Origin of the sequence: Flavobacterium hercynium (assembly GCF_002217285.1) — a bacterium.
Lineage (GTDB): Bacteria > Bacteroidota > Bacteroidia > Flavobacteriales > Flavobacteriaceae > Flavobacterium > Flavobacterium hercynium.
On record NZ_MUGW01000071.1, the window covers coordinates 1 to 48908 of the forward strand.

General features: G+C 32.6%; 40 protein-coding genes and 2 tRNA genes. 18 read left to right on the plus strand and 24 right to left on the minus strand.

Features of this window, described 5'->3' with window-relative positions:
* The first annotated feature begins 158 nt into the window (after positions 1 to 158).
* The gene (locus B0A66_RS21375) at positions 159 to 1358 is read left to right on the plus strand and encodes a DUF418 domain-containing protein (protein WP_089051879.1); all 1200 of its coding nucleotides are present in this window, start codon (positions 159 to 161) and stop codon (positions 1356 to 1358) included.
* A gap of 91 nt (positions 1359 to 1449) precedes the next feature.
* On the opposite strand, the gene B0A66_RS21380 is transcribed toward B0A66_RS21375, so the two are convergent.
* From B0A66_RS21380 to B0A66_RS21415, 8 genes are all read right to left on the minus strand, one after another.
* On the minus strand, positions 1450 to 2058 hold the full coding sequence (locus B0A66_RS21380; RefSeq protein WP_089051880.1) for a hypothetical protein: 609 nt from the start codon (positions 2056 to 2058) through the stop codon (positions 1450 to 1452).
* Positions 2059 to 2144: 86 nt separating this feature from the next.
* Entirely contained in the window at positions 2145 to 2867 is a 723-nt protein-coding gene (locus tag B0A66_RS21385; protein ID WP_089051881.1) for a hypothetical protein, read from the minus strand.
* A 12-nt stretch (positions 2868 to 2879) separates the two neighbouring features.
* Complete coding sequence (locus B0A66_RS21390; RefSeq protein WP_089051882.1) at positions 2880 to 3662, minus strand: hypothetical protein; 783 nt, start codon at positions 3660 to 3662, stop codon at positions 2880 to 2882.
* Positions 3663 to 3819: 157 nt separating this feature from the next.
* On the minus strand, positions 3820 to 4725 hold the full coding sequence (locus tag B0A66_RS21395; protein ID WP_089051883.1) for a hypothetical protein: 906 nt from the start codon (positions 4723 to 4725) through the stop codon (positions 3820 to 3822).
* Positions 4726 to 4731: 6 nt separating this feature from the next.
* Entirely contained in the window at positions 4732 to 8793 is a 4062-nt protein-coding gene (locus B0A66_RS21400) for an N-acetylmuramoyl-L-alanine amidase (protein ID WP_089051884.1), read from the minus strand.
* A 43-nt stretch (positions 8794 to 8836) separates the two neighbouring features.
* Entirely contained in the window at positions 8837 to 9631 is a 795-nt protein-coding gene (locus B0A66_RS21405; RefSeq protein ID WP_089051885.1) for a hypothetical protein, read from the minus strand.
* A gap of 410 nt (positions 9632 to 10041) precedes the next feature.
* Positions 10042 to 11922: a M1 family metallopeptidase gene (locus tag B0A66_RS21410; protein ID WP_089051886.1), complete on the minus strand. Its 1881-nt coding sequence runs from the start codon at positions 11920 to 11922 to the stop codon at positions 10042 to 10044.
* A gap of 60 nt (positions 11923 to 11982) precedes the next feature.
* Entirely contained in the window at positions 11983 to 13596 is a 1614-nt protein-coding gene (locus B0A66_RS21415; RefSeq protein WP_089051887.1) for a S8 family peptidase, read from the minus strand.
* Between the two features lie 299 nt (positions 13597 to 13895).
* Between B0A66_RS21415 and B0A66_RS21420 the strand changes: the two genes are divergently transcribed.
* Both B0A66_RS21420 and B0A66_RS21425 read left to right on the plus strand, forming a co-directional pair.
* The gene (locus B0A66_RS21420; RefSeq protein ID WP_089051888.1) at positions 13896 to 15599 is read left to right on the plus strand and encodes a T9SS type A sorting domain-containing protein; all 1704 of its coding nucleotides are present in this window, start codon (positions 13896 to 13898) and stop codon (positions 15597 to 15599) included.
* A 160-nt stretch (positions 15600 to 15759) separates the two neighbouring features.
* Positions 15760 to 17721 (plus strand): T9SS type A sorting domain-containing protein, encoded by a 1962-nt coding sequence (locus tag B0A66_RS21425; protein WP_089051889.1) that lies wholly within the window; start codon positions 15760 to 15762, stop codon positions 17719 to 17721.
* Positions 17722 to 17800: 79 nt separating this feature from the next.
* Here the strand turns inward: B0A66_RS21425 and B0A66_RS21430 are convergent, their stop codons facing one another.
* Entirely contained in the window at positions 17801 to 18658 is an 858-nt protein-coding gene (locus B0A66_RS21430; RefSeq protein ID WP_089051890.1) for an MBL fold metallo-hydrolase, read from the minus strand.
* A 332-nt stretch (positions 18659 to 18990) separates the two neighbouring features.
* On the opposite strand from B0A66_RS21430, the gene B0A66_RS21435 reads away from it, so the two are divergent.
* The 6 genes from B0A66_RS21435 to sufD all read left to right on the plus strand — a co-directional run bounded on the left by B0A66_RS21435 (position 18991) and on the right by sufD (position 23940).
* Positions 18991 to 19320: a HesB/IscA family protein gene (locus tag B0A66_RS21435; protein WP_089051891.1), complete on the plus strand. Its 330-nt coding sequence runs from the start codon at positions 18991 to 18993 to the stop codon at positions 19318 to 19320.
* 74 nt (positions 19321 to 19394) lie between these two features.
* On the plus strand, positions 19395 to 20843 hold the full coding sequence (gene sufB / locus B0A66_RS21440) for a Fe-S cluster assembly protein SufB (protein WP_089051892.1): 1449 nt from the start codon (positions 19395 to 19397) through the stop codon (positions 20841 to 20843).
* An 8-nt stretch (positions 20844 to 20851) separates the two neighbouring features.
* Positions 20852 to 21340: a flavodoxin family protein gene (locus tag B0A66_RS21445; RefSeq protein ID WP_089051893.1), complete on the plus strand. Its 489-nt coding sequence runs from the start codon at positions 20852 to 20854 to the stop codon at positions 21338 to 21340.
* Between the two features lie 12 nt (positions 21341 to 21352).
* A complete protein-coding gene (gene sufC, locus B0A66_RS21450) occupies positions 21353 to 22099 on the plus strand; it encodes a Fe-S cluster assembly ATPase SufC (protein WP_017494567.1) in 747 nt (248 codons plus the stop codon).
* A gap of 55 nt (positions 22100 to 22154) precedes the next feature.
* Positions 22155 to 22523, plus strand: coding sequence for a four helix bundle protein (locus tag B0A66_RS21455; RefSeq protein ID WP_089051894.1), 369 nt, complete (start codon positions 22155 to 22157; stop codon positions 22521 to 22523).
* A gap of 100 nt (positions 22524 to 22623) precedes the next feature.
* The gene (sufD, locus tag B0A66_RS21460; protein ID WP_089051913.1) at positions 22624 to 23940 is read left to right on the plus strand and encodes a Fe-S cluster assembly protein SufD; all 1317 of its coding nucleotides are present in this window, start codon (positions 22624 to 22626) and stop codon (positions 23938 to 23940) included.
* Between the two features lie 91 nt (positions 23941 to 24031).
* Here the strand turns inward: sufD and B0A66_RS21465 are convergent, their stop codons facing one another.
* Positions 24032 to 25381 (minus strand): serine hydrolase domain-containing protein, encoded by a 1350-nt coding sequence (locus B0A66_RS21465; RefSeq protein WP_089051895.1) that lies wholly within the window; start codon positions 25379 to 25381, stop codon positions 24032 to 24034.
* Between the two features lie 221 nt (positions 25382 to 25602).
* Here B0A66_RS21465 and B0A66_RS21470 point away from each other — a divergent pair, with 221 nt between their 5' ends.
* The 6 genes from B0A66_RS21470 to B0A66_RS21495 all read left to right on the plus strand — a co-directional run bounded on the left by B0A66_RS21470 (position 25603) and on the right by B0A66_RS21495 (position 29731).
* Positions 25603 to 26817, plus strand: a complete 1215-nt coding sequence (locus tag B0A66_RS21470; protein ID WP_089051896.1) for an aminotransferase class V-fold PLP-dependent enzyme — start codon at positions 25603 to 25605, stop codon at positions 26815 to 26817.
* Positions 26818 to 26827: 10 nt separating this feature from the next.
* A complete protein-coding gene (locus B0A66_RS21475) occupies positions 26828 to 27253 on the plus strand; it encodes a hypothetical protein (RefSeq protein WP_089051897.1) in 426 nt (141 codons plus the stop codon).
* Between the two features lie 2 nt (positions 27254 to 27255).
* Positions 27256 to 27681 (plus strand): SufE family protein, encoded by a 426-nt coding sequence (locus B0A66_RS21480; protein ID WP_089051898.1) that lies wholly within the window; start codon positions 27256 to 27258, stop codon positions 27679 to 27681.
* A gap of 84 nt (positions 27682 to 27765) precedes the next feature.
* On the plus strand, positions 27766 to 28089 hold the full coding sequence (locus B0A66_RS21485; protein WP_089051899.1) for an SUF system Fe-S cluster assembly protein: 324 nt from the start codon (positions 27766 to 27768) through the stop codon (positions 28087 to 28089).
* A gap of 103 nt (positions 28090 to 28192) precedes the next feature.
* Positions 28193 to 28702, plus strand: a complete 510-nt coding sequence (locus tag B0A66_RS21490; protein ID WP_089051900.1) for a DUF2480 family protein — start codon at positions 28193 to 28195, stop codon at positions 28700 to 28702.
* Between the two features lie 78 nt (positions 28703 to 28780).
* A complete protein-coding gene (locus tag B0A66_RS21495) occupies positions 28781 to 29731 on the plus strand; it encodes a DUF3078 domain-containing protein (RefSeq protein ID WP_089051901.1) in 951 nt (316 codons plus the stop codon).
* A gap of 53 nt (positions 29732 to 29784) precedes the next feature.
* On the opposite strand, the gene hflX is transcribed toward B0A66_RS21495, so the two are convergent.
* The 14 genes from hflX to B0A66_RS21560 all read right to left on the minus strand — a co-directional run bounded on the left by hflX (position 29785) and on the right by B0A66_RS21560 (position 46589).
* Positions 29785 to 31014 carry a GTPase HflX gene (gene hflX, locus B0A66_RS21500; RefSeq protein WP_089051902.1) on the minus strand — a complete coding sequence of 410 codons (1230 nt, stop codon included), beginning with the start codon at positions 31012 to 31014 and terminating at the stop codon, positions 29785 to 29787.
* Between the two features lie 179 nt (positions 31015 to 31193).
* A complete protein-coding gene (locus B0A66_RS21505; protein ID WP_089051903.1) occupies positions 31194 to 32057 on the minus strand; it encodes a hypothetical protein in 864 nt (287 codons plus the stop codon).
* 230 nt (positions 32058 to 32287) lie between these two features.
* Positions 32288 to 33640: a DUF5689 domain-containing protein gene (locus tag B0A66_RS21510; protein ID WP_089051904.1), complete on the minus strand. Its 1353-nt coding sequence runs from the start codon at positions 33638 to 33640 to the stop codon at positions 32288 to 32290.
* Positions 33641 to 33659: 19 nt separating this feature from the next.
* Positions 33660 to 36497, minus strand: coding sequence for a carboxypeptidase-like regulatory domain-containing protein (locus B0A66_RS21515; RefSeq protein ID WP_089051905.1), 2838 nt, complete (start codon positions 36495 to 36497; stop codon positions 33660 to 33662).
* A 126-nt stretch (positions 36498 to 36623) separates the two neighbouring features.
* Positions 36624 to 37847, minus strand: a complete 1224-nt coding sequence (locus B0A66_RS21520; RefSeq protein ID WP_089051906.1) for an MFS transporter — start codon at positions 37845 to 37847, stop codon at positions 36624 to 36626.
* Positions 37848 to 38067: 220 nt separating this feature from the next.
* Complete coding sequence (locus B0A66_RS21525) at positions 38068 to 39108, minus strand: Gfo/Idh/MocA family oxidoreductase (RefSeq protein ID WP_089051907.1); 1041 nt, start codon at positions 39106 to 39108, stop codon at positions 38068 to 38070.
* A gap of 146 nt (positions 39109 to 39254) precedes the next feature.
* The gene (locus tag B0A66_RS21530; RefSeq protein WP_089051914.1) at positions 39255 to 40328 is read right to left on the minus strand and encodes an NADH:flavin oxidoreductase/NADH oxidase; all 1074 of its coding nucleotides are present in this window, start codon (positions 40326 to 40328) and stop codon (positions 39255 to 39257) included.
* A gap of 140 nt (positions 40329 to 40468) precedes the next feature.
* The gene (locus tag B0A66_RS21535; RefSeq protein ID WP_089051908.1) at positions 40469 to 41104 is read right to left on the minus strand and encodes an ATP-binding cassette domain-containing protein; all 636 of its coding nucleotides are present in this window, start codon (positions 41102 to 41104) and stop codon (positions 40469 to 40471) included.
* On the minus strand, positions 41098 to 41787 hold the full coding sequence (locus B0A66_RS21540; RefSeq protein WP_123868281.1) for a hypothetical protein: 690 nt from the start codon (positions 41785 to 41787) through the stop codon (positions 41098 to 41100). The genes B0A66_RS21535 and B0A66_RS21540 overlap by 7 nt, the downstream gene beginning before the upstream one ends.
* A 348-nt stretch (positions 41788 to 42135) precedes the next feature.
* A complete protein-coding gene (locus tag B0A66_RS21545; protein WP_089051915.1) occupies positions 42136 to 44286 on the minus strand; it encodes a peptidase domain-containing ABC transporter in 2151 nt (716 codons plus the stop codon).
* A gap of 1 nt (position 44287) precedes the next feature.
* Positions 44288 to 45430 carry an HlyD family secretion protein gene (locus B0A66_RS21550; protein ID WP_089051910.1) on the minus strand — a complete coding sequence of 381 codons (1143 nt, stop codon included), beginning with the start codon at positions 45428 to 45430 and terminating at the stop codon, positions 44288 to 44290.
* 264 nt (positions 45431 to 45694) lie between these two features.
* Positions 45695 to 45817, minus strand: coding sequence for a class IIb bacteriocin, lactobin A/cerein 7B family (locus tag B0A66_RS22770; RefSeq protein WP_123868282.1), 123 nt, complete (start codon positions 45815 to 45817; stop codon positions 45695 to 45697).
* Positions 45818 to 46031: 214 nt separating this feature from the next.
* Positions 46032 to 46220, minus strand: coding sequence for a hypothetical protein (locus tag B0A66_RS21555; protein ID WP_089051911.1), 189 nt, complete (start codon positions 46218 to 46220; stop codon positions 46032 to 46034).
* 66 nt (positions 46221 to 46286) lie between these two features.
* A complete protein-coding gene (locus B0A66_RS21560) occupies positions 46287 to 46589 on the minus strand; it encodes a hypothetical protein (RefSeq protein ID WP_244283572.1) in 303 nt (100 codons plus the stop codon).
* A 570-nt stretch (positions 46590 to 47159) separates the two neighbouring features.
* Between B0A66_RS21560 and rseP the strand changes: the two genes are divergently transcribed.
* The 3 genes from rseP to B0A66_RS21575 all read left to right on the plus strand — a co-directional run bounded on the left by rseP (position 47160) and on the right by B0A66_RS21575 (position 48772).
* On the plus strand, positions 47160 to 48503 hold the full coding sequence (gene rseP / locus B0A66_RS21565; RefSeq protein ID WP_089051912.1) for an RIP metalloprotease RseP: 1344 nt from the start codon (positions 47160 to 47162) through the stop codon (positions 48501 to 48503).
* An 83-nt stretch (positions 48504 to 48586) separates the two neighbouring features.
* A tRNA-Asn gene (locus B0A66_RS21570) sits at positions 48587 to 48660 on the plus strand.
* Positions 48661 to 48698: 38 nt separating this feature from the next.
* A tRNA-Asn gene (locus B0A66_RS21575) sits at positions 48699 to 48772 on the plus strand.
* The last annotated feature ends 136 nt before the right edge of the window (positions 48773 to 48908 follow it).

Below are 48908 nucleotides of genomic sequence, written 5' to 3' on the forward strand. Positions count from 1 at the left end.
AACTTTTGGGTGCAGTCTATTTTTAAGGGCTTTTTCATTTGAAAATACTTATACTAAAAACACTACAATTACTTTATTTTTTTACTTTTGGCTCTGTTAGAATAATTTAAAACTTATCTAAAATTACCAATCAAATCACAACAAAGAACGTTAATCAAATGACAAATTCTCATATTCCTGTCGAACAGACTAAAAGAACTCCAATTGTCGATATCCTTCGCGGATGGGCTTTATTGGGTGTCGCTATTGGCAATTATGTTGGTTTTTTACACATAGGTGTAAAAAAAAAATTCGACCACGGTTTTTTCTCTGAACTACTAATATTCATAAACCGATTCTTTTTAGCGGGTAAATCATGGACGCTTCTTACCGTACTATTTGGTTTTGGCTTTGCTGTTTTAATTGAAAATATTGCGGCAAAAGGTAAAAATCCTATTGCTTTTTTTTCCTGGAGAATGTTGTTACTTCTTGTTTTAGCCTTTATCCATTCGTGTTTCTGGTTTGGGGATATTCTAAGAGATTATGCTGTTTTAGGACTTTTAATGCTATTTTTCTATAAGAGTTCTATAAAAACGCTGACGATTCTTTGCAGTACTATTTTTCTCCTGATTCCATTTATAGTGCCGCACGTGAGTTTGCTTTCAACGGAACGTATCGAGATTCTAAATAATCCGAAATATTTAAAACTTTTTATGTCCGGAAACTGGCTTGATTTTTTTGAATTTAATCTTCTGGCCACTTTTTACGACCAGATTATTATTCCGGGCTTTAAAATTAGTGCACATCTTGTGATGTTGGGCTGTATGTTTTTGGGTGTTCTGCTGTACAAAATCAATTTTTTTAATCGTTTAACTGAATTAAAGAAACTGCTTAAAAACATTTGCTTAGCTACTTTTGTTATTGCTATTGTTTTGAGTGTTGGTCTCTATTTTGCTACTGAAAGTAAGGCTGCTTTTCTGGATTTCTTTGTTCCGGCTTACTGGCTAATTTTAAGTATGATGGTTTTTATTAGCACGGGAATTTGCCTGTTATTTATAAATAACAAACTCAAAACGGTTTTCAACTACTTTAGTTATGGTGGAAAAATGACCTTAACCAATTATATAACACAAAACATATTGGGCGCTCTTATTTTTTCCGGAATTGGTCTGGGAATCACCAATACTATGCCTTACTGGTTTTACTTTTTTTTGGCTCTTTTTATTTTTATCCTTCAGCTTTTTATCAGCAAGTGGTGGTTGTCCAAATTCAATTATGGCCCCATTGAATGGTTATGGCGATCTGCAAGTTACAGAAAGGTTTTTCCCTTTAAGAAAAAAACTTCAGCTGATGTTATTGCCGAAATAAAAATAGTTTAAACCTGATTATTTGAAAAAGAGAAAGCCCTTAAAAAGTTATTTTTAAGGGATTCTTTTTTTAGGCATTCTTTTAGATACTTTATTCATTATTCTACATTAAAAGATTTAGATATACTTTTAATGTCTTTTCGTTTTTCCATTGTATCCAATACAATTTATTATCTTGAGTTATATTTTTCATTTGAAGCCAATCTCCCTGAATTTTCACAACAGTAGTTTCGTCATCATCTTCCCAATTTTTTATGTCAATAGTTTTTCCGCTAATACCGTTACGTGGTGGATTTTTTACTAAATCTTTACTTGAAACACCTAAAACCTGATCCTTCAAAAATTTATTCCAATTGTAAAATATAAAATTCTTAGAAGGCTTTATATAAGCAAAAGTATTATCATCTGTAGCAATTTTATAATATTTACTGTTTTTAGATAAACAGATAAAATATAAAATTACATAATCTGGTTTATTCAAAAGAGGAACGATCGTACTACCAACAATTGCCTTTTTAGTTTTTACTCTACTAAAAGTCGTATCTGTATACAATACAATTGATTCTTCTACATTAACTAATTGAACTAAGCCGATACCGATATTTTGAATGATATGGTCATTCTGATATTCTAACTTATATTTTTTTCCTTGTGAGCTAGAAATACTGAAAACAAGAAGTAAAGTGATATTTATTAAAAGTAGTTTTCTCATGTTTGAATTGTATTCTTAAATGATTTTCTAAAATACCATTTACTTTACCAGCGTTACTATTTTAAGAAGGACTTTGAAGTATTGCATTAATTTTGATACCAATATCTTTCAAACTTTTTTCCTCCTTTAATTCCAAAATTATATGAATTAGGTTCCTCATCACTTATATAATCGGATGGAGCAGGACAATCATATATTATTGTATTTAAAGACTTTTCTATTAATTTACCATGCTCATTTATACTGTAAATAGAACTTATTTCAAAATATTGATCATTTTGTTTACTTATTGAATATTTCCCAATACATATTCCAAATTGCGTCTTATCTGGATCTAATAAAACTTGTGAATAATCTAATCCTTTTGCTATTCTCAAAGTATCTCTTGTTTGAATATTACCTGCTATTCTTTCGTCGATAAATACATATCTAACTCGTTTATTACTTATTTCACTATCTGTTTTTGATTCACATAGTACAAGCTCATCAGTACCGAAATTAGACTCTTCTATAACACCTCCACCTTTTTCAATAAAAAATGGTAACCTTGCATTTAAAAAATTGGCTAATTCAATTGACTCTATATAGTTTAAATTTTTGTATCTATACTTTATATATTCAAAACCAGAAATTTTTTTAAGCGATTTTTCTGTTTCACTTTTATTTTCCTCAATAATATCTTCGCTATCTTTAACTGAATTTTCGACAAAAGGATTTGCTTTCAAATCTATATTATTCTCTTTTTTCTTTGCATCCTCTTTACACGAAATAATCAAAAAAAGCACAAATAACAACATCGCATTTTTCATGTTACTCTAAAATTAATCAGCACTATACGTAATCGTTCTTTTTACAGTATTTTTTATTTCCTCAAGTAACACTGTTGTTACTCCTCCTGCATAATTCATCGTTATTTCTACTTTTTTCAAATTAAAGATCTTATAATCAATATCCATAATTCCATTTTGATTTACACTAACGGTTTCATTGGTAACTGGTAAAACTTTACTCAAATATTTGAAATCTGATTCATCATCACCTGAAATTAATTCGTCATAAATGCTCTTTAAATTTGTATTCTTAAACATGCACTTTTCAATAGTTTCCATGTCATGATTTGTAGTTATGCAATCTTCCTCTTTTACCTGCACATCACTTTCTTCGATATAATAGCTTTTATCATTATGGAAAGCGCATTCAATTACTTGGTTCCAAAGCTTATTATCGAATGTTAGCTTTACAGGATTTTCAATACCCTTTGTGATGTCGAAAAGGCTCTTGTTTTTAGCGTCAAAAATAACCCTACCAACTGTTTTTCCTAATTTATCAATTTTAGGAAATAGACGAAATTTCATTTTAATTCCATCATTTTCTTCAATTTGAACTATCAATTGACCTTTATAAGGAACTCTAATATTAGAACTTTCAACTAATCTAGCAGCAAGTTGAGAACAGCTTGTATTATTTTTTGTGTTTTCAAGTGAGTCTGTTTCTTTTAAAGAACTATTTTCTTTATCTACAGTTTTTTGTGTATCCAAATTGTCTCCTTTTTTACAAGAGAAAGTGATGAAAATCAAAAATAATAAGGCTGCTTTTTTTGTCATGTTTTATTGAAGGTTATTAATTGTGTTTTTAATCTTTTACTTTACTGATTAATAGAAATTTACAAAACGAAAATTAAGATTATACTTTTCATTTTAAAAATGTTCTACTTACCATACTTAATGTTTTTTGGATGCAAAGATTTTTTTTCGTCAATAATTAAGACTTCATCATAAATTCAGTTTCTATTTCTCTATCCTTTTCAAACTTACTATTCTTGTCATTCCAATATTTAATTAAAGCTGATTTTACATAAACTTTATTATTCTTCTTAATAATTTTCAATAGATAATCTCCCTCTGATAAAGATTCAACTAATGTTATATCGTATTGAGATTTTTTAAATTCTTCCGATTTAATATATAAGTTTAATTCATCTCCATTATTATTTACCATACATTCAATTTTACACGCTGGTAAATCTCCCTGGTAAAATATACATTTATTATTTTCTATTTCAATATGATAAGCTTGATAACCTTGCTCATAGTTACCATTATCAAAATTATAATTTCCTTTCCAAGCTTTTAAATCAGTCTTTAATGACTTTACGTTGCTCCAATTTGTAATTTTTAGCTTCTCATAGTTATCATCATCTTCAGTCCCTATTCCTGATATAAATGACGTTCTATATCTATTGTTTTTGCATAAATAAAGTGATTTGACATTTTTATCATTTATTACATAAAAATAAGAGCCTCCATTTATTTTAAGTTTATATTTTTTTGTACCAATAGTCATGTCAGCATCAATCCAGATTGAAGATTCTGTTGTTGTATAATGCAGTTCTCGAGCTCCGCCTTCACCTGTATCACTTAACTCTCCTGACTTTAGAATCTTTTTGATTTTTACGTCATCCAATAAATTCCAGTTCTTACATAAATAATACTCGTAAATATTTTTCTCTTGTGCTTCTATACAATTTTTTGAAACATTGTCAATTATTGTATCCTCATTTTTTGAAATCGATTTTTCACTTGCACTATCCTTGACTGCAGCTATTTTATTATCCCCTTTACAAGAAACGATCAAACAAAATATAAATAATAAACATAAATTTTTCATAACTAATTATTTTAAATATGGTGACATTGCATCATACACAAGTTTTCCTTCTAAATCTGTTTTTGAACATAAATCTTCATGAACTTTTACATCATCTATTGTTAATTTAAAATGATTTAAAAGAAACTTTAACAAGCATGCTATCGACTGTGCTTGCTTATCTGTAACTGGTTCCCAATGATCATGAGGCTTTTTTGATATCAAGGTATTTATTCCATCTTTATCTAAAGACAGCCCACAAGTTTCAATTCCGATACTATTTCCATTTCCCCATCCATTATCAAGAGTATTCTTTTTTCTATTAACTCCCATATGACTTGCCTTTTTGTCAAGTCCTATTGCTTGATACATAGTTCCATCATAATCATTAACAAAATGTGCTCCATATCCCTGAGAACTCATCCAATTTAAAGTCCCTGCTGCTTTACCTCCAGCTGTTCTATGCAATACAATAATTTTGACTTTCTCTGGCATTGCAGTGTTATTACAACTATCAACTTTATTTTTAACAACTTTATCGTTTATAATAAATCCATCAACCACTTCGCCCACTGTACAATTTCCTGAAAAAATAGTATTTGATTCTTTTGTATTTTTACATTCTGAAATGTTTTTATAAGCTATTCCTTCCGTTTTATATTTCTGAACCATTTTTTCAATATCAGATTTAAAGATTTTTCCATCTTTATTTAAATCGAATCCACTATTTTTCAAATACTTGGACACTCTTTTTTCTTTTATTTTCTTGTTTTCAGAAGGCAAGTCTAATTTTGATTCTGCATCAGCAAATACAACATGCTCATCTTTACCACTTGACACAGGAAATAAAACTTGCAAATAAAAATCAACAAATTTTAATTTCTTATTCTTTTGAGATTCAAAATATTTTTTCACATAATCCAATTGCTTCAAATCAGTCATTTGAGCAAATTCTTTAACTCTTGGTAAATTATGCAAATCTTTATTTTTAGAGTTAAAATAATTTGGAACTATTTCAATTGTATGTTTTCCAAAATATTCGTCAGCTCTCTCTGGCATAAATTGAACTAATCCAGTTGCTCCAGATTTTGCTTGATTTGGTACATCTGGTTTAAATGTACCTCCTGTTTCCCAATAAAAAACAGCCATTAAATTATTTGCCATTTCTAGATAATTATCTTTCCATAAATATTTAGAAATTTCAACAACTTTTTTCCTGAATTCACAGCTAACTTTGTTTCCCCAAATAAGATTATATTCCTTACAAACACATGTTCCTGTTTTATTCTTTCCTGCTCCACCAATCCCACCACTTCCAACAAAAACAGCACTTTTATACTCTACTAAACCTTGTAAAGCACTTTTTTTAGTTAAAGCAACTCCTCCTCCAGTTAATTTTCCGTTATACAGAATTTTTCCATCTTTTCCTCTTACGACCGCATACACTAAGCGCATAGGCGATTTGAGACTTACCTGATTCCACTCCAGTTTGATTTTTATCATTCCACTGTCGTCGACGCGCACATTTTTGGCTTCTAAAACAGCTTTATCTTTTTCGTAAATGGTTAGATTTAATTGTTCTTTAGGATCAATTCCTCTTGACTTGGCGTAAAAATAACTTACTTGGTTGTAATCTACATGATAGTGTCTCATTGTACCGTCCTGACTTCCTATATGAGCCGCATAAAGCTCTCTTTTGTCCTGAACATCAAGAAAGTTTTTAGATTCAAATACATTATTTGGGTTACCCAATTTAAGCTTAGGAGCAGTAACTCTCACATACAATTTACCTTGAATTCCTGTTTCTTCTTTTACTTTTGGGCTTAACACAAACGAAATTAGACCACCATCGTAACTCGGTTTGGTAAAAGTCGCTACTCTATCATCGGCACTTGTGGTATCATCATCCCAAACTTCTACTTTTATTTCTTCGCCTAGAAGGTATTCCTGCTTAATCCAGATGTTTATTTTTTGTCCCCAGCTTGCCTTCTGAATCTCAATTCCGTTACTGTCTGTAAAAAGTGTTTCAAGTACCTTCGCTTGCTTCACATCTATACTTAGTGTTTTTCCCGCACGATGGTTAATACTACATTTTACATTTTGCTTTCCGGCAACAACAGGCGTAATCGATATGGTATTTTTATCTACAGTTTTATGCGGAATGGCAAGGTTCCAAACTACTTTCTCTACATCAGTTAACTTTGCAAATACAAAAGAATCGGCTTGTAGCTTTGTGGTTTTACCTACTTTAGGTGCCTCAATATAGCTAAAAGACATTACATCATTGTCTTTTACCTCAAAGCGCCAATCGTCCGGTTCATCGGCTACGCTTTCCGTTCCGTAAGCGTTGGCTTTCATTACAAAAGCTTCTACCACATATTTTCCTTTTACGAGAAATTGATTTCCAGGTATCGTAATACTTTTACCGGTTCCTAAAAGACGCCCGTTTAAGTTCCATTTTACTTCCTGAAATTCTTTATTAATCGCTGTTTCTGCTTTTTCGTCATTAGGAACAAAATAACTAAACGTTCCTTCTGTTACTTTAAAAGACATTGGTGTTCCTGCTCTAATCACCTCAGCATTATTACTTATCGCCGCTACGCTGTTTGATAAGGTCTGACCACTAAAACTTTGTTTTAATACTTCGCCTGAACCTGTTTTATACTCTCCTTTAAAATGATAGGTTGCCTTTGTATTTACAGGTGTAAACGCAACAGAATTATTAACCATTGTTGATTTTAAGACATTTCCTTCTCCATCTGTAACATACAACTTTAAGTTTTTGAGTTCCTCATCTGTTGGGGTCATCAAAAATTTGGCTTGGAAATTGGCAGGGAAATTTTGTCTCAGACGCTTTTTACCCCCAATTACTTTAAAGAAATTTTCTCCATCTATCGGCAAAAGTTCCGCACCTGTAAGCGTATTTTCTACGACCTCGATATCAAGGGAACAATCGGGATAGTTTTTATTGTGAGCGCCTTTTTTAAATTCATCATTCTTTGGCTTTCCGTATCCTTCTACACGGTATTTTCCGGGAGTTGGAAACGTATATTTAAAGCTGGTTCCTATTTGTTCTTCTGCAAATAATCTTTTGTCTTTATCTCCTGTAAAACCATCATAGATAACCCAAGAAGTAAGGTTTACATTTCCTTCGACTATTTTGGCTTCAAAGGTGCATTCTTGTTTTGGGCGTACCGTAACTTTTTTTATGTTGTTTGCTTTCTCTGATGAAACAGGCTTAAAAGCATCGTTATTTTTTAAACTTTTTAAGGTAATGTTCTTAACACTCGGATATCTAATTTCCGGCTCCAGCATTTTCACCCCGGAATTAATCAATGCCATTGACGCAGCATTCGTATTCTCGGCATGTTCTTTCATTACGGCATCGGTTTGCCCATGTTTCGCAATTTTTATTTCACCATTAAATGCGACACATTTTAGTACCGATTTCATGGTAAGCACCTTATTCCCTAAAACTTTGGTTTTCTCATAGGATTTGTCCCATTTAGGACCTGCAGAAAGAGTACAAGGCAAGTAACCACTGGATGAAGGCTGCATTTTGCATTTACCAAATGTAGCTGCCGGCGGATCGAATGTTTTGTCTATTTCTGTTGCAAAATATTTGTCTTTCTCATCATTCAGAATAACTTTTTGATGTGATGTCACTAATAATTTTGCTGTTTTCTTTTCTCCCATTTCGGCCATACTGCACCAGCATTCGGCTTTGTCTACAACGTAGTATTCGCCATCGTGCTCGCTTTTGGCTTCTTCTTTTTTCTCTTCCTCTTTTTCTTCTTCCTCCTCCTTCTCCTCTTCCTTTTTATCTTCGTTTTTCTCCTCTTGCTCTTCTTTTGCTTCACTTGCAGGACTTTCCTCCTGATCTGCACGTTTGGCATTTAGGGAATCAATTTTTTCCTGTGGCGGCGTCAAAAGCGTATTTCCCGCTTCGACATCGGCACCAAGTCCTTTGTTTATTTCGCTGTTTGCATTGTGATAATTACGTAAGTCATAAGAATCACTTATTCCTAATTCTGATGCGATACTATCTAAAGTATCTCCGTTTTTTACTAAGTAGGGAATGGCACTCATTTTTTTATTTATTTATTAATTTAAGTAAGTGAACTGCACACAATCAAAACTTGCGCCTGACTGCTAATTTTTCCTGATAATTAAAATGTGAATTGTTGATTTTGACTTCTGTTTCTGAGAATTCAAAATCTAGTTTGGTATTTATAAATTGAGTTTTGTTTGTAATTGCTGTTGTAATAAATGCTTCTCCTTCTGATTCTTCCTGAAGAAACTTATTTCTGATGCCGTAAGCTGTAATTTGGTCAAAAAGTGCATTGGTGCTATTCGCTTGTCCGCTGTATTGCAGTAGGTTTTGTTCTGAACTAAAAACAGTATTTCCATCACAAAACAAAGTGGTTTCGAGCGGAATAATTTCCCACTGAAACTGATAATCTTCAAACTTTTCTGTTTCCTGAAGGCAAAGCATTATTACTTTCATCAGACCAAAAGAGAAGAAATGCTGCGCCATGGTATAACCATCTTTGCTTACATTTTCTAAAAACTGATTTCGAATATATTGAAAACCGGGACCATCGTGTTTGAAGCGCAATTCAGCGTCTGTTAATTCGATTCGCGCTGCTATTTCATTATAATTGGCCAATGAAAAAGAACCGTCTATTACATCAAATAAAACCGGAAACAAGGCTTTATTGTACTCGTAAGCTACACTTTCGAATTTAGTTTCGATCTCTTTGTCGTTTACTTTAAAGTCGTTTCGCTTTACTTCTATTCTAAAGTTGTTGCTTTTTACCTGCTTGAAAGCTGCCTCGTAAGTACTTGTTGCTGCTGACTTCTTTTCGAATAAATCAAAATTGATTGCATGCGTAACGCTAAATTTGTAACTGACATTTGGTTCCATTTGATTGCTTCTGATTCAGGCGCTAAAAATATAAAATTATGTCAATAATTAGTAGTATTTGTTTTATTATATTGTTCTTTAATCAAAAATAAAACACAACGTATTGATAGTGAAACTTTTACAAAATATTTTAATCCATTTATTATACAATTGTCACCACTTGATAAGCCTATAATTTATTGCAATTCTTTTAATTCTGATTTTTAATGTTTTAGAAAAACGAATGTTAATTGTTTGTTTAGCAAGGAAGACAAAATTTACTGCTACAAAACAATTCATTCCTTCAAAACTTTTTACGGCTATATAAAAGAAGAGTTTTGACCTTTACACTTAAATTAAGACATAAAAAAAAATCCAAAATCAGCTATACGCTAACTTTGGATTTTTTCAATAATTTAGATTGTGAAATTTTACTTCACTTCAAAAACATTATTGGCAGGTTTTACATCAGCCATTAGTCCGCTTGGATCAATTGTGATTTTTTTGATTGCTGTTTTGTTTTTATCTATTGTAAAATTATAGTTGGATTGTCCCCAAGCCCAATCGTCAAGAACGGTTCTTTTTGCATTAGCATCCGGATTTGGTTTGATGAAATTCATCATTCGCAACGGAATATAGAAATTCTCCGAAGTTCCGTCTGTGTAGGCAACTGTAATGTCTATTGGCATTGGCATTCTTCCAATTCTTTCTAAATTGATTGTTGTTTTTCCTGCATTGTCTGCAACTTCTTTGATTCCGTAATCAATTGTATTCGTAGTTTGTGTCCAATCGATCAAATACCAATCTAATTCAGCTCCGGAAACTCTTTCTGCTGTTCTTTTGATGTCATTTGGTGTTGGATGTTTGAATTTAAAATCGTTGTAATATCTTTTTAATGTTGCTTCAACGTTCTCTTTTCCAATTACATATTCTAACTGTGATAAAAAGATACTTCCTTTTATATAAGCAGAGATACTGTAAGGTCTGTTTTCGTCGTAACGATCACCGTGAGTTCCTTGTGGCTGCTCTTTTCCGGATTGTACTAAATTATAATAAGCAGCATAATTTCCTTTAAAGGGATTTGCTTCTTTTTTGTCTCCTTTTAATTCGTTCAAAGCACTGTCTTCGATGTACGTTGTAAAACCTTCATCCATCCAAGGGTGTTTTGATTCATTTGAAGCTAAAATATGTTGAAACCAGGAATGTCCTAATTCATGCGTTGCAGTTCCTAGAATTCCCTGAAGTGTTCCATTTCCTAACATCAAAGTACACATAGCATACTCCATTCCGCCATCTCCTCCCTGAATGAAAGAGTATTGTTTGTACGGATAGGCTCCAACGGCACGATTGTAATAATCCATTACCTTAACCATTAAAGGCTCTAACTGTTTCCAGTTTTCTGTTGTTTTTGGATTGTTTTTGTAAAAGAAATGCAAGTCAACATCATTTGGCCCTTTTACGATATCGTGTGTGTATTCTTTATCAGCAGCCCAGGTAAAATCATGTACATTTGGCGCAATAAAGTGCCATGTCAGTGTTTTTGATTTTTTAGGATAAGTAACCGTTACACCAGCATCTTCATAACCATGACCAATTGCATTTTTGTCCTGCAAATATCCTGAACCTCCGATAGTGTATTCTTTATCAATTGTAATTTTTACATCAAAATTTCCCCAAACACCATGAAATTCTCTTGCAATATAAGGATCTGCATGCCAGCCTTCGAAATCAAATTCAGCTAATTTTGGATACCATTGTGACATAGACAATTCAACTCCTTCTGAATTATTACGTCCTGAACGACGAATCTGAACCGGAACTTGTCCGTCAAAATCTAACGTAAAAGTCGATTTAGAATTTGGTAAAATAGGTTTAGCCAACGTTACTTCGAAAGTAGTACCGGAAACTCTGGTTTGAGCCGCTACACCATCTTGTTTAAAATTGGTGATTTTTAAGAATCCAATTTCGTTTGGTTTTAAAGTTTCGATTCGGCTTTGTTTAATATCTTTACCATCGGCACCTTTTGTTTTGGTAACCATTCTTCCATCCGGATCTTTAATGGTATGCAAACGTCCGTCCATTTCGCTTCCCGGCTGAAAAGCATTTGGAAATAAATGGTAAAATACCTTTCTTAAAGTATCAGGAGAATTATTGGTGTACACCAACTCTTGTTTTCCTTTGTATTGATAATTTTTTACATCCATTGCAACCTCCATTTTATAATCGGCATGTTGTTGCCAATACGGAGCGTTTTGTGCCCAAGCCGCGTTTAAACCGAAACTCAGGAAAGAAAGTAGAATAATTTTTTGCATCTGTTGTATAATAAAAAATGGAAGAGTTTCCACTCTTCCATTGGATTAGTCTTTAAAATATTACTTCTTAGATAACTTTTCAGCCATTAATAATGCATTGTAAGCATTTACCATTTTACCGGTTACAGAACTTTCTTTTGCCGATTTTGATTCATGATTTTCACCCAAAGCTACTGTTGCAGGAAGTGCTACACCAGAATCCATTAAGATACGTTTTACCTGAGACGCTTTTAATTTTGGATAATAAGAACGAACTAAAGCTGCAACTCCGGCCGCATTTGGCGCTGCCATTGAAGTACCTTGTAAATATTTGTATTTATTGTTTGGAATTGTTGCGTAAATTTCTTCTCCCGGAGCAAAAACGTCTACATTTATTTTTCCGAAATTCGAGAATTCTGCGATTACATTTTCTCCATAAACTTTGTTGATAGCACCAATAGTAATTACGTTATCTGCAAATTCTTTGATGTTATCTTCTGAATCATTTGGATAGTTGATGTTTTTAGTTTCATCAATATTGTAACCGTCATTACCTGCAGCATGAACAATTAAAACATCTTTTTTAGCTGCATATTTTATAGCTTCATAAACCCATTTCTTGTTTGGAGAAAAGCTTTTTCCAAAACTTCCGTTGATGATTTTTGCTCCGTTATCTACTGCATAACGAATAGCTAACGCGATATCTTTATCGTACTCATCTCCATCAGGTACAGCTCTAACAGTTAGAATCTCAACATTGTTGGCAACTCCGTCTCCTCCAAAATTATTGCCACGAACCTGAGCAATGATTCCCGCAACGTGTGTTCCGTGAAGTGCTTTCTCTTTATCCGGGCCAAAAACAATATTATTACCGTATTTAACGTCTTTTATGTCGTCCGGATTGTCTCCTACCGCTGTTCTTCCGTTAAATTCTTTATTTAAATTGTAATTCAATTGATCGTAAACCTGTTCTCTGTATTCTTCAAAATCAGCCTCAGGATCAAAAGTTGGACCCGCATTGGTAAAAATCTGATTCATGATGTTTACACTTTGCGCTACTTTTGGATCAGTAGAAGTAATAGCCGTTAAATCTTCAACTTTATAAGTTGTTTTGTTAAGTTCTTTTTTGATTGTATTATGAACTTCTAACAAAAAGTCTACTTGTTGTTTGTCTTTTAGCGCCTTTTCGTATTTTTCATTGTATTGCGCTAAAGCATTTTTATACTCAGCAGATCCATCGTCTACTTTTTTAATAATACGCGTCATTTCCAGATTTTCTGCAACAGCAGTTCCAAGAAAATTCCATCCGTGAACATCATCAATAAAACCGTTTTTATCGTCATCGATTCCGTTACCCGCAATTTCTTTAGGATTAGTCCAGATCATTCCTTTTAAATCGTCGTGCTCGATATCTACACCAGAGTCTACGATACCTACGATTACTTTTTTACCTGTTTTTCCCTGAAGTAATTCAGCATAAGCTCTGTCAACACTCATTCCTGGAATAGTATCTTTTACCAAATCCAGATGACTCCATCTTTGTAATTCGTTTTCAGAAAGTGGGGCTTTTTTTACGGTAACCGAAGGAACCGTGATAATAGCTTTAGAAGGCGCAACTTGTGCCTGTACAGTTGCAGTACTGGCTAAAGCAAGTAATACCCAAGCAGATAAAGTAAAAGGTTTTATATAATTCATGTATGCTGTTTTTTAAAATAAGTTAAATCGTGCGACTAAATTATGATATTTTGTTACAAAAAGCTAACCATTAACACTGTGTTATGAATTATTGCTTTCCAAGTACAATTTCAATCTTACAAATAGAAGTATTTTTCCACGAATTATTTACAGCTTCTGAACTAAAAATAATACAAAATCAACTCTCTCATTTTCAGTATAAAAAATTGTACTTCAAAACAAAATTAATACGTCTTTCCGTAATAAAAAATCAGTTTCAATTTGTATACTTGCACCACTAAATCAATCAAATTTAATCTATGAAAACAAAACTACTTTTATTGCTATTATTAGCTAATTTTTCTTTTTATGCACAAACCAATTTAGTTCCGAATGGGGATTTTGAAAGTTGGTCTTCATCCACTCCAACAAATTGGTTTCGCTCTTTTAGCGGTTTCGTTAGTGAGAGTAATGTTGCTCAAAGTGGTTCTTCAAGCACAAAAATGCGAATTACCGGCTCTGCAAATTATATAAACTCCGCGTATTTTCAAGCACAAGCTGGCAAAACATATCGTGTAACGGTTTACCATAGAGTTGCTTCCGGTACACTTACGAATATAGAATTAAGTCTATACCACAAACCGTCTACCTTTAAATCTGAATTAGTAAAAAAGGATGACGCCATTTTTTCTTCAACGACATGGAGAAAACTAGAATTTGAATACACTACAACAGTTACAGAAGAAATTGAAGTAGATATTTGGGCTACGGGAGTAACAAATTCTGAAATTTTACTTGATAATGTTTCTGTTGTTGATATTAACGAGCCTGTATACACATCCATTCCTGATGTTAATTTTGAAAGTAAATTAATAGCTGAAGGTCTCGATTCAGGATCTCCAGACGGAAAAGTATTAACTGCTAATATCGCTGCAGTAATAAGCTTAGACCTTGAAAATTCGAATATAGCAGACTTAACTGGTATTCAAGATTTTCTAGCTTTAGATAATTTATTCATTCGTAAAAACAAGCTAACAACTATAGATTTATCCAAAAACACTAAGCTAACATATTTAAACATTAGCGAAAATCAATTAACAAGTTTAAACATTAATGCTAATATTCTTTTGGAGGATTTAGATTGTCAAGAAAACAATTTAACGAGCCTAAATGTTTCAAGTAATACTAAATTGAAAAACTTGAATGTTGACGATAATCAGTTAATTTCTTTAAATATTTCTAATAATACCGCTCTTGAATCTTTATATTGTAGTATAAATAAAATAGCAAACTTAAATGTTGACAACAATATTGCACTGTTAGAATTATCAAGTAGTAATAATTTATTGACCTCTTTAAATGTATCAAAAAACATTTATTTGAGATCTTTAGTATTTACAAACAATCAAATCAGTACTATAAATGTTTCTAATAATACAGTGCTTAATGAATTGATGTTTCATAACAACAAGATAAAAACCATTGACATTTCAAATAATCCAGAATTAATATATCTAATTGCTTCATCAAATGAATTAAAAAGTATTGATATTTCAAAAAACCCACAAATATCTGAATTAGTGTGCGATAAGAATCAATTAACTTATCTGAATTTGAAAAATGGAAATAATACAAATTTTGATCTTTTCTATTCTAGTTTTAAAGACAATCCAAATTTAACTTGTATCGTAGTTGATGATGTTGCATATTCTAATGCAAATTGGGCAGGATTGAAAGATGCGACTGCTTCTTATTCTACAGCTTGTACATTAGGTCTTGAAACTTCTGTTTTTGATAAAGTAGCGTTATATCCAAACCCAACAAGAGGAGATGTTACAATTACTAATCTATCTTTAAGCAAAGCAACAGTTTACAATTCAGTTGGACAATTGGTAAAATCTTTTACTTTAGATATTGCTAATACAAACAATACAATTAGTTTATCTGGTTTACCAAAAGGAATCTATTATGTGTATTTAATCAATCAAGATGCTGCTTCTGCAAAGAAGGTGATTGTGGAGTAAATAGATAGTACATTCAATTATAATTAAGGAGTCCCATTTTCATTTATTTGGAAATGGGACTTTTTCTTTTGTTTCAAATAGTTAAAACATAACACTTTTGATTGTCAGAAAATAATTTGCAATTCGTATCATTGCACTTCCAAAAAACAAACATTCTTATATGAGAACAAAACTACTTTTATTGCTATTATTAGCTAATTTTTCTATTTCTACTTACGGACAAAGAAATTTACTCTCAAATGGTGATTTCGAAACATGGTCGGAATCTAAACCAGAGGGATGGTTTATATTTTATAATAATATTTTTCAAAGTTCAATTGCTCAAAATGGTTCATTTAGTGCAAAAATGCAAATTCTTCATCCCGAAGATCAACTTCGTGGCTTGGAATTTCCTTCAGTAGAAATAAACAAAACCTATCGTGTAACAATGTATTATAAAGTTGCTTCCGGATCTATGCGCAACCTTTCGATAGGCTTATACAATTCTGGAATTGAACTAATAAGAAACAATACTGTAGACTTTTCCTCATCTGAATGGAAAAAAATAGAACTTGAATATACCAATACAGCTGCAGAATACTTTCAAATAATAATTAATGCATCAGGAGTTATAAATTCTGAAATTTTAATCGATAATATTTCTATAGTTGATATAAATGAAGATCCCCTAAAAACAGTATCAATTCCCGATATCAATTTCGAAAAAAAACTAATCTCCTTAGGAATTGATTCAGGAATTCCAGATGGAAAAGTATTAAACATTAATGTAGACAGAATTAATCATTTAGATATTAGTGAATCCTCTATAACAGACTTAACAGGGATAGAAGCATTTAAAGGCTTACGATCATTAGACATAAGCATAAATAACCTAACAATATTAGATTTGTCTCAAAACAAAAAAATAAATTCCCTAATTGTTAACAATAACGAACTAACAAATTTAGATCTATCTCAAAACAGAAGTATTATTTCTCTACATGTCAACAATAATAAATTAAAAGATTTAGATTTATCATCAAATATTCATTTATACTCATTAATTGCATACGATAATGAGTTAACAAATGTGAATTTGACCAAAAGTATAGAATTAAAAACTCTATGGATTGACAATAATAAGTTAACAAGTTTAGACATTACAGCGAATACGTCTTTAAATCAATTAAATTGTGGTCAAAATAAGTTGACTGATTTGGATATTTCTAACAATATTGATTTAGAATATTTAGATGTTTATAGCAATTATTTAACATCCCTAAATGTTACAAAAAACACTTCTTTAAAAAGTATTGATTGTTATAAGAACCAATTAACAAGTTTAAATACTGATAATAATATAATTTTAGAATCTTTAGATTGTAGTAGCAATGCTCTTAGTACTATTGATGTTAAAAACAATCCAGAGTTAGTATATTTAAATATTGGCGTTAATAATATAAAAGAAGTAGATGTTACACAACAAACTAAGTTGGATATTTTTTACTGTTTTAAAAATCAGATCAAAAGTCTGAATCTTTCTCAAAATAAATTACTTACCAGCTTTGCGTGTCAACAAAACCAATTAACTTCTCTTGATTTTTCTCACAACCCTGAACTTATCTGGTTTGATTGCTCAAAAAATCAAATTACAAGTCTTGATATTTCTAAAAATCCTAAAGTTAATGAAATAGGTTGCGATGATAACAAATTAACCTATCTCAATTTAAGAAACGGAAACAACACCAATTTCAATGTAAAAAGATATTACATTACTTTCATTAACAATCCAGATCTAACATGCATATTAGTCGATGATGCGGCTTATTCTACTGCAAATTGGTCAGAAGCAAAAGATGCTCATGCTTCCTACTCTACAACATGCACATTAGGTCTTGAAACTTCTGTTTTTGATAAAGTAGCGTTATATCCAAACCCAACAAAAGGAAATGTAACGATTACTAATCTGTCTTTAAACAAAGCAACAGTATACAACTCTACAGGTCAATTGGTGAAATCATTCACTTTAGACACTGCTAATACAAGCAATACAATTAGTTTATCAGGTTTACCTAAAGGAATTTATTATGTGTATCTAATCAATCAGAATGCTGCTTCTGCAAAGAAGGTTATTGTGGAATAAATAGTACATTCAATTATAATTAAGAAGTCCCATTTTCATTTATTTGGAAATGGGACTTCTTTCTGTTTCTAAAATAGTATTAAAGAATTTCTTCGCAAGTAAAAACCTCTTTTAAGCGAACGCCTTTTTCGGTATGCTGAACGGTTATAATTTGATTGTGTGCATCATGCTCCAAAAACAAGTAATAATTTTTATCTGCTGCTGCGTTTAGAAACTTTTCTTTTTCAGGCATTGTCAATAATGGTCTTGTGTCGTAACCCATAACGTAAGGCAATGGAAGATGTCCTGCAGTTGCTAATAAATCGGCACAAAAAACAATGGTTTTATCCTGATATTGAATATGTGGAATCATTTGTTTTTCGGTATGACCATCGACGTAGTAAATTCCAAAGTTTAATTCTTCAGAAAATGCAAAATCACTTTCGGAACGTTTTATAAAATTTAATTGACCGCTTTCCTGCATCGGCAAGATATTTTCAGATAAAAAAGATGCTTTTTCACGTACATTAGGTTTTGTTGCCCATTCCCAATGATTCTCGTTGCTCCAGTATTTAGCATTTTTAAAAGCAGGCTCATAACCTGTTTTGTCTGAATTCCACTGTACACTTCCACCACAATGATCAAAATGCAGATGCGTCATAAAGACATCTGTAATATCATCACGATGAAAACCATATTGAGCCAATGATTTATCTATAGAATGTGATCCCCAAAGTGAATAATATCCAAAAAACTTGTCAGATTGCTTGTCTCCCATTCCAGTGTCAATCAAAATCAACCGATTATTGTCTTCAATCAAAAGGCAACGAGCTGCAATATCAATTAAATTATTAGCGTCGGCAGGATTTGTTTTATTCCAAATGGTTTTGGGCACTACGCCAAACATAGCACCACCATCTAACTTAAAATTTCCTGATTCTATTGGGTAAAGTTTCATACGTTTTATTTATTATCTTAAAACAAAGCTAGGGAATTGGATTTCCTTATGCTAAAATTTCTATTCAAAACTGAATAGCAGCATAGATCACCAAATTTGTTTTCAACGTTAAATTAACTTAAAAATTACCGCATTAGTTTATCAAAATAACTTCTATCTATTTTAACATTTGTTATATTAATCACAACCATTATGGAAAAAGGTTTTTAAGTCGTATCTTTGCAGATAATTTAATTTCAACATTGAAAAACAGCACTTTAAAATGTAATAATTTAATTACTCCCTTTTAGATGCTGCTTTAAAGTGGAAAGAAAAAACAAATCCTAAAAACAATGATAAAAGTTTCTGATACAGCCAAAAAGAAAATCATCGATTTAATGACAGATGATGGTTTTGATGCCGCTAGCGACTATGTAAGGGTAGGCGTAAAAAGTGGTGGTTGCTCTGGTTTGTCTTATGATTTGAAATTTGACAAAACCAAAGGTGACGACGATAAAATATTTGTAGACAACGACATAACAATTGCAGTCGAAAAAAAATCATTCCTTTATTTAGCCGGAACAATTCTTGAATTCTCTGGCGGATTAAACGGAAAAGGGTTTGTTTTCAACAATCCAAATGCAAGTAGAACTTGTGGTTGCGGAGAATCATTCTCACTATAAAACAATTATAATGATGGCAAAGCTAAAGCACCCGAAATTGTGCTTTAGTTTTTAAATCTTTCAATATAAAAAAAATGTCAAAATACACTGAAGACGATTTAAAAATCGAACTCGAGAACAAAGAATACGAATACGGTTTTTATACCAATATAGAATCGGAGACGTTTCCTATTGGCTTAAATGAAGACATTGTTCGTGCAATTTCTCTAAAAAAAGAAGAACCGGAATGGATGACCGAATGGCGTATTGAAGCTTTTCGTGCATGGAAAGAAATGATTGAACCGGAATGGGCAAATGTTCATTATACAAAACCGGATTTTCAGGCTATTTCATACTATTCTGCTCCAAAACAAGTAGATCCAAATAAAACTTTAGACGACGTAGATCCCGAACTTTTAGAAATGTACAAAAAGTTAGGAATCTCTGTAGACGAGCAAAAAATGATGAACAATGTCGCAATGGATATTGTTGTCGATTCTGTTTCTGTAGCTACAACGTTCAAAAAAACACTAGCTGAAAAAGGAATTATTTTCTGTCCAATTTCAGAAGCTATAAAAGAGCATCCTGAGTTGGTTCGTAAATATTTAGGAACTGTTGTACCTCAAAAAGACAACTTTTATGCAGCTCTAAACTCTGCTGTTTTCTCTGACGGAAGTTTTTGTTATATTCCAAAAGGCGTTCGTTGCCCAATGGAACTTTCAACTTACTTTAGAATCAATCAGGCAGGAACAGGACAATTCGAAAGAACTTTGGTTATTGCTGATCAAGGAAGTTATGTTTCTTATTTGGAAGGATGTACAGCTCCAAGCCGTGACGAAAATCAATTGCACGCTGCTGTAGTTGAACTAATCGCTTTAGACGATGCTGAAATTAAATATTCTACCGTTCAAAACTGGTTCCCTGGAAACAAAGAAGGAAAAGGTGGTGTATACAACTTCGTAACAAAGAGAGGTTTATGCGAAACTAACGCAAAAATTTCATGGACTCAGGTAGAAACCGGTTCAGCTGTAACATGGAAATATCCATCTTGTGTATTAAAAGGAGACAATTCAGTAGGAGAATTTTATTCAATTGCTGTTACTAATAATTTCCAACAAGCAGATACAGGAACTAAAATGATCCATTTAGGTAAAAACACTAAATCGACTATTATTTCTAAAGGTATCTCTGCTGGTAAATCACAAAATAGTTACCGAGGATTAGTGCAAATTAGTCCGCGTGCTGACAATGCAAGAAACTTTTCGCAATGTGATTCTCTTTTAATGGGTAATAATTGTGGTGCACATACTTTCCCTTATATCGAAAGTAAAAATCCATCAGCAAAAATAGAACACGAAGCAACTACAAGTAAAATTGGAGAAGATCAGGTTTTCTATTGTAACCAAAGAGGTATTCCAACTGAGAAAGCGATTGCCTTAATTGTAAACGGTTTCAGTAAAGATGTATTGAACAAACTGCCAATGGAATTTGCTGTTGAAGCTCAAAAATTATTAGAGATTTCTTTAGAAGGATCTGTAGGTTAATTTGTAAGATGGAAAATAAAAAAGTAATCATTTTAGGTTCATCCAGAAAAAACGGAAACACAACCCGAATTGTGGATGAAATTTCTAAAGAAACCGAAATAGATGTAATTAATTTAAGTGACTACAATATCTCTTATTATGATTACGAAAGCAAAAACAGAGAAGATGATTTTTTTCCTTTAATAAAAGGGATCATCGAAAATTATGACACGCTGATTTTTGCAACGCCAATATACTGGTATAATATGAGTGGAATCATGAAGGTTTTCTTTGATCGTATCTCGGATTTAATCCGAATTGAAAAAGAAACCGGAAGAAAACTTAGAGGAAAAAAAATTGGCGTGATATCAAATTCACACGACAATCAAATTGAAGATAGTTTTTACATTCCGTTCATAAAATCAGCCGATTATTTAGGCCTGGAATATTTAGGACATTCGCATTTTAATGCCAACATCTTAAACCAAACAACAAAAATAGAATTGACATTTATATAAAATAAAAAAACAATGTTATCAATAAAAAACCTCCACGCCTCAATTGGTGATAAAGAGATCCTAAAAGGAATTAATATAGAAGTTAAAGCGGGTGAAGTTCATGCTATCATGGGACCAAACGGTTCTGGTAAAAGTACCCTTTCGGCTGTAATTGCCGGAAATGAAAACTACGAAGTTACAGACGGAGAAGTTTTCCTTGACGGAGAAGATCTTGCTGATTTAGCTCCTGAAGAAAGAGCACATAAAGGTGTTTTCCTTTCATTTCAATATCCTGTAGAAATTCCTGGAGTAAGCGTTACCAACTTCATGAAAACAGCAATTAATGAAACACGTAAAGCAAACGGACAGGAAGAAATGCCAGCTAACGAAATGCTAAAAGTTATTCGTGAGAAATCTGAATTATTAGAAATCGATCGTAAATTTTTATCACGTTCTTTAAACGAAGGTTTCTCTGGTGGTGAGAAAAAAAGAAACGAAATTTTTCAGATGGCAATGCTAGAACCAAAATTAGCTATTCTTGATGAAACTGATTCTGGTCTTGATATCGATGCTTTAAGAATTGTTGCTAATGGTGTAAACAAACTAAAAAGCGAGAAAAACGCAATTATCGTTATCACACACTACCAACGTTTGTTAGATTATATCGTTCCGGATTTCGTTCACGTTTTATACAACGGTAGAATCGTAAAATCAGGAGGAAAAGAATTGGCTTACGAACTGGAAGAAAAAGGATACGACTGGATTAAGGCGGAGAACTAAAAAAGTCTGAAAGTCGCAAGTCATAAAGTCAAAAGTTAGAAATCAGAATAAAATAATGGGTAAGTTTAATTCTTTCGAAGAAATTAATTCTTGGAAAAAATCAAGAATCTTTAACAAAAGAATTTATCTGATTACTGAAAATACTAATTTTCAAAAAGACTTTGATTTTGTTAGACAAATAAGACGAGCATCACTTTCCATATCATCAAATATTGCAGAAGGCTTTGAGAGAAACACAGACAAAGAGTTTATTTACTTTTTATATGTAGCAAAAGCATCAGCAGGAGAAGTTAGATCTCAACTGTATTTAGCATTTGATCTGGGATATATTATTAAAGAAGAATTTGAAATACTTTTAGAATCGGTAACAGAAATATCGAAACTTTTAAGTGGTTTTATTAAATACTTAAGTCAAAAGTCATAAAGTATTTTACTTTAGACTTCAACTTTTGAAGTTTGAAAAAATTGTCGACAATCGTCAGTCTTTCGACTTTCGACCTTCGACTTTAAGACAAAAAAAAACAATGGATTTAAAAGAAAAATTAGTATCGTCTTTTATGGCTTTTGAAGAGCGTGTTGATGTGCATTCAGATTTGCATGACATTCGTACAAATGCCTTAAAAAACTTCGAAAATAAAGGTTTTCCAACCAAGAAAGAAGAAGCCTGGAAATATACATCACTAAACGCCATCTTAAAAAATGACTTTACGGTTTTTCCTAAGCAGGAAAATGCAATTGAATTTAATCAGGTAAAAAAATACTTTTTACATGAAATTGACACCTATAAATTAGTTTTTATTGACGGTGTTTTCAGTTCGCATTTGTCTTCTACAACACACGACGGAATCGATGTTTGCTTAATGTCATCGGCATTGACCAAACCAAAATATAAAATGATTATTGACACCTACTTCAATCAAATTGCAAGTAAAGATGAAAGTTTGACTTCGTTGAATACTGCTTTTGCTTCTGAAGGTGCTTTTATCAATATTCCAAAAAAGAAAGTAGCCGATAAACCTATCGAAATCATGTATTTCTCTACAGGAACGGAAGCTGCTTTAATGGTTCAGCCGAGAAACCTAGTAATCATTGGTGAAAACTCGCATGTTCAGATTATTGAGCGTCACCAAAGTTTGAATGAAAATCCTGTTTTAACCAATTCTGTTACAGAGATTTTTGCTCAAAAACGTGCTATTGTTGATTATTACAAAATTCAAAACGACAACAGCGAAGCGAATTTAATAGACAATACTTACGTTTCACAACAACAAGAAAGTCACGCTTCTGTACATACGTTTTCATTTGGAGGAAACCTTACTCGTAACAACTTAAACTTTTATCACTTTGGTGAAAGATTGACAAGTACGCTTAACGGAATCACAATTTTAAATGACAAACAACACGTTGATCATTATACTTTGGTAAATCACGCAACGCCAAATTGCGAGAGTTTTCAAGATTATAAAGGAATTTTCTCTGATCGCTCAACAGGCGTTTTCAACGGAAAAGTTTTGGTAGAAAAAGAAGCTCAAAAAACAAACGCTTTTCAAAAAAGCAATAACATTTTATTGAGTGATAAAGCAACTATCAACGCAAAACCACAATTAGAAATTTTTGCTGATGATGTAAAATGTTCTCACGGTTGTACGGTTGGACAGCTAGATGAAACAGCAATGTTCTACATGCAGTCACGCGGAATTCCTAAAAAAGAAGCTAAAGCTTTATTGATGTACGCATTCTCAAATGCTGTTATCGAAAGCATCAAAATACCGGAATTAAAACAAAGAATTACTAAAATCATTGCCGTGAAATTAGGTGTGAATTTAGGATTTGATTTGTAGTTAAGTTCTACCTAAAAATTAAAAAGTTCGCAAAGGTTTATATTAATCTTTGCGAACTTTTTCTTTTATATCCAATCAATTTTTGTTGAAATTATTTCTTTACCGAAGCAATAACCTCTTTCAAAAACCCATTAAAATCAAATCCCTGATTATCATCACGCAGTCCCATTCTAACAATTACCATATCCATAGATGGAATAATCGCAACCATTTGACCTTGATATCCGCTGCAATAATACATATCGCGAGGAACATCGGGAAACTTCCCTCCTGCATTTAACCAAAATTGAGCTCCATATTTTCCGTCAGAAGTGTTAGTTGGAGTTGCCGTATATTTTACCCAGTTTTCATCGAGAATTTGCTCTCCATTCCAATTTCCTTTATTTAAATATAGCAAACCAAACTTTGACCAATCCCTTGCTGTTGCCCATCCATACGATGAACCTACAAAAGTTCCTGTCATATCCTGTTCCACAATCATAGAATTCATTCCGATCTTGTCGATTACGGCGCTGTACCAAAAATCAAGATATTCCTGGTGGTTTTTAAATTGTCTTTTTAAAATTAGGGATAATAAATTGGTTGTTCCTGACGAATAATTCCAATGCGTGTTAGGCTTAAATTGAGCAGGTTTATCCAATTGTACTTTTCCCATATCTTCTGCCTGAAAAAGCATCTTGGTCGCATCGCAAATTTTACTGTAATTCTCCTCCCATTCCAAACCAGAATTCATGTGTAATAAATCGTTTATGGTAATATTTTTACGATCATCATTTTGCCATTCAGCAATAGGAGCAGGTTTATAAATGTCTATTTTTCCTTGTTTGGCTAAAACTCCAAAAGCAGAACTTGTAATGCTTTTTGTCATAGACCAACCTAGAATTTTACTGTCTTTATTGAAGTTCTTATCATATTGCTCTGCTATCAATTTGTTTTTATACAAAACCACAACAGCACGTGTTCTTTTTCCTATTCCATCTGTTTTGTCAAAAGCATTGTCAACCGCTTTCTTTAATTTAGTGTAATCAACTGTAGAGAACAACGAATCTTTTGGCTCATTATTTCCAAAAGGAAATGGTAAATTATTCTCTGCTTTTGTTCTTTTAGGAAGTAAATAAGGTTTTGAAATATCAAAATCGTCATTGATTAACGTTGCACCTAAACCTTCTCTATAAACCGCTTTTCGTTCTTTTAATCCATACACAGTTGAAGTTGCAAATTTCCCTGCCTCATCGACAGCATTCGATGCCAGATCAATCATTTTAATATCATTGTCCGTTTTTTCAATTAACGCTACAGGGCGATTATCTAAAAAATGCCCAGACGCAACACTCTTTGCAGAGAAACCGGAAATCAAATCTAATTTGGGATACGTCGTAAATCCGAAGTATAAAAATGCAACAACTAAAACAAGAACAAGTAATTTTAGAATTTTTTTCATAGACCTAAAAGTTATTTTTACTGCAAGATAATTAATTTATCCTCACGATATTATAAGGCAATTTAGAATTAAAACCCACATAATTCATGAAAGGGATTTAAATAGTATCAAATCAATATTTAATCAGTCAATTGATGGTACTATAAAAGGAAATTATAGAATAGCAACATAAAACAATTTTGTTTTAGTACTTTTGTAAATAGATTTTTTCTAAATAAGACATGCTAGATATCCAAAAAATAAGATCCGATTTCCCGATACTTTCACAAAAGGTAAATGGAAAACCTTTAATATATTTCGACAATGGTGCTACTTCGCAAAAACCACAAATTGTGATTGATGCCGAAGTAAAATATTATCAGGAAATAAATGCCAACATTCATCGTGGTGTTCACACATTGAGCCAATTAGCGACTGATGCTTACGAGATTTCCCGTGGCAAAGTGCAAGAACATATTAATGCAAAGTTTGCTCATGAAGTACTTTTTACTTCAGGAACAACACACGGAATTAATTTAGTGACCAATGGTTTTGCTTCTATCTTAAAAACAGGTGACGAAGTAATCGTTTCTTCGCTGGAACATCACAGCAATATTGTTCCTTGGCAAATGTTATGTGAAAAAACGGGAGCAACTTTAAAAGTAATTCCAATTAACGAAAACGGAGAATTGATTATAGAAGCTTTTGATGCACTATTATCAGAACGCACTAAAGTTGTAACGGTAAATCATATTTCGAACGCCTTAGGAATTATTAATCCTATAAAATACATTATTGACAAAGCTCATGCTGTTGGTGCTGCTGTTTTAATTGACGGTGCGCAGGCTGTTCCGCATTTAAAACCGGATGTTCAGGATCTAGATTGTGATTTCTACGCCTTTTCAGGACATAAAATGTGTGGTCCAACCGGAACCGGAATTTTATATGGAAAAGAAGCCTGGCTAAATAAATTACCGCCTTATCAAGGTGGAGGTGAAATGATTAAGGAAGTTACTTTCGAGAAAACGACTTATGCTGATTTGCCTCATAAATTTGAAGCCGGAACGCCAAATATTGCAGGGGGAATTGTTTTAGGAACCGCAATTGACTATTTAAACAATGTTGGTTTTGACAATATTCAGCAATACGAAAACGAATTATTAGCACACGCTACAAAACGCTTGTTAGAAATTGAAGGATTAAAAATTTACGGAACCGGAAAAAATAAGGCATCTGTTATTTCGTTTAATATTGATGGAATTCATCCTTACGACATTGGTTCTATTATCGATAAACTGGGAATTGCTGTTCGCACAGGACATCATTGTGCGCAGCCTATTATGAATTTCTTTTGCATCCCGGGAACTATCCGTGCCTCTTTTTCTTTTTATAATACAATAGAAGAAATTGACCAAATGGTTGAAGCGGTGAAAAAAGCACAAACTATGTTAAGCTAAAAAATATCTTATGAAAATATTCTCATTACTGCTTTTAACGATTTTTATTGGATCTGGCTGCTCAAGCCAAAAGAAGACAGATATGTCAGGAACACAAATTGAATATTCAGCTACTTCAAGAGGTTACTACAAAAAAGTAGTTGTTGAAAATCAGACTGCTTCTGTTGTAAACGCTCGAAATGAAGAAGCTGTAACAATCAAAATTGATGAAGCGAAATGGAAAAAAATTGTAGCCGAATTTGAAAAAATAAATCTGGACAGTATTTCAACCCTGAAAGGGCCAACAGAAAAACGTTTTTACGATGGTGCTGCAATTGGAAACTTAAAAGTTATTCAGAATCAGAAAACGTATGAAACGAATGGCTTTGACAATGGATTTCCTCCAAAGAAAATTGAAAAACTGGTCAATTTACTAGTTGATTTTATGAAAGAATAATTATGACAATAAAAGAAATACAAAACGAAATAATAGACGAATTTTCGATGTTCGACGATTGGATGCAACGTTATGAATATATCATTGAATTAGGAAAAAGTCTTCCGTTAATAAAAGAAGAATACAAAACTGACGAAAACCTAATTAAAGGATGTCAGTCAAAAGTATGGTTGCAAGGTGATCAGAACGATGATAAAATTGTTTTTACTGCTGATAGCGATGCTATATTAACAAAAGGAATTATTGCTATTTTGATTCGTACATTCTCTAATCAAAAAGCAACGGATATCTTAAATGCTGACGTTGATTTTATCGATGAAATTGGATTAAAAGAGCATTTATCAGCTACACGTGCCAATGGTTTGGTTTCGATGATTAAAAACATCAAAATGTATGCTTTGGCATTTGACACAAAAAACAAAAATTAAATTATTTAGTATAAAATCTTATAGAAATTATACTCTTTAAATAAAAAAATCTACTCTCACTTTTACAGTGACAAAAACAAAATTATGGCACAAGAAATAGACACAAACGAATTAGGAGAATCTATCGTAAAAATTTTAAAGAGCATTTACGATCCGGAGATTCCTGTTGATATTTATGAATTAGGATTGATTTATGACGTAATGGTTAACACTGATTACGAAGTAAAAATTTTAATGACGCTAACATCTCCAAACTGCCCGGTTGCCGAAAGTTTACCAAGAGAGGTAGAAGAAAAAGTAAAAACAATCGAAAACATTAAAGATGTTGAAGTTGAAATTACTTTCGATCCGCCTTGGAGCAAAGATTTAATGAGCGAAGAAGCAAAATTAGAATTAGGAATGCTTTAATATTTGTTTCAGGTTTAAAGTTTCAGGTTTCGCGAATTGAATCGAAAACTTTACTCAACAGTGAAGCAAACTTGAAACTTTAAACGTGAAACCATTTTTCATCATGGAAGAAATAATCAATAAAGTTGCCAATAGTGCCTTAGAAGTTTTTGATTTAGAAGATTACTATCCGAAAGGAATGCGTGTGCAAATTGATATCGTGCAATGGCTTTTGGAAGGTTTTTTGCTCAGAGAAAAAGACTTTAGAGAACACCTTAAAAATCACGATTGGTCGCAATACCAAGATCAGTATGTTGCTATAAATTGCAGCACAGACGCTATTGTCCCTACCTGGGCTTCTATTTTGGTTGCCGTTCATGTAGCTCCTTACGCCAAAAAAACGGTCAACGGAACGATTGAAGATCTGGATGCCAGTTTATACGAAGGGATTTTAAGTACAATTGACTACACCGCCTATCAAGACAAACCTGTTATCGTAAAGGGCTGTTCCAGAAAACCAGTTCCTATGCGAGCTTATATTTTAGCTGCCGCTTATTTACAGCCATTCGCAAGAAGTATTATGTACGGAGAAGCTTGTTCTGCAGTACCTTTATACAAACAACCCAAGAAATAAGACGTTTTTACCGTTCATTAAAGCGAAACAACTTAATGGTTTTTAGTATATTTGTCTTACAACGATAAATTATACACCATGAAAAATGTAGCGCTATTACTCTTCATTTTATTGAATTTTACTTTTGTAAAAGCACAAAACACTGAAAAAGAACTCATTAAGAACACTGAAAAAGCTGTCAAAATATTAAATGATACTATTGAAGGCGAAGGCTGGAAAACAAAAGGAAATTTATCTCTTTTATTGAATCAATCGAGCTTCAACAACTGGCTTGCGGGTGGAGAAGATAGTTTTTCAGGAACTCTGGGTATCAATTATGACTTCAATTACAAAAGAGATGATTTGACCTGGGACAACAAAATTCTGGCTTCTTATGGTCTTTTACAAACCAAAAACACTGATTTTAGTAAAAAGACTGATGACCGTTTAGAAGTAAATTCTATTCTTGGAAAAAGAGCTTTTGGCCAATGGTATTACTCTTATTTTCTAAATTTCAGAACACAATTCTCAACTGGTTACATCTACGGAAAAGATACTAACGGAAGAGAAATCAGAACAGAAAATACTGCTTTCATGTCTCCGGGATATCTAACAACGGGTCCTGGTATTTACTGGACAAAAGATGAAAACTTAAAAATCAACTTTGCTCCTTTAACTTCAAAACTAACTTTTGTTGATAAAGCTTATACTACAGGATTAAGTCCACTTAATGGTTTACCTTATGTTGACGGTTCTTATTTTGGTGTTGATGCCAATAAATCGATGCGTTATGAATTAGGTTTCTATTCTTCTGTGTACTACAAACTTGCTATTATGACCAATGTAACTGCAGAAAACACTTTGAACCTTTACAGCAACTATTTAGAAGATCCGCAAAATGTAGATATCGATTACTCGTTAAATATTATCATGAAAGTAAACAAGTTTCTATCGGCTAATTTAGCATTTCAGGCTATTTATGATGATAATGCTTATCGTGGCTTTCAGACCAGACAGGTTTTTGGAATGGGAATTAATTTTGGGTTCTAAATCTTAAAACATAAAAAAAATGGCTTTTGAAAATTTTCAAAAGCCATTTTTTTTTATTCCTCTTCTTTTTCGATTGCATCTTTGTAATCAGGATACAAAAACTTATTATATGGGAATCTGGTGATATGAATCTGACGAACTGCTTCGTAGACGATTTCTCGAAATTCCTCAAAATTTTCTTTTTGCGTTGCCGAAATAAACAATGCATTATCTTGTCCTACATTACTCATCCAGGTCTGTTTCCATTCCTCAAGTGTGTAATGTCTTCTGGTTTTTTCGGTAATTAAATCATCCTCATCGATTGTTAAATGCTTGTAGGCGTCAATTTTGTTGAAAACCATAATCGTTGGTTTGTCATTACTTTTGATTTCTAACAATGTTTGATTTACAGACTCGATATGATCTTCAAAATCAGCATGCGAAATATCTACAACGTGCAATAATAAATCGGCTTCGCGTACCTCATCAAGAGTACTTTTAAAGGAATCTACTAATTGTGTTGGCAGCTTACGAATAAATCCTACGGTATCAGAAAGTAAAAAGGGCAGGTTTTTGATCACCACTTTTCGAACTGTTGTGTCTAATGTTGCAAATAATTTATTTTCAACAAAAACATCACTTTTACCAATCGCATTCATCAAAGTCGACTTTCCAACGTTCGTGTACCCAACTAAGGCAACACGCACCATCGCGCCACGATTACTACGCTGAATACTCATTTGTTTATCGATCGTCTTGATTTTATCTTTTAGCAACGAAATACGGTCACGAACAATACGTCTGTCTGTTTCGATCTCTGTTTCACCAGGACCGCGCATTCCAATTCCCCCTTTTTGACGCTCAAGGTGTGTCCATAAACCGGAAAGTCTCGGCAATAAGTATTGACATTGCGCCAATTCTACCTGGGTTCTTGCGTATGAGGTTTCTGCTCTTTGTGCAAAAATGTCCAGAATTAAGTTTGTTCTGTCCAGAATTTTACAATCTATAATTTTGGAAATATTTTTTTGTTGAGATGGCGACAATTCATCATCAAAAATTAAGGTTGATATGTCGTTTTCTTTTACAAAAAGATTAATTTCTTCTATTTTTCCTGTTCCAACAAAAGTCTTTGGATTAGGGCGTTCCATTTTTTGCGAAAAGCGTTTTATAACCTGACCACCGGCCGTAAAGGTTAAAAACTCCAATTCGTCCAGATATTCGTTTAGTTTCTCTTCACTTTGATTTTGAGTTACAATACCAACAATGGCTGTTTTTTCAAAATTTATAACTTCTTTTTCTAACATAGCTTTGAATAAGCGACAAATTTAATGATTTGTGAGACATTAATACTTATAGAATTTTCTTTTTAAGTTTTAATTCACTTTAAAAAAACAAAACCATTTAGAAATTAAGTTCATTAAGGGTTTATTCTCAACGAAGCTCAACTTTTAAATGGTTTAAATTTTAAACTAAAAAATAATGTTTACTCGTAGATAAACGTTTTTTCTGTTTTTACAATTCCGTTTTCTTCCAATTGAGAGCAAGAAATAGGATAGTTTAATTTATTGTATTTGTATTTTTTGCTGATTCCTACCAAAACAGTAGACGAAGGGCTAAAATTTGTTTCGTTATTGTATGATATCGATTCAAATGCAAATTCGTCTTCATGATATGAAATCATTGGTACAATTACTTTATAATTGTCTCCAAATAAGTTTTGAACGATTAAAGCATCTACTGATTTTTTATCATCAAATGTAAAAGTTTTAGAAATCTTATCTCCTACCAATCCTCTATGTCTTACCACATTATCATTGGAATAAGCATATTCGATTTTACCATTAATTTGCTTGTTTTTGTCTCTTGAAGTACGTCTTACAATAATACCGTTTTCAACAATGTACTCAATATCTTCAACGATATTTTGGTGATTGGTACTTTTCTTTGTAATTACTTTTACTCTTGCTCCTTCGTAAGTAAATGTTACCGTTTTAATGATGTAATCATTACCTTCATGATATTTTTTAACTAATTTGGTAATGTTAAAATTTGGGTCATAAGTGTAATTCACCACTTCCTTCCATTCACTTCCTGTTTTTTCTTTAACGGTCATATCTAACAAACCGCTTTTATTGTAAAAAAACTTTTGAATAACATCTGAAGTAGTAATGGTTTGTATTTTTCCATCTTTAAAAACAACAGATTTATTTACAATTTCGCCGTCTTTGTAGTTTTGATAATTTGTCTTAACGATATTAATCTGTTTTAGTCTTACAGGTACATCCTGATCCTGACTTTGTACTAAGCATGATACCATCATCATGATGGCAATAAAATAGGTTCTCATAAAAAAATTCGTTTTATTTGGGATCGCCAAAATACAAACTTTTATTAAAATTTAGTAGTATTTAAGGACATTATTGCACATTTTTGATTTATTCAAGTCAAAACACCATTTTAATTCACTTTATCAAAAAATATCTGTTTCTTTTTGTCAATTTTCTTCCTGAATGTTCAAATACAATGCAGTAATCGTTTAATATAAATTAAAACACTGTATAACAAACAGTTAGTCTTTTATTGTTTCTCACCATTAATTCTAATATCATCAACCATAAAGCTGCCATTTAAAGTTTTGTCTTTTCCGGATCCAATATATTTAAAAGCAATATTAATTTTTCCTGAATAAGAGGATAAATCTATACCGCCGGAACTTATAAACTCTCTCGTTGGAGTTAATAAGGTGGGTAATTTAGCTTCTAATTTTGTCCAATTAGCCTTTTGAAGATTTGCTCCGTCAAAATCAGATGATACATACACTTCCATTGTATTTAATTTCGAATCTATCTTTAAATCATGTTGTGCACTTCTAAAAGACAACATCGTATTTTTATAACCTGTTATATCAATTTTGGGCGAAATCAGCCAGGCGACATTCTCTGCTGCCGTTGTACTGGTGGTATTAAACTCTGCAAAACCATTTCCGGCATAGACCATACTTTTCCACAACTTGGTTGCTTTCTCTACAACATTACTCCAGCCGGGAAGGGCAAAATTTACATTATGGGTAACCGATTGAAAATCTTCTGAAAACAACGGAATGGTTCTGCTTCCTCCCATTTGAACATCCTCTTCTGAGCGTATCACCAATTGATAATCTGAACCATATTTTGTTATTACACCACGAACACTTCCTCTACCTTCTGGAACTACATTATTTGCAAAATCGGAATAGGCGCTTGTTCTAAAAATAATCTGATTTCCTGTTTTATCAATCAGATACCAATTGGTTGAACCTCCAACATTATTTGATTCTTCAAAATAATGGCGACCTAAGGCTGCTTCTGTAAACTGAACTCCTGACAATTCTACCAAAGTATTAATCCTTTCCTCTTTTAATGCTTCTTCAATAGAAATAAATTGTACCAATTTGCTTTCCTCTATTACAGTGCAAGAAGCATTCAGAACATTTTTATAATCATTTTTTGACACTCTTCCTATTGTCGGATTTGCGGCATTACTTACTTGTAAACTCCCTACTCGTAACCCGCCATGATAGATATCGGTAAATTGATTTTTTAGTTTTATGTACACTTTCATGCCTACTTTAAAATCGATATAGGAATTAGAAACATCGACCGCGATGCTAAATCCCGTTGGTACAGTTGTTTCTGTTGCTATTGTCTGAAAAGAAATTGTCTTGAAAAAATTACCTCCTTCATCACTCGACACAACATAAGCTTCGATTATATCATCAAAGCTATACGGTGTAACAACCGCATTGGCTCTTTCTTTGACCCTTTCAACGGTTTGATTAACAACTATAACAGGTTGCGTACATTCTATCTTAGGAATTTGTACCTCACTGCTGCAACTATTAAAAAACAATAGTATCGTTATAAAAAATGAAATTAAAACATTGTTTTTCATGATTGTATCCTTTTAAATTTTATAAACTGACGTTTAGATTTAGGAAATAGGTTCTTCCGTATCCGTAAAAATACTTTGGACCAAAAGCTGGAGTTCCGCTTGAAATATCCTGATTAAGTGCTCTAAAGTTGGCATTTCGGGCTTGTTCAAAACCACCTGTTTTATACGTAACATCAAATACATTATTTACACTTGCGAAAAAACCAATGTATTTACTTTTCGTTCTCCAGGATTTCCCTCCTGTAATATTGAGTAATGAAACAGCATCGAATTTTTCTTGTTTCAGCAATGCTGCTGCACGCTGTTCTGTTGCTTCGGGAAAAATAAGACCACTTACCGGATTTCTATAGAACTGCTCCGTTCTTGCAATAGGAGATACGTCAATGTAGTTATCAGTGAGATAATTAATATTAGCAGCCAGCCACCAATATTTCGGATCTCTGTATTCTAATCCAGATGAGTACGCTTGTTGTGGCATGCCAGGCTGTTTGTAATTCCGGAGATAGGATTTTCCAAAATCAAAAGTCGATTTTGCATCACCACGCGCAGCATTTGCATCATTTGTTATTGAAACATTGGGATCGCTGCTGTAATTGTAATTGCCATAAGCAGCAGCAAAGGTTGCTTTTAAGGTGGAAGTTAATTGATATTCGAAACTAAGTTCTAATCCTGCATTTTTCTTATCTAGCTTTGTCAAGGTCTGACTAACGAAAGCATCTGTACTGGCATAATTTGCGCCTCTGTCAAAAATACCTTCGGCATAGAAAAAGGAAGTTCTGGTAGTATTTTTTATCAGCGCGTAATAAGCTGTAGTTCTGATTTTAAGTTTTGGTGAACGAAAAACATAATTAACATCTGCAGTACTACAATTTTCATTTTCCAGTCCATCGACAATCGTATTATTCAAACGGGAATTAGAAAAAGTATTTCGAAGGGTTGGTGCTCTTGTTTGATACATTCCGTTAAAAAATAACCATTGCTGTCCTGAAACTTTAAAGGTAAAACCGCCTTTGAAACCAAAATTCTCAAACTTTACCAGCTCACTTTTGCCAAGAGAACTATTTGGATAAATTCCATTTTGGTACAATCCTTCTCTTTGATAATTGGTTCGTGAATACGATTCTGCTACAAAAAACTGAACCTTTTTATAATCAAATTTAAACTGAGTAAATGCCTCAGTTGCAGTTGACAGAAAATTAAAATTATAGCCGTAAATATCTCCTGTTTTAACTTGTCTGTTGGGATGCTGCAAATCCGATTGCGATTGATTTCCTCTATAAAATACATCCCGATCTTCAAAATACGCTCCACCCAATAAATCTAAAAGGTATTGAAACTGATGTGATTTTAAAGTTCTAAACGTTATACCGCTATCTAAAGCGATATTATCTGTTAAAACAACATTCAAATTTGTGTTTACAGCAAAGGTTTTATCATCTGTTCGGTCTTCGTATAAAACATAATGACTTTGTGCCGGTTGATAAGCTGTAATTTGTCCGTTAGAATTTGTAGTTGGTGTTTGATTGGTGCGATACATTTCATCCCAGTCAATTTGAGAGTTGGCTAAAAAGAATGCTTCAGTTTTTTGAGCGCTTTCGAAGTCGGGAGCAAAATTTCCCGCAAACTCACCTTTGTCTTTTTCGTAAAGAGAGCTAAAATAACTTGGAAGTTTTCGATAGTAAACAGGATCGGGGCTTTCTGCTTTTTGATAATCAATATTACTATTTCCTATTTTCCCAAACTGATACATTGTTCCGGAATTTAAGGAGGCAATTTCATTTATTTTGTAGTAATGATTAAGCATTAGCAAAGGTTCTTCAACATTTTTTACTCTTGCATTTCGCTTTTTACCGTTTTGAAATCCCCAATACGAATTATAATTTACATTTGTAAACTCTTTGATTTCATTGGTATTAGGTGAATTTTTACCGCGGGAATTTGGCGTATAGAATCCTGTAAAATTTAGGGTATGATTTTCATTTAGTTTCTTTTCAACAGCGATAAAAAAAGAGTTGGCATCAAAATTAGTTCCTTCAAAAAAACCTTCATTTCCAATTCTTTTTCCTGCCGAAATCACATAAGACCAGCCTAAAGAATTCATTCCGGAAGCATACGTTGCAATAGCGCGCCAATTATAAGCTGTATTACTTGCTGAAAACGAAACTTTGCTTCCTTTTCGATAAGTAGAAGCTTGTGTCAAAATTTGCTGCGTTCCTAAAATGCCGCCAAAAGTATAATTTGAAGCAGCGGCACCCATAGAAAATTCCTGATTGCGCAACACATCATTTAAACCTCCCCAATTGCTCCATTGCGGTCGTCCATCATACACTTTATTCATCAGTAAGCCATTGAGCATCATGGTTCCGTTTTCACTATCTAAACCACGAATTCTGAATTTTGCCTGTCCCCAATTGAATGCGGAAGCTTGCATAAAAGCATCTTTTGACGATTGTAAAAGTCCTGAAGTCATTTCAGAAGAACTATTATCATCTGACAAATCACTTTCGGATATCGTAATTAAATTAGCAGCAACCTCATCTAAAAAACGATCTTCCAGTTGTAGTATACCGAGATCAAGCGACTGCCCAGGCTTTGGATTTAGTTTTAAAAGCATGTCTTTGTAACCCTGACTATGCAAAAGCAACAATTGTTCTCCTGCTACTACAAAATGCAGGGTAAAGTTTCCTTTCGATGATGTGAGTTGTGTTATGGCAGTATTTTGAATACTCACTACAACATTTTCAAGAGGGTTTTGCGTTTTGGCATCAACAACAATTCCTGAAATGATTGTTTCCTGTTGAGCAAACACAAAAGTAAAACGCAATAAAATAAAAAAGATCAAGTACTTTTTTTTCATGAAGAACCAATTTTTTGAGAAATAGTTTTAATTATTTCATTCAAAAGATCAAATTGGTTTCAGGAAATGGTTTTCTTCGGTTTCAAAGATAAAATAAAAATACAAAAACGTACTTTTTTTATGTTTTTATTCCGCTGTTGTTCTGATTTTAGAGACCATGAAGGCAATTAAAACACCAAAAATGCCAATAAAAGCAAATGAAAACTGAAGTCCGAAGTTCTCCGCAATATGTCCAATTACCGGAGGCCCCATTAAAAACCCAAGGAAACTAACGCTGGAAACTATCGTTAATGCTTCACCCGGTGGCACTGTTGGATTTTTTCCTGCCATACTATAAACGGTTGGAACAATAGAAGCAACTCCTAAACCAACCATCATAAAAGCAATTGTACACGGAATAATATAAGGTAAAAATACTGCTGTAAATAATCCTGTAGAGATCATAACACCGCTAATTTGCATAACACGTTCGCGACCAAATTTATTAATCATTCCGTCGCCCAAAAATCGTCCGCTTGCCATCATAATCATAAAAGATGTATAACCTAGAATTACTAAAGGTCCCGGTGCTTGTACAACATCTTTAAAATAAACACCGCTCCAGTCAAACATAACGCCTTCGCTCGCCATGCTGCAAAAACCAATTACACCAAGCCATAGCAATGATTTGTCCGGTTTTACAAAAAGCTTTTTCTTTTCTGTACTTTTATTCTTGATTTTTTCTTTGGCTTTGACCAAAAATTTAAAGTTAAAAACAACCATAAGAATTACGACAGCTCCAACAATCAAAAAGTGATGTAGTGGGCTTAAATTCAATGTAAGCATTCCCAATCCTACGAGAGCACCTGTAAATCCGGCAAAACTCCACATCCCGTGAAAAGACGACATTATGGTTTTTCTAAAAAGTACTTCGGTATAAACACCTTGTGTATTGACTGCGATATTAGCTAAGTTTCCAAAAACACCAAACAAAAACAATCCTAATGATAATTGCAAAGCGGTAGTAGCTAATCCTAAGTTGGCTAAACACAATACATACATAATTAGAGAGAAAATCAAGATACGGTGACTTCCAAATTTGGTTACCATTTTGCCTGAAAATGGCATTACAATTAGTTGCCCCATTGGCAATGCAAAGAGTATCGATCCTAAATCTCCTTCTGTTAAATGCAAAGCGGTTTTAATATCCGGAATTCGGCTTGCCCATGTTGCAAAACTCAAACCCATACCAAAATAAAACATACCGACAGCTACGCGAATTCGATTTAAATAAGAGGTTTTTGCTTCTCTAAATACTTTCTTGATTTTTCCTTTGGTTTGGAAAAGTGATAATGGGTTAAAATCGATCAAAGTGTGTACAATTTTGGGTTTGCTATTATAAAAGTAGTAAAAAGCTAATTCATAGACTATAGAATCTAATTTGTTCTCAATTTATAACGTTATATGTTTATAAATTGTCATTAGAATAGTAAGGATTTTAGTCTGTTCCTCTATTTTTTAACACATAGAAATAATGCTTTCTCTTTTGTAAAACTATATTTCTATGTGTTAAAAACAGATTAATATTTTTCTACAAATTAATTACAGTTCGTTGTGCATTACTTGCAATGGCAGCTTCAATAATCTGCATGACTTTTACACCATCTTGTGCTGTAACGGGTTCTGTTTTGTTATTGACAATGGAATCATGTACACCATCAAAAAACGAAAAATAATTTCCCTGAAGAGTTGGTACTTTTTCACGTATTTGCTTTCCGTCGATTTCGGTATGCAAAAGTCCCTGCAATGTTTCCAACTCTGTACCCCAATCTTCCAGATTTGGTTTATTTCCAAGTTTAAGCTCATCTTCTTGAACATCTCCACGTGGCTTAAGAAACGATCCTTTTTTACCATGAATGGTGTAAGCAGGATTGGCTTCGCGAACAAAAAAACCAGCTTTTAAGCGAACTCTGAAATCTTCATAAATCAACAATATATCCATCCAGTCATCTACAAGCGAGTTTTCTCTGGTGTATCGGATATCTCCAAAAATAGATTTTGGCGATCCAAATAAATGTACTGCCTGATCGATTAAGTGAGGTCCAAGATCTTTGACGATTCCCGCTCCATCATTTGCGGTTTCTTTATGTGCTTTTACGCTCAATAACGGATTATACCTATCATAGTGAAATTCAGCTTCGACTAAATCGCCCAAAACTCTGTCTTTTATGATCTTTTGAACTGTTTTAAAATCACTGTCCCATCTTCTGTTCTGAAAAACGGCTAATTTTAATCCTTTTTCCTTTGCAATTGCTGCTAACTCTTCTGCTTCTGCAACGGTTGTTGTAAAAGCTTTTTCAACCACAGCATGTTTTCCTGCTAATAGTACCTTTTTGGCATATTCATAATGTGTTCCTACCGGCGTATTTACAATTACCAGATCAACATCATCTTGCAATAATTCCTCAATCGTTGCATAACTTTTTACGTTTGGATAATCTACCTGAATAAGTTTTTTACTTCTTTCCCAAGATCCTAATAATTCAAATCCTGAATGAATATCTAAAAACGGAGCGTGAAAAACTTTTCCTGACATTCCGTATGATAATAACGCTGTTTTTATTTTTTGCATTTTGTATGATATTTTTACAATTAAGTTCAAACATTTATTTTTTCTAACCATTAAGATATTAAGGTTATTAAGCAGTATAACTTAATTTATCTTAATCTCTTAATGGTACAAATTAAAAAACTTATGTTTTTTTAATTCACCTATATTTATCTCGTTTTAGCTCTTTCGTATTGTTTTGGCCATTGAATATCTTCGTTCAATTCTCTGGCAAAATCCAGCGGAAGATTCGGATTTCTAAGTGATTCTCTGGCAAATAAAACTAAATCCGCTTCTTGATTCTGCAAAATAGCTTCAGCTTGTTGTGCCTCGGTAATTAAACCTACTGCACCGGTTAGAATTGAGGCTTCTTTTTTAACTTTTGCTGCAAAAGGCACCTGATAATTTGGTTTTAAATCAATTTTTTGATGTGATACCAATCCCCCAGACGAAACATCGATTAAATCAACTCCTTTTGCTTTTAAAATAGCCGAAAGTTGTACTGATTCTTCTGGATTCCATCCTCCTTCTGCCCAATCTGTTGCTGAAATTCGAACAAACAAAGGTAAGTCTGAAGGCCATTCTGACTTAACAGCATCCAGAATTTCTAAAGTAAAACGGATTCTGTTTTCAAAACTTCCTCCATATTCATCAGTTCTCGTATTTGTAAGTGGTGATAAAAACTGGTGCAGCAAATAACCGTGTGCTGCATGAACTTCTAAAACCTGAAAACCTGCTTCGACAGCTCTTCTTGTTGCGGCTTTAAAATCTGAAATCACTTTCTGAATTCCGTTTTGATCTAATGCTTCCGGAAGATACGGTTCATTTTCATGATACGGAATAGCACTTGGCGCTACAGTTTGCCAGCCAATATTTGAAATATCTAATTTTTTGTTTCCCAGCCAAGGCGATGAAACGCTTGCTTTTCGTCCTGCATGCGCTAACTGAATTCCTGGAACTACGTTTTGCGAAACGATAAATTCGTTGATGGTTTTTAATTTTTCAATATGTTCGTCTTTCCAGATTCCTAAATCATCAGGAGAAATTCTGGCTTCCGGAGAAACTGCTGTTGCTTCCTGAATGATTAAACCAACTCCTCCGCTGGCACGGCTCCCCAGATGAACCAAATGCCAATCGTTTGCAAATCCATCGTTTGCAGAATATTGACACATAGGAGAAATAACAATTCTGTTTTTTAGTGTAATTTTTTTTATCGTAAGTGGAGAAAATAATAATGAAGCCATAAGGTGTAACTTTTTATGATTTATGCTATCAATTGCGTGCAATAGCATTTAGAAAAGTAAAGTTAAAGCTTCTTTGTAAAAAGAAAAATCGAAACGTTTAATTATTAACAAACATTTAAATCAATAACTCTCTCTCACTTCTATTGTAAAAATAATTCTTTCTCAATCTCTGAAAATTCACTTTTACCAAACTCAAAAAGGTTTTTATTTTTTAGCAGAAAAATTTTATCACAGTCTTTATAGAGAATTTCTAAAATGTGCGACGAAATAAAAATAATACTAGTTTTCGAGAGTTCCCTAATATAATTCATTAATAGATAGTTTGCTTCTAAATCAAGTCCATTGAAGGGTTCGTCTAAAATATAAATTGTAAATTCTTTTTGAAAAACAGCATTGAGATACGTTTTCTTTTTCATCCCTGTAGAAAACTCCCGTATTAACTGATTGTGCGGAATTTCAAATATTTGATCTGATTTATTTATTTTTACATCAAGCAAGTTAGCATAGAAATCATAAAATTCATCTGCAGTAAGTTCTTCATAAATTGAAGGTTCTGTTGGAACCCAGCCCACATTTTGAAGTACCGTTTTCTCTCCATTAACTGAGCAGTTTCCGGTAAACTTCTCTAAATCCAAAATACATTTAAAGAGCGTGGTTTTGCCCTGACCGTTTTTACCAATAACACCATAAATTCCAAATTGATCAATATTAATATTGATGTTTTCTAAAACTAATTTGTCTTTATACTTTTTCTGTTCAATGGTTAATTTTAGCATGTTTTTAATTCATTTATAGTTTTAATGGCTTTTTTGTACATAAAAGGTACCGCTAATAATGGAACTCCAAATAACAGTATACTTGATGCAATAAAAAAGATGAATAGAATTTGCTGTAAAAGATTATTTTTGAAATAAATATATCTAAACATCAGATTTAAAAGAGGAATGATAAATATAAAAACAATAAACAACATTTTCTCCCACATGTATAGAAAACACAATAGTATTAGAATTGGAGACACCAAATAGGCAGTATTAATAACTGAATTTCTAAACTGATACAGTAAATATTTTTCTGCACTAAAAGTATTGTATTTTATTTCTTCTATTTTTTCCCGCTCAAAAGATGGAGTACATGCTATTATACACAAACCTAAAAAAACCGCATACAACAGGTTCTGATTTTTACTGTTTTCTGCCATAAAAACTAAAACAAGTAATAAAGGCAGCATATATATAAGTCTATATTTTCTAAACGAAATATGCCAATAAATATTGAATGTGTTGAATGGGTATTTGATTACTTTCAGATTAAAGCCTGAAAGATTAATTAGAAGCAACTTCACCATCCAAATTGCAATAATAAAAACAAATTCTTTTTTTAATAACAACACCACATAAAACGGAAATGAATAAATAAAGTATTCTGTAAATAGTATGACTTTGTAGTTCTTTTTCATTTTTAAAAGTTCTAAATCTGACCTTTGTAAATGATAAACTAGTATGTCAAGAAAAAGTAAAGGAACATAACTACCTAAAAACTCATAATTTTTATAAAATAAAATTGCACTGACAAAATAGAGAAGTATTATTAAAATCATTGCCAAATAATCACCTTTAGCAACTAATTTTCTAAATCGAATTACAAACAAATAATACAAAATTGTCATCAAATTTTTTTTACAAAAATATAATAATTACAGTTATAAGTTTCAGGTGCAGGATACAAGAATTAGCGGTATAAATCCTCCTTCTATTTCCTGAGCATTCAACTCAACTAAATCTAATTTATCTAAAATCATAATTTTTTATACAAGATTCTGTTTACTCCACAAATTATAATACTCGCCTCTTTGCTCTAATAAATCGAAATGACTTCCTGATTCTACAATACTGCCGTCTTTCATCACCAAGATCATATCAGCATTGGCAATGGTACTTAATCTATGTGCGATTACAATTATTGTTTTTCCCTGAGATTTAAAATTATCGATCACATCTTTTACCACTTTCTCCGAATGTGTATCTAAGGCTGATGTTGCTTCATCCATTAATAATATTTCCGGATCCTTATACAAAGCTCTGGCAACGGCAACTCGCTGTTTTTGTCCACCTGAAAGCATCGTTCCGTTTTCGCCTATTTGAGTTTCAAAACCATTTGGTAATTTCTCTGCGAATTCTGTAATGCCTAATTGTTTTGACAAGTCCAAAACGCGTTGCACATTAGGAAAAGAATCTCCTAATGCAATGTTTTCTATAATACTGCCTGAAAATAAATTAAGCTGCTGCGGAATCACGCCAACAAATTTTCTTAGACTTTGATAATGGATAAACTGTGTGTCGTACTCTCCGATAAAAATTTTCCCTTCTTTAATTGGATATAAATTTTGAAGAAGCGAAATCAACGTTGTTTTTCCACTGCCACTTTCTCCTACAATTGCTGTTGTCTGATGTTTTTTAAATATGGCATTAAAGTTTTTAAATACCTCAACTCGTGATCCATAACAAAAAGAAACATTTTCGAATTTTATATCTCCAAGATTTTCCGGTTGTAATTCGATTTTGTTCTCTGTTTCTTCTCTTTCTAAGTCCATAATTTCGAAGAGTCGATCAGCCGCAATTAAGGCACTTTGCGCTGTTTTATTCATCCCGATTAAAGAAGAAACAGGCGAAGTAAAATAACTTATTAAGGAATAAAACGAGAACAATTCTCCTGGTGTAATTGTTCTGTCTATTACATAACCGGATCCTATCCACATTAAAATTACAGTAAAAATAGAAGCTAAAAACTGTGTAGAAGCATTTCCAAAAATACCGCTTAAGCCCGATTTATAGCCTGTAAATAAAAGTTTTACAAATTTATTTTCTGTTTTTAAGTTTGAAAATTCTTCAATACCAAATTCTTTTACGGTTCTGATATGCGTTATACTTTCGACTAATTGCGTCTGTAATTCCGCTCCATCTTCCATAATCTTTCGTTCGTATTTTTTATTGAATTTATTTAGTCCAAAATAAATCAAAGCATAAAACGGGATTACAAGAAGTATAACTAACGCCAGTTTCCAATAATAAGTAAACATTAATACGAATGAAAAAAACACTATAAAAATATTTACAATCATTTCGATCGCAACTTCATTTATAAAAGATCGAATTTTTACGGCATCATTTATTCTTGACGTAATTTCCCCTATTTGCATTGTATCGAAGAAACGTTGGGGTAAATGCAATAAATGTTTGTAGTACCCCAAAATTAATTTAGCATCAATTAACTGTCCTGTTTTCATGACAAAGACGCTTTTTTTGGCGTAAATAAAAGTTTGCAGCAAAATAATTACGATCATAGAAATACTCAGTAAATTAAGCAGGTTTATATTGCCATCAACAAGAACATAATCTGTAATCTTTTGAATGTAAATAGACATTGCCAATCCTAATACAGTAAACAATATCGCTCCTACCAGAGCCTGAAGTAAAATGGTTTTATGAGGCTGAATTAAATTCCAGAATCTTTTTAAGGGTGATGTTTTTTCGTCGACTATTCTAAAATCGTCATTTGGTGCAAAAAGAACCAATACGCCCGACCATAATTCCTGAAACTTTTCTAAGGTATACGTCTCCATTCTGCCAAAAGCAGGATCCATTACCGTGATTTTAGATTTATCAACTTTATAAATCACCACATAATGTTGTATTTGTTCTTTCGTAACAATGTGTGCAATGGCAGGGAGCGGAATTTTATCCAGAGAATCTAAACCTCCTTTTACTCCTTTTGCAATGAAGCCCATTTTTTCAGCAGCTTCGATAATTCCCAGTACGTTTGTACCGCGTTTATCTGTATTGGCATATTGACGAATTCTTGCTACAGGAATATTAACCTTGAAATGGTTTCCGATAGAAGATAGACAAGCAGCACCACAATCTTTAATATCATGTTGTTTTATTTTTATTGAAGCCATTTTATTTTTTAGTTGCAATTTGTTTTGGGTTTAACCAATCGTCTATTTTGTCAAATAACAAATCGAATAAACTTCTGTGTGTTATTAAATATCTTGTTGTTAAGGTCATACCTTTAGAAACGCTGGCTTTATAACCAGACTTTAATTGTAACGTTTTTGAATTCAGAGCACATCTTACTTTAAAAAAAGCTTTTTCGTTTTGCATCGTCACATTACGATCAATATCGATTACTTTTCCATCCAGTAATCCCCATTGATTATAGTTGAAAGCGTCTAATTGAAATTTTACAATTTGGTCATTAGAAATAAGCCCAATATCATTTGGAGAAACCGTGCACTCTACAATAAGATGATCTGGCGAAGAAATTGTTGCAATAGACTGCGAAGCATTTACAAAAGAGCCTTCCTGAATACCGGAATAGTTTTCTATTGTACCGGAAATAGGTGCTAAAACGACATAATTGTTCGATTCTGCTTTTATTTTGGCAACCGTTCCGTCTAAATTTTTTAAACGTTCCTGTAAATCTCTTTTCTGATTTTCCCACGCTGCTTTTTGCCCGCTTATAAAACTTTGTATTGCCTGTTTGGCTAAACGTAATTCGTATTCTTGCTTTTCAAACTCTGCTTTGGCAATAATGTCTTTTTCGTATAATATTTTATTACGACTGTAATTTATCTCTGCTTGCGAAACTTTGCTTTGCAATTCATTTTTACCGGACTGAAACTTTAGTAAATCTTCTCTTGCTGTTGAAGTTGCTAAGTGATTTACTTTATTTTGCAACAAATTAGTAATATCAGTAAGTAATAAAGATACTGAACCGGATAATTCATCTTGCGTTTTTTTATCACTGTCGAGATTTTCAGTAGCGATTTTTAAGAGTGTATCTCCTTTTTGTACAAACGCATTATTCTTTAAAGCGATCCAGGTAACCCTTCCGCTTATTACTGTCGAAACAGGAACATTTTCTACTTTACTACGTATAATACCGCGACTCTGACTGCTGATATCAATTTTTACGACAGGCAGCAATATTAAAAAGACTATAATAGCAAGTATTATGATTAAATAGATCGAAAAGCTTTTTGTTTTGTTTTTAACAACTAGATTTTCAAGCGTGTTTATTGGATCTGAGCTAAAATTCATTTATTAAGGTGAATTTGTTTTTAAGAAGTAAAGTTTATTCTATATAAAGTTTTATTAAAAAGCATGTAAACTTATTTTAGTGTGCTAAATTTTCACCGAAGACAATTCCTCTAGTAAAAATGTAAATACTCAATGAGAGAAGAATAGCCAATAAAAGAAACAGGATGAAGTATGTTTTAATTTTCATATTCTATAAAAATTTAATATAATTAAGGGACCTTGAAGATCCCTTAAAAAATACTCTACCTCATTCAAGGAAATAACTTATTTCTTAATAACCTTGTACTTTAGGTATATATATCCAATTAAAAGAAAAAGGAATCCTCCATCAGTTTCTTTTGCTTCTTTAACACTTAATTCTGTTACGTTTAATTTTTCTAAATTCATGGTTTCAATTTTTAAATAGTTAATATTATATTCTAACAAAATCATTTTCTCGAGAATTTTTATTTTGTCAGTACAAACTTATAATAGTTCCGTCCAATAAAATTGGACGCTATAAAAACTGCAACAATTTTATTTTCATTTTATATAAAGCTGATATACAATTAAGGGATCTTAACGATCCCTTAAAAAAATACTCTACCTTTTATAACTAATGTTACTTTTTCGGGCAAGGACAAGGATTGTAACAGCTGCCTGCTCCACTTAATAACAACAACAATAATAATAAGTCGTAAGAAGGTGCTGGATAATAAGGCACTGGATATCCAATTTGTACTCCACCTCCATCGATTTCTCTTGCTTCGTTAATGCTTAATTCTGTTAATTGTAAATTTTCTAAATTCATGGTTTCAATTTTTTAAATGGTGAATTAATGTGTTTTAACAAAATCATTGTCTCGAGAACTTTTTTGTTACTGCAAATTTACCATCGCTCCGTCTAATAAAATTGGACGCAAATGAAAGCCCCCATAAATTTCTTTTAATTCATCACATGTAATTGTTTTTAGAGAGTAGTTGAGTATTAATTCATATGATGATTCATAATAAAAGCTCTCTCTTTTTTTACAGTACCGTACTGGTGCATCGAGTTCCTTAATGAAATCCAGCATATTGTAAAGCTGGCTTCTGCTTAATCCGATTTTTTTTGCAAAAGTGGTTGGTGAACCTGTTCTCTCTGCACTAATCAATTGATGTATTGTATTGATCCTCTCCATCTGCTTAATAAAATTCATAACGTATTGTAAATTAAAATCTAACATCATTTATCAAAAAAAACTTATATTTGAAAACCGATTCAAAATAACTTTAAGTTTCTCAACAATTACTTCGATTAGTTTCAAATTTCAAATTAAGACCTTTATAACGTCAAACATTATCATAATAAGACTTTTAACATTATGATTTTTGGAGATTTTTAAAAAAATTAAAATACTGAAAATCAATAATTAACGTTTTATAAAAAACTTCTCACTACAAGATTTATCCAAATTTTACTTATTGTAACAAATTTGGAAGAGTTCAGTCTAACTCCATAAGTTTAGTGTTAGAACTGTCATTTTTGGATTTTTTATGCGCTTTGTTTTACAGTACGCTTACCAATCCTTTTTTAGCGATGCAGAAAATCGTTTACTGCAAATTTTCACGAAAAAAAGAACCGATTCAATTTTATTGCAGGTAAGAAGTATTTATTAACAAACATTTAAAACCTTATGTATTATCTTGCACTAACAAATTAAAATAGAAACGTTACTTTTGTGCGTTAATTTACGAACTAAAAATACAAAATGGATATAGTTATCAAACTCTCTCAATTTCTATTGAGTTTATCTTTACTTATTATTCTTCACGAATTAGGACATTTTATTCCTGCTAAATTGTTTAAAACAAGAGTCGAAAAATTCTACTTATTTTTTGATGTTAAATACTCTTTACTAAAAAAGAAAATCGGCGAAACTGAATACGGAATCGGATGGTTGCCATTAGGAGGTTACGTAAAAATTTCGGGAATGATCGACGAAAGTATGGACAAGGAACAAATGGCACAAGCGCCACAACCTTGGGAGTTTCGTTCTAAACCGGCTTGGCAGCGTTTAATCATTATGTTAGGTGGTGTAACGGTAAACTTTATCCTGGCTTTTATTATTTATATAGGAATGGCATTTGCTTACGGTGATACCTATGTTGCTAATGCAGATTTAAAAGATGGTGTTTACATCGAAAATCCTGTAATGCTAAAAGCGGGTTTTAAAACCGGAGACAAACTAATCTCGATTGACGGACAGAAAGTTGAAAATTTCGACAATGATCTGAACATGAAAATCATCATGGCGAAACAAGTTTTGCTGGAAAGAAACGGACAAGAAGTAAGCGTTACTATTCCTAACGATTTTGTTGACCAATTATCAAAACATGAAAAAGGAACTCTGATTGGAATCAGAATGCCGTTTGCCGTTGGTAAAGTGATGGAAGACTCACCAAATAAAGAATTAAAGGCAAAAGATTTAATTTTAAGTATAAATGGTCAGAAAGTAAAATATTATGACGAAGCGAAAGTTATTTTAGAGGCTAACAAAGGAAAAACAGTTCCTGCTGTAGTGTTACGTGATCTAAAAGAAACTCCGGTTGCTGTAAACATTTCTAAAGACGGAAAATTAGGTATTGGTGTTGGTAGCTTAGGTATGGAATCTTTAGAGAAATTAGGATACTATAAAATCAGTACTAAAGAATACAGTTTCTTTGAATCTATTCCGGTTGGACTAACAAAAGGTAAAGACCAATTAGTAGGTTACGGAAAACAATTAAAAATGATTTTTAATCCAGAAACAAAAGCATACAAACAAGTAGGTGGATTTGCAGCGATTTTTAACATTTTCCCTAACACTTGGAGCTGGGAAATCTTCTGGTCTATTACCGCTTTATTGTCGATTATGCTTGGAGTAATGAATTTATTGCCAATTCCGGCTCTTGATGGTGGACATGTAATGTTTTTATTATACGAAATTATTAGTGGCCGTAAACCGAGCGATAAATTCCTTGAAAACGCACAAATGGTTGGTTTCGTATTACTTATAACATTGCTTTTGTTTGCTAATGGTAACGATATCTATAAGGCAATTGTGGGCAGATAAAAAAAACTAATAAAAAGTGTCAAAATATTTTTGAGAAACTAAAAATTCGATTATATTTGCACTCGCTAAAAAGAGCAACAACTTCCTCCTTAGCTCAGTTGGTTAGAGCATCTGACTGTTAATCAGAGGGTCCTTGGTTCGAGCCCAAGAGGGGGAGCAACTTTTTTTAGCAAACATATTTACCTTTAAGGTGATTCCTCCTTAGCTCAGTTGGTTAGAGCATCTGACTGTTAATCAGAGGGTCCTTGGTTCGAGCCCAAGAGGGGGAGCTTATTAAATACCACTTGCAAATTGTAAGTGGTATTTTTTTTTGCCGTATTTTTATAGAAACGTATTTATATGCTTTGTTTACATTGTTTATTTCGAGACTATAAACAGCAGAAATGGGATCAATACAAAAACCTG

Bases quoted from the DNA above. Each gene is read 5' to 3' on its own strand.
- B0A66_RS21375 (WP_089051879.1), top strand. From the start codon at position 159: ATGACAAATTCTCATATTCCTGTCGAACAGACTAAAAGAACTCCAATT.
- B0A66_RS21380 (WP_089051880.1), bottom strand. From the start codon at position 2,058: ATGAGAAAACTACTTTTAATAAATATCACTTTACTTCTTGTTTTCAGT.
- B0A66_RS21385 (WP_089051881.1), bottom strand. From the start codon at position 2,867: ATGAAAAATGCGATGTTGTTATTTGTGCTTTTTTTGATTATTTCGTGT.
- B0A66_RS21390 (WP_089051882.1), bottom strand. From the start codon at position 3,662: ATGACAAAAAAAGCAGCCTTATTATTTTTGATTTTCATCACTTTCTCT.
- B0A66_RS21395 (WP_089051883.1), bottom strand. From the start codon at position 4,725: ATGAAAAATTTATGTTTATTATTTATATTTTGTTTGATCGTTTCTTGT.
- B0A66_RS21400 (WP_089051884.1), bottom strand. From the start codon at position 8,793: ATGAGTGCCATTCCCTACTTAGTAAAAAACGGAGATACTTTAGATAGT.
- B0A66_RS21405 (WP_089051885.1), bottom strand. From the start codon at position 9,631: ATGGAACCAAATGTCAGTTACAAATTTAGCGTTACGCATGCAATCAAT.
- B0A66_RS21410 (WP_089051886.1), bottom strand. From the start codon at position 11,922: ATGCAAAAAATTATTCTACTTTCTTTCCTGAGTTTCGGTTTAAACGCG.
- B0A66_RS21415 (WP_089051887.1), bottom strand. From the start codon at position 13,596: ATGAATTATATAAAACCTTTTACTTTATCTGCTTGGGTATTACTTGCT.
- B0A66_RS21420 (WP_089051888.1), top strand. From the start codon at position 13,896: ATGAAAACAAAACTACTTTTATTGCTATTATTAGCTAATTTTTCTTTT.
- B0A66_RS21425 (WP_089051889.1), top strand. From the start codon at position 15,760: ATGAGAACAAAACTACTTTTATTGCTATTATTAGCTAATTTTTCTATT.
- B0A66_RS21430 (WP_089051890.1), bottom strand. From the start codon at position 18,658: ATGAAACTTTACCCAATAGAATCAGGAAATTTTAAGTTAGATGGTGGT.
- B0A66_RS21435 (WP_089051891.1), top strand. From the start codon at position 18,991: ATGATAAAAGTTTCTGATACAGCCAAAAAGAAAATCATCGATTTAATG.
- sufB (WP_089051892.1), top strand. From the start codon at position 19,395: ATGTCAAAATACACTGAAGACGATTTAAAAATCGAACTCGAGAACAAA.
- B0A66_RS21445 (WP_089051893.1), top strand. From the start codon at position 20,852: ATGGAAAATAAAAAAGTAATCATTTTAGGTTCATCCAGAAAAAACGGA.
- sufC (WP_017494567.1), top strand. From the start codon at position 21,353: ATGTTATCAATAAAAAACCTCCACGCCTCAATTGGTGATAAAGAGATC.
- B0A66_RS21455 (WP_089051894.1), top strand. From the start codon at position 22,155: ATGGGTAAGTTTAATTCTTTCGAAGAAATTAATTCTTGGAAAAAATCA.
- sufD (WP_089051913.1), top strand. From the start codon at position 22,624: ATGGATTTAAAAGAAAAATTAGTATCGTCTTTTATGGCTTTTGAAGAG.
- B0A66_RS21465 (WP_089051895.1), bottom strand. From the start codon at position 25,381: ATGAAAAAAATTCTAAAATTACTTGTTCTTGTTTTAGTTGTTGCATTT.
- B0A66_RS21470 (WP_089051896.1), top strand. From the start codon at position 25,603: ATGCTAGATATCCAAAAAATAAGATCCGATTTCCCGATACTTTCACAA.
- B0A66_RS21475 (WP_089051897.1), top strand. From the start codon at position 26,828: ATGAAAATATTCTCATTACTGCTTTTAACGATTTTTATTGGATCTGGC.
- B0A66_RS21480 (WP_089051898.1), top strand. From the start codon at position 27,256: ATGACAATAAAAGAAATACAAAACGAAATAATAGACGAATTTTCGATG.
- B0A66_RS21485 (WP_089051899.1), top strand. From the start codon at position 27,766: ATGGCACAAGAAATAGACACAAACGAATTAGGAGAATCTATCGTAAAA.
- B0A66_RS21490 (WP_089051900.1), top strand. From the start codon at position 28,193: ATGGAAGAAATAATCAATAAAGTTGCCAATAGTGCCTTAGAAGTTTTT.
- B0A66_RS21495 (WP_089051901.1), top strand. From the start codon at position 28,781: ATGAAAAATGTAGCGCTATTACTCTTCATTTTATTGAATTTTACTTTT.
- hflX (WP_089051902.1), bottom strand. From the start codon at position 31,014: ATGTTAGAAAAAGAAGTTATAAATTTTGAAAAAACAGCCATTGTTGGT.
- B0A66_RS21505 (WP_089051903.1), bottom strand. From the start codon at position 32,057: ATGAGAACCTATTTTATTGCCATCATGATGATGGTATCATGCTTAGTA.
- B0A66_RS21510 (WP_089051904.1), bottom strand. From the start codon at position 33,640: ATGAAAAACAATGTTTTAATTTCATTTTTTATAACGATACTATTGTTT.
- B0A66_RS21515 (WP_089051905.1), bottom strand. From the start codon at position 36,497: ATGAAAAAAAAGTACTTGATCTTTTTTATTTTATTGCGTTTTACTTTT.
- B0A66_RS21525 (WP_089051907.1), bottom strand. From the start codon at position 39,108: ATGCAAAAAATAAAAACAGCGTTATTATCATACGGAATGTCAGGAAAA.
- B0A66_RS21530 (WP_089051914.1), bottom strand. From the start codon at position 40,328: ATGGCTTCATTATTATTTTCTCCACTTACGATAAAAAAAATTACACTA.
- B0A66_RS21535 (WP_089051908.1), bottom strand. From the start codon at position 41,104: ATGCTAAAATTAACCATTGAACAGAAAAAGTATAAAGACAAATTAGTT.
- B0A66_RS21540 (WP_123868281.1), bottom strand. From the start codon at position 41,787: ATGAAAAAGAACTACAAAGTCATACTATTTACAGAATACTTTATTTAT.
- B0A66_RS21545 (WP_089051915.1), bottom strand. From the start codon at position 44,286: ATGGCTTCAATAAAAATAAAACAACATGATATTAAAGATTGTGGTGCT.
- B0A66_RS21550 (WP_089051910.1), bottom strand. From the start codon at position 45,430: ATGAATTTTAGCTCAGATCCAATAAACACGCTTGAAAATCTAGTTGTT.
- B0A66_RS22770 (WP_123868282.1), bottom strand. From the start codon at position 45,817: ATGAATTTAGAAAAATTAAACGTAACAGAATTAAGTGTTAAAGAAGCA.
- B0A66_RS21555 (WP_089051911.1), bottom strand. From the start codon at position 46,220: ATGAATTTAGAAAATTTACAATTAACAGAATTAAGCATTAACGAAGCA.
- B0A66_RS21560 (WP_244283572.1), bottom strand. From the start codon at position 46,589: ATGGAGAGGATCAATACAATACATCAATTGATTAGTGCAGAGAGAACA.
- rseP (WP_089051912.1), top strand. From the start codon at position 47,160: ATGGATATAGTTATCAAACTCTCTCAATTTCTATTGAGTTTATCTTTA.